The organism is Bacillus sp. SSR7 (assembly GCF_055902415.1).
Window position 1 is genome coordinate 115,344 of record NZ_JBVVXV010000009.1, and the last position, 57,671, is coordinate 173,014.

Sequence of the window (57,671 nt, forward strand, 5' to 3'; positions counted from 1 at the left end):
CTCTGCAAATGGCAGTATTAACTTCGCAGACGATATGGCCAGCAACACATAAAGAGAATCAGCCAGGCGCTGTTATTTTAGTACCAGTAAACGACTGGAAATTAGGTATTGCAAGTGCAGACCTTATTCATCATCCGAATAACGGACCAATTCTATTTATAGAAAAAGAAAAGGTACCCGAGATGACGTTAAAAGAAATAAAACGGCTAAATCCGCTCGGAACGAAAGATGGAACACAAATTATGGTGATGGGGGATGTAGGTGCATCTACCCTGGAGCAATTAAAAGATTATAAAGTAAAGCAAATAAAGGAAACGGATCCAGCCATCTTTGCTAAAGATGTTGATAAAGAGTATGCGGATATAACAGGTAGTTATCCGAATAGTGTTATTATCGGCTCATCAGAAGAGGAAGGGCGTTTATATACAACACCAGCTGTAAACTGGATTTCTCATATGCCAGAACCACTACTTTATACAGAAAAGAATAAAGTGCCGGAAGCGACGATCGAGGCATTAAAGATGAGAAAAGATAAAGCAAATATATATGTATTAGGACCAGAAAAAATCATTTCAAAAGAAGTAGAAAAAGAGTTAAGCAAATACGGGAAAGTAACGCGTATTAGTGGAGAGACTCCAACAGAAAATTCGGTTGCATTTGCGAAGTTTAAAGATGAGAAAACGAAATTTGGCTGGGGGTTCACAAAACCAGGCCACGGTTTATCATTTGTTTCAAGCAAAACACCAGACTTAGCAGTTGCAGGAGCACCATTTTCACATATGGGTAAACACGCACCTGTTGTATTATTAGAAGAAGGTAAAGCTTCACAACCAGTGTATGATTTCCTTGCTACTATTCAACCGAAGTTTAAAGATGACCCAACGCTTGGACCGTATAACCACGGCTTCTTATTAGGAAGTACGAGTGATATTTCATTTGAAACACAAGGTATATTGGATGAGAGGTTAGAGATTGTGCAAGAAAGTGGTCAAGGGCACGGTGGACATTAATAAAATGAGAGAAGACGCTGCTAAGGTAGCGTCTTTTTCTTTAGGAAACTTTTACATAGCAAAACTCTCTACTCGTTATATAATAGCCCTCGTGCATTCGGGTTAGATTTTCTTATGGAGAAAATTAAATGATAAAAGAGTAGAGGAGTGGTATTTTGTTTCAGACGATAAAAAATGACTGGTTTTCCAATGTAAAAGGGGACGTGTTATCAGGAATAGTTGTTGCTTTAGCATTAATTCCTGAAGCGATTGCTTTCTCTGTTATTGCAGGTGTAGATCCGACCGTTGGATTGTATGCAGCTTTTTGTATCGCAGTTACCATTTCATTTGTTGGCGCAAGAACTGGGATGATTTCAGCTGCAACAGGTGCAATGGCATTATTAATGGTAACGCTCGTTAAGGATCACGGTTTGCAATACTTATTTGCTACAACAATATTAACGGGTATTGTCCAAATTATTTTTGGCGTGTTCAAACTGAGCTCATTTATGAAGTTTGTTCCGAAATCTGTTATGAGTGGTTTTTTAAATTCACTTGGAATTTTAGTTTTTACAGCACAATTGCCGCATTTTAAAAATGCAACTTGGCAAATGTATGCACTTGTCGCATTAGGACTTGCAATTATATATGTATTTCCACGTATTACGACGGCTGTTCCGTCTACACTTATTTCCATTATTATTGTAACAAGTATTGCAATTATGAGTGGATTACAGTTGAAAACAGTAGGGGATATGGGAAGCTTGCCGAAAGAATTACCGTTCTTTAGCATGCCTGACGTGCCTTTTACACTTGAGACATTAGGGATTATTTTACCGTACGCAGTTATGCTTGCAGTGATCGGTTTACTAGAGTCATTATTAACAGCTTCAGTTTTAGATGATATGACGCATACGGAAAGTAATAAACATAAAGAAGCACGTGGACAAGGGATTGCAAATATTGTTGCTGGTTTCTTCGGAGGAATGGCAGGATGTGCAATGATTGAACAATCTGTTATTAATATTAAATCAGGTGGACGCGGACGATTATCGACGTTTGTAGCGGGCGGATTTTTAATCATATTACTATTTGTTTTAGGTGATTATGTCGTTCATATTCCGATGGCAGCTTTAGTTGCAGTTATGATTATGGTTTCAATTGGAACATTTGATTGGAACTCTGTAACAACGATTCATAAAGTGCCAAAAGGGAATGCATTTGTTATGATCGTAACAGTTGTGGTTGTCTTAATTACACATAATTTAGCATTAGGTGTAATTATCGGAACAGTAATTAGTGCGGTTTTATTTGCATTCAATATGGCAAAGATTCACGTGAAACATTTATATATTGAAAATAAGAAAATATACGAAATTCATGGTCAACTTTTCTTTGCATCTACGGCAGATCTTATCAATAATTTTTCATTTGAGGAAGATGTAAAAGAAATTGAATTGAATTTTACGCACGCAGACGTATGGGATGATTCAGCAGTGGCATCAATTGATAAAGTTATCATGAAGTATGAACAAAGTGGCGTGAAAGTAAGTATAACAGGATTAAATGAACGTAGCTCAAAACTTGTTACAAATTTAGCTACTTATAATAAAAGAATTGCTAGTTAGAAGCCTCCTTTTTAGGGGGCTTTATTATATAATACGAGTAGGATAACGAAAAGGGGATTCAGCATATGTATAAACAAATTATATTAGCATGTGATGGTTCTGAACATGCACTTCGAGCGGCAGAGCACGCGACACATATTGCAAAATTTAACGAAGAAACAAATGTTGAAGTGGTGTACGTAGTAGATAATAGAACGGCAAAATCAGATATTATACAAGGTCAAACAGATTTAGAAACAATATCGGCTAGCCGAAAAGATAAATTAAAAGAGATTGAAGGTTTATTAAAGAAAGAGAACATTCCTTATACAATTACGATATTACATGGTGATCCTGGGGATACGATCGTTCAATATGTAAATACAGGAGATATAGATCTTGTTATTGCTGGAAGCAGAGGATTAAATACATTACAAGAAATGGTACTTGGTAGTGTCAGTCATAAAATAGCAAAGCGTGTGAAATGTCCAGTGATGATTATAAAATGAAATAGAATGTGACGAAGACCTTAGTATAACTGAGGTCTTTTTTTATGTATAAATGACTCTTATTTGTGGAAATACTAGATATAGAAGTTGAAAAGATGTTAACTTACAAATTTGTAAGTTAGTTGTTAGAGAAATCGATGTTATGAAAATTATTCCATTGGTAAAATAAAAATAACGAAGGGAAGATAGGGAGGATGAAAAAGATGAAAGCACTTCAAAATTTATCATATAGCCAAGGTGTCAGTCTTATTTGTTTAGGGGGATTTGCTGCATCTGTTACGTTAGCTGTTTTAATAAAGGTGTTTCATCAAATCTTTTAATCTTATAGTAGGGAAGGAATTGGTTGTTATCATTAGTAGGAACAGCAATGAAAATAAAAAATAGCTCTTAGCATGTATGTAAATGCTAAGAGCTATTTTTGTTTACTTAGCTACTTCCGCTTTTTCACTTGTTACAGTAACGTCTTTCCATGTTAATTTAGAACCTGGTGCAACGTCATAATCTTTAACACGGTTATTTACACCTGTTAATTCAAACTTGTAATGAAGTGGAATTAATGGTACTTCATCGTGGATAAGTTTTTGCCATTTATCGTATACATCTTTACGATATTTATCGTCCATTGCCGCTGGAGAGATACCATCTTCTAATAGTTTAGTATTCTGTTCGTTTACCCAGCGACCATTGTTAAATTTAGCATTCTTACCCCAAACACCAGAAGGATCTGGATCAGAACCAACGCCCCATGCAGCTGAGAATAAGTCTACTTTTGGATCGTCCTCCTCAACCATTTTATAGAAGGAGTTTAGTTCGTGTAAGCGTCCATCAACAAGCTCTACTTTCACACCAATATCTTTCCAAGATTGGATAAATAATTTTGCAAGAGGTTCACTCGTGTCACTTCCGCTCATTGCTAGAAGGTTAAGTTTAAATTCATTTCCGTTTGGATCTTCACGGAATCCGTCACTATTTTTATCTTTATATCCAGCTTCATCTAATAATTTTTTAGCCTTCTCAACGTCTTTATCATATGCACCGACATTATTATTATGGAACTTTGGTAAAGATGGTGGAACAGGTGAATTAGCAGGATAGCGTAGTCCATGATATAATTTGTCACCGATTTCTTTACGGTCAATAGCATAAGCCATTGCTTGGCGTAAGCGTACATCTTTAAACTTATTATTCTCATTTGTTACATTTTCTTTTTTGTCTTTATCCCAAGTTCCAAACTTAAAGCCGATGTAGCTATAGTATAAATCTGTTTTTCCAATAAGTTGTGCATTTTTCAATTTACTTACATTTGGATATTGATCTGCGCTAACTTCAGCGATATCAATATCACCATTTTTTAATGAGGCGTTTACAACAGACGGATTAACAACTTTTAATGTTAAATTTTTCAGTTTAGGTTTTCCAGCCCAGTAATCATCATTGCGTTCAAATTCAATTGCTTCACCTGGAACGATTTTTTTCACTTTAAATGGACCGAAACCGATTGGATTTTTACGAACTTTATCAGATTCTGCTAGTTTCTCAATTGGTACGTCGCCTAAATATTTTTTATTAAGTGGTAAAGTCCAAACACCAGTAATCATTGATGGATTTGGTTGTTTATATGTAATGGAAATAGTTTTTTGATCAATTACTTTTACACCAGAAATTTTGTCAGCCTTGCCAGCGTGATAATCTTCCATACCTTCAATAAGTGGCATTTGTTTTGAATAGCGAGCACCTTCATATTTTGGATGACCGATTGCAAGGTATGCATATTCTAAATCTTCAGCTGTAACAGGGTTACCATCGTGCCATTTTACATTATCTTTGATTTTTATTGTAATTGTTTTTTTATTTTCAGAAATCTCAAAAGTAGCTGGGCCATTATTTGTAATTTCATAGTTCTTATCTGTCCATAATAGTGAGTCATCAAAGAACGTGATAATATCCCAGTCAGTAGCATTCTCATACACAACAGGATTTAAAATACCAGCAAATGGTGTACCAGATACAAGTCCATAAGTAAGAGATCCATCTTTCACTTCTTTTTTATCATTTTTTACTTGCGAACTAAATTTATTTGTTTCAACGTTTTTCTGGCTACTCGATTTCTTATCATTGCTACCGTTTCCTCCGCATGCAGAGAGTAATAATGTTGAAACTGCAAGTGTACTTAGAACTTTAACAAATTTTGGTTTATTCATAAATTCCCCACCCCTTAACCTTTTCTTTGTCTTGCATCAGCTGCACGTTGTAGCGCTTGGCCGATAAAATTTATACTCAACATCAACACTAAAATCATGATTGATGCAGGTAACCAAATCCACCATTTCTCTTGTAATACATCTGGGTTTGTTGCATAACTAACGAGTGTCCCGAGACTCGGTGTACTTTCTGGGAGGCCGAAGCCTAAAAATGTTAGTCCAGATTCGATACCGATATTCCCCGCAAGGTTTAATGTGACACTTACGATAATAATAGAACTTAAATTAGGTAATACTTGAAAAGTTATGATTTTCCAATTAGGTGTTCCTAATGTTTTTGAAGCTGATACATAATCTAACTCTTTTTCCGCTAGGACTTTAGAACGAATTAAACGTGCTTTACCAGTCCATAAAAACATGCTCATAATTAAAATAAATGTAAGTACATTGAACTTTGGGACAATTGTAATGAAAACAATTACAATCATTAAAAACGGTAAAACAATAATGAAATCGATAATACGCATAATCATATTGTCAATTTTTCCGCCAAAGTAACCTGCGATGAGACCGATAGTCATACCGATAAAGCAGGTGATGGCGGTAATAACTAAGCCAATTGTAAATGAGTTACGTGTACCAATTATAAGTTGTCCAAAAATATCACGGCCTCCATAGTCTGTACCTAACAAATGTTCAGCAGAAGGTGGTGAATATATTGCAAATAAGTCTACTCGTACAATATCTTCTTGTTTCATAATAAATGAGGTTATATAAACACCTAGTAGTAGTAGAGTAAGAAAGACAAGTGAAAACATTGCTAATTTATCTTTACGAAACTCTCTCCACATAATAGAGAAACCTGATGGACTTTTCTCATACGGAATTATTTCTGTTTGTTTTTCAGGGTTTGCCAACATAACGTCTGCTCCTTTCTATTAATCGATTCGAATTCTTGGGTCAACGATGCTTAGAATAATGTCAGAAAGGAGTGTTCCAAGTAACGTTGCAAAACCAGTAAGCATTACTAGGGAAGTAATGACACTAAAGTCACGCTGAGTGATAGATTGCATAAAGAGTTGACCGAGTCCAGGATAACTAAATATACTTTCTAAAAAGATTGATCCACCAATTAAACCAGTAATCTCATAACCTAAGAAAGCTGCGATTGGTAAGAAAGAGTTACGTAAAATATGTTTAGAATAAACTCGTGACTCTGGTACACCTTTTGCTCTAGCAGTGCGTACAAAATCTTTAATCTTCGTATCAATAATTTCACTTCTTAAATATTGGACTGTACTAACAGTTCCAATAAGTGCGCCACATATTGCAGGTAGCATAAGGTGGTTTAATTTGCTCATATAATAAGCGAAGGTACCATCAGCTACTTGTGGGTCTACACTGCCTCCAGTCGGGAAAAGAGCAAGTTGAAATCCGAATACAAAGAGCATAATTAATGCAAAAATAAATAATGGTGTTGCATAACCAAGATAGTTATATAGTGTAATAATCCGATCCATCCAAGAGTTATTCCAGCGACCGCTAATAACCCCTAATGGGATGGCAATTAAATACGTAAGAATTAAAATAGCAAGCGATAATGTAATTGTGTTTCCAAGGCGTTCACCTAATAAATCTGTTACTTGGATTTTATGTATAGTAGAGACACCAAAATCACCTTGAGCAACATTTTTAATCCAGCGTACATATTGTGTTGTAATCGGATCATTTAACCCGAGTCGTTCTCTTTGCTCTTCAATTACTTTTGGATCGGCACTTGGATCCATTGCTCTACCGGTTAAAGCATCACCGGGCATCGCTTTCGCAAGTGCGAAGACGAGAATACTTAATACGAATAATTGCGGTATCATAACTAATAATCGACGTAGTATAAATTTCCACATGTTTTATCACTCCCTTATGGTAATGCCACCCGGTGTGTTGGCGAGATTGGTTTTAAATCGTAAGCACGACCATCTTCATTAAAGTAGTTTTCATAATATTTTTCATATTCAGTATTTACTTCGCGTCGTAGTTTAGTTTGTTTTTCGCGATTTTCTGGGCGAATATCAGGAATTGCTGATATTAAGCGTTTCGTGTAAATGTGTTGTGGATTACTATAAATTTCTGCACTAGTTGCTTCTTCGACAATGCGTCCACGATACATAACACCGATACGGTCACACATATGACGAATTACACCTAAATCATGACTAATGAATAAGTATGTTAGTCCGAGCTCAGCTTGTAAATCTTGCAAGAAGTTTAATACTTGAGCTTGTACAGAAACATCCAGTGCTGATACAGGTTCATCAGCAATAATAAGTTTGGGTTTTAATGTAAGAGCGCGTGCAATACCAATCCGCTGTCTTTGTCCACCGGAAAATTCATGTGGGTATTTATAAATGGACTCCGGATTTAAGCCAACTTTATCAAGATAATCTTGAACAGCTCTACGCTCTTCATCAGGTGAGAGCTTCTCAAAATTCCGAAGTGGTTCAGCGATAATATCGAGAACACGTTTCTTCGGATTTAATGATGAATAAGGATCTTGGAAAATCATTTGAATATCTTTTCGTTGTTCTCGTAGTTCTGAGCGACGTAATCTTGTTAAATCTCTATTATTAAAATGAATGCTACCAGCTGTTGCTTTCGTTAAATGCATAATTGCTTTACCCGTTGTTGATTTGCCACTTCCTGATTCACCAACAATTCCGTATGTTTCACCAGGCTGTAATTCAAAACTTACACCATCTACAGCACGTACATAATCTAATGTGCGTCCGAAGAAACCACCTTTAATTGGGAAATGTACTTTTAAATCTTCTACTTTAAGCAGTGCCATGAGTTACGTCATCTCCTTTCTTATCTTGGAAGTTGAAATGTTTGTAGCAAGTGCAACGTACCCAATGATCTGCTTTTGCTTCATGTAGAGTTGGATTTTCTTCATGTTGATCAGGTCTAATCCATGGAATCCGTGCTTGGAAGCGACAACCTGTACGAGGTAGTTTAGCTAATGTCGGTACAACCCCTTGAATGACATGCAATTTTTCTTTTTCAGCATATGCAGATGGAATAGAATTTAATAAAGATCGTGTATATGGATGAAGAGGATTATTAAAGATTTCTTCAACAGTTCCTGTTTCCACAATTTGGCCTGCATACATAACAACAACGCGATCAGCTGTTTCAGCAACAACACTTAGGTCGTGTGTGATTAAGATGATGCCCATTTTTGTTTGTTCTTGAATAGATTTTAATAGGTCTAGAATTTGTGCTTGAATCGTTACGTCAAGTGCAGTTGTAGGCTCATCTGCAATAATGAGTCCTGGCTTACAAGCAATTGCAATTGCGATAACAATTCTTTGTCTCATTCCGCCAGATAATTCGTGTGGGTATTGTTTATATGTAAGTTCTGGTTTTGGAATACCAACTTGATGGAGTAGTTCTAAGGTGCGTTCTTTTTTTTCTGTCTTTGAAAGGTTTGTGTGGTAATTTAAATTTTCTTCAATTTGTTTGCCGACCGTCATAAGTGGATTAAGTGCTGTAAGAGGTTCTTGGAAAATCATCCCCATATTTGATCCGCGTACTTTATTCATTTCTGCGGCTGACATAGATAGTAAATCCTTATCTCTATAGTAAAGCTGCCCTTGTAATTTTGTATTTGCTTCATTATGCAGTCGCATAATGGAAAGGGCAAGTGCACTTTTTCCGCATCCTGACTCACCAACGATAGCAACAATTTCATTTTCATGAACAGTTAAGGATACATCATCAACTGCTGCATGATACTGATCTTGTATACGAAAGGAAGTTTGCAAGTTTTCAATACGAAGAAGTGGATTCTTCATGGCTATCCCTCCATCTTTTCTGAAAAGACTAAATATTTTGTATGTTGTTATTTTAATATAAATTGACAATGTTTGACAAGGTTAATTTGATAAAATATTCAAAAATCTTTTTATATAAAAGTGGAATGCAGTTGTATTAGGTGTTGAAGTATTTCGAAAGCGCTAACATACATATGAGAGGAAAATGAATCTTTTGTAAGAAAAAAGATTTATATGTAGAAAAAAGAGAGGCATTCTGGAAAGAATGGCCCCTCTTTTTTTGATAAGTATAATATTTGTACTTAAGCTTGTTTTGATTTTACTGACCCTGTATTTAAAGTAAGGGCAAGGAAGAACATTGCAAGTACGCAAGATACAAGTAATAAGATGAATCCGCCATCCCATCCGAATGCATCTACGATAAAGCCCATAGCGGCACTAGCGAAAGCAGCTCCGCCTAAGTAACCGAAGAATCCAGTTAAGCCTGCTGCAGTTCCAGCAGCTTTCTTTGGTGCTAAGTCAAGAGCGTGTAGACCAATTAGCATAACAGGTCCGTAAATTAAAAATCCAATTGCGACAAGTGCGATACTATCAACCATTGGATTACCAGGAGGGTTTAGCCAGTACACAAGAACGGCGATAAATACACCAACCATAAATAAAATACCAGCAGGTGCGCGGCGTCCTTTAAATAGTTTATCACTCATCCATCCGCAAAGAAGTGTACCTGGAATACCAGCCCATTCATATAGAGCGTAAGCAGTACGTGAGCTACTATGAGTAAAGCTTTTTTCTTCTACTAAGTAAGTAGGAGCCCAGTCTACAACGCCGTAACGTACGAAATATACGAAAACGTTCGCAATAGCGATGTACCATAAAAACTTATTGTTTAATACGTATGTAAATAAAATTTCCTTTACTGAAAGTTCACGTTCGCGATCTTTTACTTTTTCATCTGGTGGATATTCTCCAGTATGTTCTTCAATAGAAGGCAATCCGCAAGATTGAGGTGTATCTTTCATCGTAATTAATACATAAATACCAACTAAAATTGAAAGAATACCTGGGAAGTAAAAAATACTTTTCCAGTCATCTGCGAAGAGGTATAAGCCTAATGTTACAAGGGAAGGCATAAGCGCTCCGCCAACATTATGAGCGACGTTCCAAATAGACATTTTTGTACCACGTTCGCTAATAGAGAACCAGTGAACCATCGTACGACCACAAGGAGGCCATCCCATACCTTGTACCCATCCATTTAAAAACTGAAGTACAAACATAAGTATAATGCTCGTTGTAATGAAAGAAAATGAGCCGAAAATAATATTAATGATACCTGATAAAAATAGCCCAGCTGCTAAAAAGTAGCGAGGATTACAACGATCGGATACGATACCCATAAGAAATTTACTTAATCCGTAAGCAATAGAAACTGCTGAAAGGATAACCCCAAGTTCCCCTTTACTAAAGCCTTGTTCAATTAAGTATGGCATTGCTAGTGAAAAGTTTTTTCGAACAAAGTAATAACCTGCATAGCCGATGAAGATACCTAAAAATACTTGTAAACGTAATTTACGGTATTCACTATCAACGCGATCAGCTGGTAAGCGTTCTGCGTGGGGCGCAGGTTTAAAGAATTGTGTGAAAAACATAAAATGAAAATCCTCCCCAATTTAATTCGAAGTGTTGTAAGTCAGAGAGAATATAAAAAGGCCATGAAATATAAAAAAGTTTCCTTTTTTATGATTCATAGCCGTGTACTCCGATTCTCCGTGACTGTCAATATTAACTTCGTCGAAAATTATACAACTTTGTGACAAAAATGTAAACGTTTTTATAAATAAAAAGTGTTGACGGATTTTGTTCGTCGGATTAATATTTAAATACGTTAAATATTTTATTGTTTAAATAAGAGGTGGATAACATGCCAAATGATATGACGCATATCGATAAAATTCAAGCTCTTGCCTTTTCAATCGGAAAGAAAATGCAGACAGAGTTATTAGAACAAATGCAAGCAACAGGACTTACACCACCGCAGTTTTATATTTTAAAGATTTTAGATCATTATGGAGCTTCAAGGGCGACAAAATTAGCAAAAAAGATGTATGTAAAGCCTAGTGCAATTACAGTGATGATCGATCGTTTAATTGACCAAGAGCTTGTAGAGCGTTATCACGACAAAGATGACCGCCGTGTTGTCATTATTGAGTTAACAAAAAAGGGGAAAGCTAGGGTAGAAGAGGCAATGACCGCTCGTAATGAGCACATTGCAAAATACTTCTCACATTTAGAATTACAAGAAAGAGAAGATTTATTACGTCTCTTTGAGAAGTTAGAAACAATTATTTGCGGGACACAAGAGAAAAAAGAGAATAACTAAGAGGAATTGAGGAGATTACATGGAGCAACAAGAAAATATAAATAGAAAGTTGTTGTTAATCGGTTTAATCATCGCTATGCTATTTGCTGCCTTAGATGGAACAATCGTTGGTACAGCAATGCCGCGTATCGTCGGTGAACTAGGTGGATTAAGCTTAATGACGTGGTTAACAACAGCCTATATGTTAACATCAACGACAGTTGTACCAATTGCAGGTAAATTAGCGGATTTACTTGGCCGTCGTAACGTATATATTACAGGGTTAGTTATCTTTATGGTTGGCTCAGCGTTATGTGGTATGGCAAATGGTATGACAGAATTAATTATTTTCCGTGGTATTCAAGGTCTTGGTGGCGGTATTATGATGCCAATGGCTATGATTATTATCGGAGATATGTTCACGGGAAAAGAACGTGCGAAATGGCAAGGTATTTTTGGTGCGTTATACGGTCTTGCTTCTGTAATTGGACCACAAGTGGGTGGTTGGATTGTAGATGCAGTGAACTGGAGATGGGTATTCTACATTAACTTGCCAGTTGGTATTTTAGCAACAATCTTTATTGCAATGGGATTAAAATCACATAAACAAACAGGACCAATTAAAATTGATATTGCTGGGATCTTTACAATGATTCTCGGTGTTGTAAGTTTATTACTTGCATTAACGTTTGGTGGAAAAGATTACGCATGGGATTCTTGGCAAATTATCGGGTTATTTGCATTAGCTTTAATTGGTATCGTTAGCTTTGTTATCGTTGAAACGAAAGCGGAAGAACCAATTTTACCGATGCATTTCTTTAAAAATCGTACATTTACATTACTAAATGCGATTGGATTCTTTATGAGTATTGGAATGTTCGGTGCCATTATGTTCGTACCATTCTTCATGCAAGGAATTGTAGGAGTAAGTGCTGCTGAATCAGGAACAATTATGACGCCAATGATGATTACAATGATTGTGATGAGTATTATTGGCGGGCAACTTGTATTAAAAGTTGGTGTAAAACCACAAATTATTACAGGAATGCTTATAATGGCTGGAGGATTCTGGTTATTAACAACGATGGATATGCACACAACTAAATTGACTGCTACTTCTTATATGATGGTTATCGGTTTAGGAATGGGTCTTGTAATGCCGACATTAACATTAGCGTTACAAGAAAGCTTCCCGAAAAAAGATCTTGGTGTCGTAACATCATCAAGTCAGTTCTTCCGTCAAATCGGCGGAACATTTGGTATTACAATTTTAGGATCAATCATGAATAACACTTCAGGTACAACATTAACAAAGAATTTAGTACCTGTATTAGATACATTCCCGAAAGAAGCGGGACAAATGGTAACGAAATTTAAAGATATGATTCATACAGATCCACAAGGTTTATATTCAATGCTATTTAGTCCAGAGGCATTAAAACAAATGCCAGAAGCATTCGCTAATAGCATTGTACCGATTTTGAAAAACTCTTTAGTAGACTCACTTCATACTGTATTCTTAACAGGATTAGTATTTATCGTAGTAGGCGCTATCTTTACGATTTTCTTACAGAAGATTAAACTGTCAGATCGTAAAAAGGATGCTAAAGAGCCAGCTACAGAGGAAAAAGAACAAACTGTATCATATTCGTAATGAAAAAGCATCGCCTTATGGCGGTGCTTTTTTGAGTATAACCTTAAAAGCTTTTTCGTGAGAAATGATTGACGTATTTCTAGAAATACGTTATATTATTTTCTGTAAACGGTTACATGGAATGGAGAGGGAAGAGAATGAGTACGATTAAAGACGTTGCAAAATTAGCGGGAGTATCTGTTGCGACCGTTTCCAGAGTTTTAAATAAAAATGGATATGTTCATGAAGATACATTAAAGAAAGTAGAACGAGCGATTGAGATGCTAGATTATAAACCTAGTACAGTAGCACGTTCACTATATAATAAGAAATCTCGTTTAATTGGTTTAGTTGTTCCAAATATCGTGAATCCATTCTTTCCAGAAGTTGCACGTGCCGTAGAAGATGTAGCGCATAAGCAAGGATATACAGTTGTACTTTGTAACTCTGATGAAAATTTAGAGAAAGAAAAGCAATATATTGATGTACTTAGACAAAATAATGTGGACGGATTTATTGTAGCAACAAACCCAAAAAATAGTGTGAATTACATGAATTTGTCAGTACCAGTGGTTGCAATTGACCGTATGTTTAATGAGCGTATACCTGCTGTGTATGCTGATAACTATGCGGGAAGTCAGGCAGCGACAAAGTTATTAATAGATAAAGGCTGTAAACATATTGCGCATATTCGCGGACCGCGTGACGTAAGCACGGCTAATGAACGTTTTGAAGGTTTTGTAGACGTTATTACGCAAAATAATCTTTCTTATATGATTGCAGAGAGTACATTTGATCCGGCTAATAGTGAGCGTGTAGCGGTGGAATTATTAGAAGAGTACCCACATATAGATGGAATTGTTGCTGGGAATGATTTAATTGCAATAGGTATTGTAAAGGCTGCACTTCAAAAGGGAATTTCTATTCCGGATGATTTACAAATTATCGGATTCGATGGAATTTCTTTAACAGAGATGATGTATCCATCTATTACAACTGTTGCACAGCCAATTTATGAAATGGGGAAAATTGCAACAGAACTGCTGTTAGAGCAGATGGAAGGAAACGTATTAGAAGAGAAACACTATCGTTTACCGATTGAAATTATAGAACGAAATACAACGAAGTAAGGAGCTGAAATAGATGCCAAATATTGCAGTAGTAGGTAGTATTTCAATGGACTTAGTGGCCGTTTCAAAAAAACGTCCGAAAGCAGGAGAAACAGTAATTGGTGAAGCATTTCATACAATTCCAGGAGGAAAAGGAGCTAACCAAGCGGTTGCTGCAGCTAGATTAGGCGCAAATGTAGCAATGGTTGGAGCGGTAGGAAACGATAATTATGGAACTGTAGTTAAGAAAAATTTAGAGAACGAACGTGTTTTTATCGACTATGTGGTACCGGTTACAGATGCGGCGACAGGAATTGCTCATATCGTTTTAGCAGAAGAGGATAACAGTATTGTTGTTGTGCAAGGAGCGAATGCTCTCGTAAATGATTCGATTGTAGATCGTTCAAAAGATCTTCTTATAAAAGCAGATATGGTTGTTCTTCAACTAGAGATTCCACTTGAAACAGTGGAATATGTATTAGCTATTTGTGAGGAGCATAATATTCCAGTTATGTTAAATCCAGCGCCAGCACAAGTATTGTCAAAAGATATTTTAGAAAAGGCAACTTATATTACGCCAAATGAACATGAGTGTCGCATCGTATTAGATGATTTCACATCGCCAATTGAAGATTTATTGGCTAAATATCCAAATAAACTATTGATGACAGAAGGTTCTAACGGTGTACGTTTCCATAATGGTACGGAGATTGTACATGTTCCTAGCATTGCTGTTGATGTAGTGGATACAACTGGAGCTGGTGATACATTTAATGGTGCGTTAGCAGTTGCGCTTTCTGAAGGCGAAACACTTCAAAAAGCAATTCGTTTTGCGAATATTGCTGGTGGTCTTTCTGTAACGAAGCTTGGAGCACAAGGCGGTATGCCAACGAGAGATAGAGTACGTGAAGTGCAGGTGATTGTCGGATGAAAAAGCACGGCGTATTAAACAGTGAGATTGCAGCAGTGCTTGCTTCACTTGGGCATACGGATACGATTGTAATCGCTGATTGCGGTTTACCAATTCCTGACGGAGTAAAGAGAATTGATCTAGCTGTTGAAATAGGAAAACCTAGCTTTTTAGATGTATTGCAAGTGGTAGCAGATGATATGGCAATTGAAAAAGTGACGTTAGCAGAAGAAGTTATTCACAATAATGCGGAAGTAAATAAAGAAATAGAGCAGAAATTAATAGAACCAGCATTTGAGTATGTATCTCACGAACAATTTAAAGAGCATACAAAGAAAGCGAAGGCGATTATTCGTACAGGCGAGGCTACGCCTTATGCAAATGTAATTTTACATGCAGGCGTGATTTTTTAATAAAGGGAAGTGATGGGAATGCATATTGAAATGAAAAACATTTCAAAGGCGTTCAATGGAAATCCTGTTTTGAAGAATGCACAGTTTATGATTGAAACAGGAGAAGTCCATGCATTGATGGGGGAAAATGGAGCGGGTAAATCAACGCTCATGAAGATTTTAACAGGTGTATACAAAAAAGATGGTGGGACAATCACGATTGATGGGCAAGAGCGCACCTTTAAAAATGCGAAAGAAGCTGAAGAGTACGGCATCGCATTTATACATCAAGAACTAAACATATTGCCGAATTTAACAGTAGCTGAAAATATGTTTCTCGGTAAAGAGTTAATGTATGGGAAAACAGGTATTTTACGCACTCGACAAATGAACGCGATTGCACAGCAGCAACTAGCAGAGCTAGGATTGCATGTAAGAGGTGCTATGTTAGCAGAGGAACTATCGGTTGGACAACAGCAGATTATCGAAATTGCGAAAGCGTTAATGACAAACGCGAGCGTTATTATTATGGATGAACCGACAGCTGCATTAACAGATCGTGAGATTGAAACGTTGTTTACTGTCATTAATAAATTACGTAAAGAAGGCGTGTCGTTCGTTTATATCTCACACCGAATGGAAGAAATTTTTTCAATATGTGATACCATTACGATTTTACGTGATGGGGAATACGTCGGAAAGAGAGCCATTCCGGAAACATCATTTGATGAAGTAGTGAGTATGATGGTGGGGCGCAGCATTGGTGAACGTTATCCAGAACGAAATAGTCAAATTGGCGATGTTATTTTGGAAATGCGTAATGGAACGAAAAAAGGGAAGTTTGAAAATGTTTCGTTTCAAGTTAGAAAGGGTGAAATCCTTGGTGTTGCTGGTTTGATGGGAGCTGGCCGTACAGATATTATGAAAGCGATATTTGGATACGAACCTTTAGATTCTGGCCAAATTTTTATAAATGGACAAGAAGTAAAGATTGATAGTCCGATAGATGCGATTAGACAAAGAATTGCATTCATTACAGAGGATAGAAAATCTGAAGGGTTAGTATTAGATTTCTCAATTCGAGAAAATTTAGCTTTACCAAATTTAGAGAGTCTTTCAAAGGGAAGTGTTCTAAGCAATGAGCTAGAACAACAGTTTACAGCGGACATGATGAAACTTCTTAATGTGAAAGCATCTAGTGGAGAGCAAGCGGTGAAATCTCTTTCTGGTGGAAATCAGCAAAAAGTTGTTATTGCGAAATGGCTAGGTATCCACCCGCAGTTACTCATTTTAGATGAGCCAACAAGGGGTGTTGATGTTGGAGCGAAAAAAGAAATTTACTCTATTATGAATAAGCTTACCGAAGAAGGAGATGCCGTTATTATGGTATCATCTGAGCTTCCAGAAGTTTTAGGGATGAGTGATCGCGTTCTTGTTATTCATGAAGGAAAAGTCGGCGGCATTTTAGAGAAAGATGAGGCATCACAAGAGTCTATTATGGCACTAGCTACAGGGGGAGAGTAAGGATGGCTAAGAAGGGGAATGTATTACAACAACTTGGGTCTTTAATTGGACTAGCGCTAATTATTGTAGTAATTACAGCTTTAAATCCAGCGTTTATTGAAATTCCAAATTTATTTAATATACTGCGTCAAGTATCGATTAATGCGCTTATTGCATTCGGAATGACCTTTGTAATTTTAACAGGGGGTATTGACTTATCGGTAGGTTCTATTTTAGCATTATCAAGTGCACTTGTTGCTGGAATGATGGCAAGTGGCATGGACCCGTTCCTTGCGATGGCAGTTGGATTATTAGCTGGTCTTGTAATGGGAATTGTAAACGGTATCATCATAGCAAAGGGAAAAGTAGCTCCATTTATTGCGACTTTAGCAACAATGACTATTTTTCGCGGGTTGACGCTTGTTTATATGGACGGACGTCCGATCACTGGACTTGGTGATCATTTAATGTTCCAAATGTTTGGTCGCGGGTATTTTCTCGGTATTCCGGTACCAGCTGTTACAATGATGATCGCTTTTGCAGTACTGTACTTCATTTTGAAGAAAACGACATTTGGTCGCCGTACATTTGCAATTGGTGGAAATGAAGAAGCAGCAGCATTATCAGGTATTAATGTTACGAGAATTAAAGTAATGATTTACGGTCTTTCTGGAATTTTGGCAGCGCTTGCAGGTATTGTCCTAACATCAAGACTAGATTCTGCACAGCCAACTGCAGGTACTTCTTACGAGTTAGATGCAATTGCAGCAGTTGTATTAGGTGGAACAAGTCTTTCTGGGGGAAGAGGATGGATTGTTGGTACATTCATCGGTGTACTTATTATTGGTGTACTAAATAACGGTTTAAATTTATTAGGTGTATCTTCTTTCTTCCAACAAGTTGTAAAAGGACTTGTAATCTTACTAGCTGTATTAATTGATCGCCGAAAAGAAGCGTAATGGAGGGACAGTTCATGAAGAAATGGTTACTTATACTCGTTGCATGTATTATGGTCATTACTGCTGGTTGTTCAATGGAACCACCAGAATGGGCAAAGGATTCTAGCGATAAAGGTCGAAATAAAACTATTAAAGTTGGATTCTCTGTTTCAACTTTAAACAATCCATTTTTTGTGACTTTGAAAAAAGGGGCAGAAAAGAAAGCGAAAGAAAGCGGTATTGAATTGATTGCTGTTGATGCGCAAAATGATGCAGCAAAGCAAACGAACGATGTTGAAGATTTAATTCAAAAAGGTGTCGATGTAGTTGTTATTAATCCAACCGATTCAGATGCTGTTGCTTCAGCGGTAAGTGCGGCAAATGCAGCGAACGTTCCTGTTATTACAGTAGACCGCGTTGCAAATTCAGGTAAGGTTGTTTCTCACATTGCATCTAATAACATCGAAGGTGGTCAAATGGCTAGTGATTACATTCGTGAATTAGTCGGCGAAGGAGCAAACGTTGCTGAGTTAGAAGGAATCCCTGGATCCTCTGCTGCTCGTGAACGTGGGAAAGGATTCCATAACGTAGCCGATAAGTCTTTAAAAGTAGTTGCTAAACAAGCGGCTGATTTTGATAGAGCAAAAGGATTATCTGTTATGGAAAACATTTTGCAAGCAAATGGTGATATTAAAGCCGTGTTTGCGCATAACGACGAGATGGCATTAGGTGCACTTGAAGCATTGAAGTCTGCTGGGAAAACAGATGTAGTCGTTGTTGGATTTGATGCAACAGAAGATGCTGTAAAAGCGGTTAAAGATGGGCGTATGGCTGCAACAGTCGCTCAAAAACCGGAATTAATCGGAGAGAAGGCGATGCAAACAGCAAAAGAGATCACACAAGGTAAAAAAGTGGACAAATCTATTCCGATTGAATTAGAGCTTATTAAGAAAAATAAATAAATATAAAATGAAAATTAGGAAGGAAGAATAACAAATGAAATTCTTTATTGATACAGCAAACATTAACGAAATTAAAGAGGCAAATGCATTAGGCGTATTAGCTGGAGTAACGACAAATCCATCACTTGTAGCAAAAGAAGGTGTAGATTTCCACGAGCGCATTCGTGAAATTTGCAACGTCGTAGAAGGACCTGTAAGTGCAGAAGTAATTAGTTTAGAAGCAGATAAAATGATCGAAGAAGGAAAAGAGTTAGCGAAAATTGCTCCAAACGTTGTTGTAAAAGTTCCAATGACAACAGAAGGTTTAAAAGCAGTAAAAGCGTTCTCTGACTTAGGAATTCGTACAAACGTTACATTAGTGTTCTCAGCAGTTCAAGCATTACTTGCAGCTCGTGCTGGTGCAACATACGTTTCACCATTCTTAGGTCGCTTAGATGATATCGGTCATAACGGTATGGACTTAATTCGCCAAATCGCAGAAATCTTTGCAATTCACGGTATCGAAACAGAAATTATCGCAGCATCTGTACGTCACAGTGTTCACGTAACTGACGCAGCATTAAACGGTGCACATATTGCAACAATCCCAGCAAACGTAATTGCTTCATTAGTGAAGCACCCATTAACAGATCAAGGAATTGAGAAATTCTTAGCTGATTGGGAAAAAACACAAGAGAAATAATAGAAAATCAAGAATCCTAGTTTAATTGACTAGGATTCTTTTTTATTTAAAAGAATTTTCATGCAATTTTGCATATTGTCTTTTAAATTTGTTATATAAGCTATTTAATATATATCAAATCACTTTTTATGTTTCATATTTCGACATAAAACGGTAGAAGTTCTGACCAGAAAACTGGAGGGCATGATTCTATAACAGAAAGCTTAACGTTTATAGGATTGTGCCTTTTTATATAGGGAGGGCAGAAAGTAGAGCTTTTGATTTAAATGCACTTATTTATCTGAATTTTAAGTTTTATAAAAGGAGAGAAATAGAATGAGAAGAAAAGCGCCATTTAAAGTGTTATCGTCACTAGCAATTGCGGCAATTATCGGATGCACATCTGTAATGAGTGCTCCATTAGCATACGCAGAAACGCCAGCAAAAGAGAAAATAAATGTGTCTACAACACCAATTGATTACAATTTAATTCAAGAAGATCGTTTAGCGGAAGCTCTGAAAGAAAGAGGAACAATTAATCCAGCATCTTCTAAAGAAGAGACGAAAAAAGCTGTAGAGAAATATATTGAAAAGAAACAAGGGGACCAGGCAAATAAAGAAATTCTTCCAACCGATACTGCTAAAGAGGCATCTGATTTCGTGAAAAAAGTAAAAGAGAAAAAAATGGAAGAAAAGGAGAAAGTAAAGAAACCTGAAAAAAATGTTAGCCCTGAGCAAAAGCCTGAACCAAATAAAAAACAATTGAATGGGCGAGTTCCAACATCTAAAGCAAAGCAAGCACCGTATAAGGGACCGGTTCGAACTGATAAAGTATTAGTGTTACTCGTTGAATTTAGTGATTATAAACATAATAATATTGATCAAACGCCAGGGTATATGTATTCGAATGACTTTAGTAGAGAGCATTATCAAAAGATGTTATTTGGTAATGAACCATACACGTTATTTGATGGTTCGAAAGTAAAAACATTTAAACAATATTACGAAGAGCAGTCTGGTGGTAGTTATACGACAGATGGATATGTAACGGAGTGGCTAACTGTTCCAGGAAAAGCATCTGACTACGGTGCTGATGGTAGTAGTGGTCACGATAATAAAGGACCAAAAGGCGCACGTGATTTAGTGAAAGAAGCTTTACATGCAGCTGCTGAGAAAGGGTTAGATTTATCTCAATTTGATCAGTTTGATAGATATGATACAAATGGTGATGGGAATCAAAATGAGCCTGACGGTGTAATTGATCATTTAATGGTAATCCATGCAGGTGTTGGTCAAGAAGCTGGTGGTGGTAAATTAGGCGATGATGCCATTTGGTCACATCGTTCAAAATTAGCAATAGATCCAGTAGCAATTGAAGGGACAAAATCAAAGGTAGATTACTTTGGTGGCAAAGTAGCAGCACATGATTACACAATTGAACCAGAAGATGGAGCAGTAGGCGTATTTGCGCATGAATTTGGACATGACCTTGGCTTACCAGATGAATATGATACGAAATATACTGGAACGGGTTCACCTGTCGAAGCTTGGTCACTCATGAGTGGGGGAAGTTGGACAGGGAAAATTGCAGGAACAGAGCCAACTAGTTTCTCACCACAAAATAAAGATTTCTTACAAAAGAATATGGGTGGCAACTGGGCAAGAATTTTGGAAGTAGATTACGATAACATTAAACGTGGTGTAGGAGTTCCTACATATATCGATCAAAGTGTTACGAAGTCCAATCGTCCAGGCGTTGTACGTGTTAACTTACCAGGTAAAAGTGTTGAAACGATTAAGCCGGAGTTTGGAAAGCATGCATATTACAGTACAAGAGGAGATGATATGCATACAACACTAGAAACACCATTCTTTGATTTAACAAAAGGAACAAATGCAAAATTCGATTATAAAGCAAATTATGAGTTAGAAGCAGAGTGCGATTTTGTCGAAGTACATGCAGTAACAGAAGATGGAACGAAAACATTAATTGATAGACTTGGAGAAAAAATAGTCCAAGGAGATAAAGATACAACAGATGGGAAATGGATTGATAAATCATACGATTTAAGTCAATTTAAAGGAAAAAAAGTGAAACTACAATTCGACTATATCACAGATCCAGCTGTAACGTATAAAGGTTTTGCGATGGACAATGTAAATGTAACAGTTGATGGACAAGTAGTATTTTCTGATGATGCAGAAGGACAGTCTAAAATGAATGTAAATGGTTTTGTTGTTTCTGATGGGACAGAGAAAAAAGCTCATTATTACTACTTAGAGTGGAGAAACTATGCGGGATCAGATAATGGATTAAAAGCAGGAAAAGGTCCAGTGTATAATACAGGTCTTGTCGTTTGGTACGCAGATGATAGCTTTAAAGATAATTGGGTTGGGGAGCATCCAGGTGAAGGCTTTCTTGGTGTTGTAGACTCTCATCCAGAAGCATTTGTTGGCAATTTAAATGGAAAACCAACTTACGGTAATACTGGTATGCAAATTGCAGACGCTGCATTTTCATTTGATCAAACACCAGCATGGAGTGTAAATTCATTAACACGTGGACAGTTTAACTATTCTGGATTACAAGGTGTTACAACTTTTGATGATTCAAAAGTATATAGTAATAAACAAATTGCAGACGCAGGAAGAAAAGTTCCGAACCTTGGACTTAAATTCCAAGTTGTTGGACAGGCAGAGGATAAATCAGCAGGCGCTGTTTGGATTAAACGTTAATAACAGAAAAGCACATTCTTCATATGAAGAATGTGCTTTTGAATTTGTACAGTAAGTTATTATTTTAGTTTATGTAATACAAGTGTCTGTTCATATATTGTGTATCAAATTATGTGGGGGAAGGAAATATTTCCGAGGAAATTGTCGAAGTATCGTCGGTATTTATTCAGTTTCTTTTTTAAAGGAAGAAGGTAGTGTTGATTTTATACATACGCTTATTTACAGTAGTACTTGGTTATACACAAAAGTAATATATTAGGCGAAAAAAGACAATGATGGAATTATCCTATCATTGTCTTTTTTACTTTGTCTTTGCCTTTTACTTTGCTTCTGACATAAATCATTCCGGCAAATGTTAATAAGAATGCAGTTCCAATAACGAAGCTGACGCTAGGGGATGCCCCGATTGCTCCAACTGTAAAGGATCCAGCAACAACTCCTAATGAGAAGAAAGCATAAAACAATCCAAATGCTTTTCCGCGCTTATCATCTGTCGTATTTTCAACAAGTAATGCATTTATTGATGGGAAAAGGATAGCGAATCCAATGCCATAAATCATCATAACGATAAAGAGCATGCCTTTTGTTGCAAATAATCCAAGTAAAGATAACGCTAATGCCATTACTGCAATACCAATTAGCATTAGTTTTGAACGATTAAATCGATCGTAAATACGATTTGTTGGTAGTAAGAAGAAGAGGATAGCGGTAATACCGAATACACTTAACATCATGCCTGTTGTAGATGCTTTAAGTGCTAATGCCTCAACTTTCACTGGTAACATATAAGTGACAATTCCTTGTGAAAACATGAGTGTGAAAGCACCAATATATGCCTGTAATAACGGTTCTGATTTCAATAGTTCAAACATATCTTCTTTGTTCATCATTTGTGTTCTTGAAGTATCTTTTCTTGATACGTTATTTGGTAAGAAGAAGAGAGATACGATTGTACCAAGAACCATTAAAATAGAAATGGTAATGAACACCCACTCTATACCAGCAGTTGCTTTCATAATCCCGCTGAAGGCAGGTCCTACAATTGCCGCTGTTCCAACAGCAGCACCAGATAGGGCCATTGCTTTACCTTGTCTTGCTGCATTTGTTTGTTTTGATAAAAACGTAAAGGCAGCAGGAATTAAAAACCCGTCACTAAAGCCATGCATAAAGCGCACAACTAATAGTTGTTCACCACTTTGAACAACGGTGTATAACAAGACTATGAAACTCGTAAGTCCCATGCTTATATAAAGTATTTTTTTTGCACCAAATTTATCGACAGCAGCGCCAGCAATAATATTACCGATCATATTAGCAAATGAGTACATGCCGACAACTAGCCCAATAATAAGAGGGGATCCTCCAAGACTTTGAGCGAACGTACTCATAATAGGTAATTGTGAAAATGTATCTAGAAACGCTACGATAACAATAAAGTAAATAAAATATTTCAAGCGATATTCACCTCTCCTATGCTATTATGGCATAATGCTAATTTCAACCGCAATGAAATTGAGTTAACAGATGTGGAAAAAAGTACAAAGTGACAAAATATTGAACGTTATTTGTTAAAATTTAGTGGAAATGATATTGTTTTTTTGAAATATATGGATAGAAGTATTATAATAGATTTGTAAACTTCACCAGGTTAAGTATATACATAGAGAGGGATGTATAAAATGAAAGCATTACTTTGGCATAATCAACGTGATGTAAGAGTAGAAGAAGTACCAGAACCAACTGTAAAACCAGGAGCAGTTAAGATTAAAGTGAAATGGTGTGGTATCTGCGGGACAGACCTGCATGAATATTTAGCAGGACCTATTTTTATTCCAACAGAAGAGCATCCATTAACACATGTAAAAGCACCGGTTATTTTAGGTCATGAGTTTAGCGGTGAGGTAGTTGAAATCGGTGAAGGCGTTACATCTCATAAAGTGGGAGACCGCGTCGTTGTAGAACCGATTTATTCTTGTGGTAAATGTGAAGCTTGTAAACATGGACATTACAATGTTTGTGAACAACTTGTTTTCCACGGTCTTGGCGGAGAAGGCGGCGGTTTCTCTGAATATACAGTAGTACCAGAAGATATGGTTCACCATATTCCAGATGAAATGACGTATGAACAAGGTGCACTTGTAGAACCAGCAGCTGTAGCAGTTCATGCAGTACGTCAAAGTAAATTAAAAGAAGGGGAAGCTGTAGCAGTATTCGGTTGTGGTCCAATTGGACTTCTTGTTATCCAAGCAGCTAAAGCAGCAGGAGCAACTCCGGTTATTGCAGTTGAACTTTCTAAAGAACGTCAAGAGTTAGCAAAATTAGCAGGTGCGGATTATGTATTAAATCCAGCTACTCAAGATGTATTAGCAGAAATTCGTAACTTAACAAATGGTTTAGGTGTAAATGTGAGCTTTGAAGTAACAGGCGTTGAAGTAGTACTTCGTCAAGCGATTGAAAGTACAAGTTTCGAAGGACAAACTGTAATTGTTAGTGTATGGGAAAAAGACGCAACAATTACTCCAAACAATCTTGTACTAAAAGAAAAAGAAGTGGTTGGTATTTTAGGATACCGTCATATCTTCCCAGCTGTTATTAAATTAATTAGCTCTGGTCAAATTCAAGCAGAGAAATTAATTACGAAAAAAATCACAGTAGATCAAGTTGTTGAAGAAGGATTTGAAGCACTTGTAAAAGATAAAACACAAGTGAAAATTCTTGTTTCACCTAAATAATATAGATATAGTAAAAAGTAGCTCTTTTCTAGAAATAGAAGAGGGCTACTTTTTTTCTATACAGAAAGGTGATAGACTTTCCTGTAACTACAGGTATTTTGTTTGGAAGGGGAAGTCTCATGCTTTCATTTATGTTGACATTGAAACGAATGCTAAAAGCTTGTTTACGAGCGTGGAAGGATAAAGAATTTCAAGTATTATTCGTATTAACATTTTTAACATTAACATCTGGTACGATTTTTTATAGTACAGTTGAAGGATTACGTCCTCTTGACGCTTTGTATTTTAGCGTTGTGACGCTGACGACTGTCGGTGATGCGAATTTTAGCCCGCAAACTGATTTTGGGAAAATATTTACAATCTTATACATATTTATTGGAATTGGATTAGTGTTTGGATTTATACATAAGTTGGCAGTTAATGTCCAACTGCCAAGTATATTATCGAATAGAAAAAAAGAGTAAATGTGTATGCTTTACTCTTTTTTTACATTAGTTTAGATAAGCCTTAATAATAGTTTATTAAAATGAAAGTGCATTCATTCATTATATTCACTGTGTATAAAGTTATAATGATATGAAAATCTGCATATTTTAATTTATTGATAGAAATTTCGTGAAAGGTGGGATATTCTAGTCATAGGTTAACCGGACGACATCATAGGATCCTAACAAAAAGTTTACAATAATTCGATTATAAAATGGAGGATTTCAGATGAAAAAGAAAGTACTTGCTTTAGCAGCAGCTATTACATTAGTAGCTCCTTTACAAAGCGTTGCATTTGCTCATGAAAACGATGGGGGAAGTAAAATAAAAATAGTTCACCGCTGGTCTGCTGAAGATAAACATAAAGAAGGTGTAAATTCTCATTTATGGATTGTAAATCGTGCGATTGATATTATGTCTCGCAATACAACACTTGTAAAACAAGATCGAGTTGCACAATTAAATGAATGGCGTACGGAGTTAGAGAACGGTATTTATGCTGCTGACTATGAAAATCCTTATTATGATAATAGCACATTTGCTTCACATTTCTATGATCCAGACAATGGAAAAACATATATTCCATTTGCAAAGCAGGCAAAAGAAACTGGCGCTAAATATTTCAAATTAGCTGGTGAATCATACAAAAATAAAGATATGAAACAAGCATTCTTCTATTTAGGATTATCTCTTCATTATTTAGGAGATGTAAACCAACCGATGCATGCGGCAAACTTTACAAATCTTTCATATCCACAAGGATTCCATTCTAAATATGAAAACTTTGTAGATACGATAAAAGATAATTATAAAGTAACGGATGGAAATGGATATTGGAACTGGAAAGGTACAAATCCAGAAGAGTGGATTCATGGAGCGGCAGTAGTAGCGAAACAAGATTACTCTGGAATTGTAAATGATAATACGAAAGATTGGTTCGTAAAAGCAGCTGTGTCACAAGAATATGCAGATAAATGGCGCGCTGAAGTTACGCCAATGACAGGTAAGCGATTAATGGATGCACAACGTGTTACTGCTGGATACATTCAGCTTTGGTTTGATACGTACGGAGATCGTTAAGTATTTAAAAAAGGTCAAATCTCACAATAGAGTATTTGACCTTTTTATTACTATACACATGGAGGGATGGAACGTGAAAGGTAAATTGCTAAAAGGTGTACTTAGCTTTGGGATTGGTTTAGGAGTTTTATACGGAGGATCTTCAGCTCAAGCAGACACGTCTACAGATCAAAACAACACTTTGAAAGTGATGACGCATAACGTATACATGCTATCAACGAACTTATATCCAAACTGGGGACAAAGTCAGCGTGCTGATTTAATTGGGGCGGCAGATTATATAAAGAATCAAGATGTTGTTATATTAAATGAAGTGTTTGATAATAGTGCTTCAAATCGCTTATTAGGAAACTTGAAGAAAGAATATCCAAATCAAACAGCGGTATTAGGTCGTAGTAACGGAAATGAATGGGATAAAACGTTAGGTAGCTATTCATCTTCAACGCCTGAAGATGGAGGCGTTGCAATCGTGAGTAAATGGCCGATTGTTGAAAAGATTCAATATGTATTTGCAAAAGGATGCGGGCCAGATAATTTATCAAATAAAGGGTTTGTATACACGAAAATTAAGAAAAATGATCGTTTCGTTCATGTGATTGGGACACACTTGCAGGCTGAAGATAGTATGTGTGGAAAAACTTCACCTGCATCTGTACGTACAAACCAGCTAAAAGAAATTCAAGATTTTATTAAAAATAAGAATATACCAAATGACGAGTACGTTCTATTTGGTGGTGATATGAACGTGAATAAAATAAATGCAGAGAACAATAGTGACTCAGAGTACGCATCCATGTTTAACACATTGCATGCGTCAATTCCATCTTATACGGGACATACAGCAACTTGGGATGCAACGACAAACAGTATTGCAAAATATAATTTCCCTGAAAGTCCTGCCGAGTATTTAGATTATATTATTGCAAGTAAGGACCATGCGAATCCATCATTTATAGAGAATAAAGTATTACAACCGAAATCTCCACAGTGGACTGTTACATCATGGCTAAAAAAATATACGTATGATGATTATTCTGATCATTATCCAGTAGAGGCGACTATTTCTATGAAGTAGTCCTAAAAAAGTTTCTTCTTAAATAGGAAGAAACTTTTTTATTTTGTAGAGGAGATTCCAACTTTCTTTCCAATATGTATAAGAAATATAGAGAAGAGGAGAGAAAAAATGTGGATCGAGGAATTTTCAAAGAAGTTCCATTACCGTGTGCATTTTTGGATGAAGTAGCTTTAGATAGAAATATTCAATTGATTATAGAATTAAGTGGAAATAAGAAGATTCGTATAGCGAGTAAATCGTTACGTTCTGTTCCGGTTATGCAAAAGATTTTAGCTGCAAATGATCGATTTCAAGGTATCATGTGTTTTTCACCTAGGGAAGCTTTATTTTTAATTGAACAAGGATTCAATGATTTATTGCTCGGATATCCTGCTTATGATGAAAGAGCGTTACATGAAATAAGTTTGCTAACAAAGCAAGGGCTCATTATAACTTGTATGGTGGATTGTGAAGATCATATCGTTTATTTAGAAAAAATTGCTGAGAAGTCTAAAGGATGTTTTCGTGTTTGCTTAGATATTGATATGAGTAGTCATTTTTTTAAGTTTCATTTTGGGGTCAAAAGATCACCGATAAAAGATGTGCAAGGTGCTTTGAAAATAGTAAAAAGGTTGAAAGAATCATCGTTTTTAATCTTAGATGGTGTAATGGGATATGAAGCCCAAATTGCTGGGGTAGGAGATCGCATACCGAATCAACGAGTGAAAAGTAAAGTGATTTCACATTTAAAGAAGAAATCAGTGTTAGAAGTTCCAGAAAGAAGAGGACATATCGTAAAAGAAATACAAAATCTAGGTATTGAACTAAGGTTTGTAAATGGGGGAGGTACAGGAAGTATAAAAACAACTGAACAAGATCATTCAGTTTCAGAGATTACAATAGGTTCGGCTTTTTATGCCCCGAAGCTATTTGATTATTATAAAGAGGTACAATTTCATCCAGCTGTCGGATTTGCTTTACCAGTTGTGCGTAAACCAGCCTCGACAATTTACACTTGTCTAGGTGGCGGATATATCGCCTCAGGAGCAATCGGGAAAGATAAAGAACCTGAGATTTGGAGGCCGGGTGGTGCAAAACTATTAGCTTTAGAAGGCGCTGGTGAAGTGCAAACACCGATTTTTTATAACGGTGAGGAACGAGTAGAGATAGGAGATTCTATCTTATTTCGTCATAGTAAAGCTGGAGAATTATGTGAGCGGTTTCCATTTTTATATCGTGTGAAAGAAGGAGAGATTGTTGGGGAGTATTCAACATATCGGGGGGATGGCCAATGCTTTCTATAAAGGGACAAAAATGGAGAAATTGGACAGGGAATGTAGAAGGAACACCGCATTATACGATGTATCCAGAAAGTATAAAAGATGTAGTAGAAGTTGTAGGGCTTGCGCGAAAGAAAGGGAAGAAAATTCGTGTTGTCGGTTCAGGACACTCGTTTACACCTCTTGTGCAAACGGAAGAAATTCTGGTTTCTTTAGATGAATTGAAGGGAATTGTGAATATTGATACGGAGAAGATGGTTGCCGAAGTATGGGCAGGAACAAAGCTACATGAGCTAGGGAAGTTACTTGAAGAAAAAGGTTATGCGCAAGAAAATTTAGGGGATATTGATTCGCAATCTATTGCAGGAGCAATTAGTACGGGGACGCATGGAACGGGTATTACCTTTGGAAGTTTATCAACACAAGTGATAGAGATTACGGCAGTTTTATCTACAGGTGAGAGTATAGTTTGTTCGGAAACGGAGAATGTACAATATTGGAGAGCTTTTCAGTTGTCTCTTGGAATGTTAGGTATCATTGTAAAAATAAAATTGAAGGTTATTCTAGCCTATTCACTCGTTTATAAAAGTGAAAAACAGTCATTATCTACTGTAATGAACAAGCTAGAAGAATATAAGAAGAATCGCCATTTTGAATTTTTTGTTTTTCCTTATTCAGATGAAGTGCAAGTGAAAATTACAAATGAAACAACAGATAAAAAAAGTGATTTGAAATGGCATAAACTAAAGGTAGAGTTACTTGAAAATAAGATGTTCTCTTTGTTATCTAAAGGATGTAAATGGTTTCCTTCTATAAGTAAAGGAGTAAGTCGATTATCAGCTAGAGCTGTACCGAATACAAAAATAATTGGTCCGAGTTATGAAGTATTTGCTACATCGCGTGCAGTTCCATTTTATGAAATGGAGTATAGTGTTCCTTCAAAGTATATGCAGACCGTTGTAGAAGAAATTTCAAACCTTATTGAAAAGAAAAAGTATAAAGTACACTTCCCAATTGAATGTCGTTATGTGAAAAGGGATGACATATGGCTCAGCCCAGCGTATGGAAGAGATTCTGCGTATATAGCTGTTCATATGTATAAAGGTATGAAGTATGCTGCTTATTTTGGTGAGGTGGAGAAAATTTTTTTAAAGTATGAGGGACGCCCGCATTGGGGGAAAATGCATACGTTAACGTACGAAAAATTACAAAATATATATCCAGAATTGCATTCGTTTCTAAAGGTGAGGAAATTATTAGATGAAGCAGAAATGTTTTCAAATCCTTACACAGAAAAGTTATTTACGATTATGAAAAAAAGCTGACAAAGTATTACTTGTCAGCTTTTTTTAGTACGATTGCATTTCTTGTTTGACTAATTCGCTCGTAAAATAGTAACTTATCACGACTAAATACATGTAATAAGACATGAATAATAAATAGACCGTTAATTACGAGTTGGAATAATAATATAACTACTAATATTAAAGGCTCTTTAAGATTTAAGATAGAGCTACTAGAAAGAATATAATTGATTCCACCTAAAACGAAATAGAATATACCATAACGGATGAATAGTTCCTTCAACGTAATACGATCTGATTTTCCTTTCACGTAAATACGAAGCAATGCTTTACCAATTGTCTTTCCATTCGTAAAGTATGGAATGATAATAAAGTAAATAAAGATCGAACACGTTATGAAAATGAGTTCGTATATGTTCGTGTAAGATTGAATATTAGAAACAAAGAAAGAATTTCCTTTGTTTTTAATGACAGGTACAACGATGGATAAGAAAATCCAATCAATTTGCATCGCGATAAAGCGACGAACGAATCCGACTGGTTTCGTTTCTAAATCAATATGACTATCTAATTCGCTTGCTTTCGGAAGGAAGTACGTAAATATTGGTGCAATGATAAAGCCAATTACGCCGCCTAATGTATTTAAAAACAGATCGTCTATATCAAATAAGCGGTACGCACAATTGTATATACCGTATAGTCCAGTCACTTGTGTTAGCTCGAAAAAGAGTGAAAGACAAAAAGAAATACAAATTGTTTGTAAGAAACTACGTCGGAAATAATAACGTAAGTAAATACCGAATGGAACGGTTAATAGAACGTTAAATGCTACTTGTAAAAACGCAGATTCTTTTAATAGGTAGAAATAAGTAGCTGGTTTCGTTAAAATTGCCGAAGTATGATTACTAATTTCTTGTATGAAATAAAATGGTGATAGTTGCATGTGCTGCGTATTAGCCGGTTGTAGGCTACAAGTATCATATGTTTGTGGTAACGGCAAAATCACAAGAAAATAGGCATTTAATAAGTAAAGTAATAATGAGTACAAAATAAATGAACGCCATTTATTTAAATAACCATACTTTCGGTAGTTAAATATTAAAAAAGGTATTAAGAGAAACATTGCTAAAATAGGAAATAAAATAAATGCTGTTTTTACTGGAAATAAATATGCAGTCAAAATGAAGCTCCTTTCAATAAAAATTCGTTTATCATTATAACGTTAAAAGAGCCTAAAAACAAAATTAAAATATTTAGAAATAGAAAAATTACAAATTTCAATGGAATTAAGTTATACTAAATTTAATATAAGGATATTATGATTATTATAAGTTGAAAGAGGGTACAAGATATGCGATATGAGCTTTTTTCTGTAAGTGGGGATCATATTACAACTTTTGAAAGTGCATGGCGTTTTCAAGAGGGAGAACAGATTTTTGTTCATGATGATCAAACAAAACGAAATTTTATTATTATCCGCCTAACGCATGATGTATTTCAACAAAATAAACATGTTATTCGTTTGTATTGTCAAGAAAAGAAAGTATACGCATAAAAAAGCGAGTCATCCTAGTGTAATAGAATGACTCGCTTTTGATTTGTAAGTTTCACTTTATAAGAAAATAAGAGTAAGTACACCTACGATAATGCAATAGAAAGAGAAATATTTTAAATTTCCTTTTGCCATAATGTTCATAAACCATTTTAATGAAATATACGTCATGATAAATGTTGCGATAAATGCAACGATATATGGTACGAATAATGTATCTAGATTTGGATCTTTTGCAATGTCTGTAATACTTAGTAATAAACCACCTAAGCTAACAGGGATATATAGTAAGAATGAGAAACGAAGAGCCGTTTCCTGCTTCATACCAAGTAACATCGCTGCTACGATTGTTGCACCTGATCGGCTTATTCCAGGAATTAGTGCGCAAGCTTGTGCTAATCCGACGATAATTGCATCTTTCATAGAAAGATCGCCATCATTTTTACGCCCACGCAAGTTTCTAATAATCCAAAGGCCGACAGCGGTAATAAGAAGGGAAATCCCAACCATTTTCACACCTTTTAAGTACTGATCGATGTAATCTTTAAATAAAACACCAATAACACCTGCTGGAATGGTCGCAATGACAAGGTAAATAATAAAGAAGAAATCTGATTTTGCATCTTCTGCTCTTGTAAAGATATAAGATAGACCATTCTTCGTTAGACGAATTAAATCATTTCTATAAATAAGTAATACAGCTAATAATGAAGCTGAATTAACAAGTAGTTCAAAGCTAAACCCTTCTATTTTTAGTCCTAGCAAATGCTGTGCTAAAACGAGGTGACCGCTTGAAGAAATCGGAATCGGTTCTGTTAGTCCTTGGAATAGACCAAGAATTAAATATTTTAAAATGTAGTAAAATTGTTCCATAATAACCTCCTTGTTTAATAGTTGAAAGAAACAACTTGTCCATTATAACAAAGATACGGCTTAATCTTGAGAAGAAATAAATATTCGAAATATAATAAAAATCCCTTATAACAGTATAAGGGATTTTTATTATTAATGAGAAACTACTGTTTCTTCAAGACTTTTCGTTAATTGAACATCGACTTTCTCAGCATCATGAATGTGATTCATAATAGTAGTATTTAACTTTTGGAACATTTGTTGTGTATTAGCGAATTCTCGTAATATATCATCATTACAAGTCTTTTGGTTTTCAATAGCTTTAATAACATTTGTAGCACCGTTTTGTAACGTTTGAATCATAATTAAAATATTTTCGATTCTAGCGTTTGTATCGGCACTCATTTCTACACCTTCATCGACTAAATGCAAATTATCTTTTGTATTATCGTATGCTTTTTCAATCTCTTCTTGAATTTTTTTTGTTAAGTTGCCGATGTTTTTTGTACTTTCAGCGGTACTTTCTGCTAGTTTTCTTACTTCATTGGCAACGACAGCGAATCCTTTACCGTGCTCTCCAGCACGAGCAGCTTCAATACTTGCATTTAAAGCAAGTAAATTTGTTTGTGCTGCAATGTTTTGGATGACTTCTACAATTTGCTCGATTTCTTTTGAACGTTCACTTAAATGATTCATACTATTAGACGTGCGCTGGGATTGTTCACCTAATTTATTAATTACAATAAGTAAACGATGAACAGATTCTTTTCCTTCGTTAGAACAATCAATAATTTCTTCAATAGATTGAATTAAGCTTTGTTCTTTTTGTAACATTTCGTTATTCAATTCATTGGAATGTGTAGTACGTGTTGAAACATTTTCGAAACATGAGCTTAATTGTTGAACTAAATTTTGAAGTGTATTGTGCTGGTTATTTACAAGTTGATGCTCTTGAACAACGCTTTGTACACGATCGTGGATAGAAGAAATAGTCTCTTGTTGTTCAATATCCTTTTGTTTTAATTCTGCTTCTAGTTCTTGTATACGATTTTCTAATTGATCAATTTTATGTTGGAGTGATTTCTTTTGAGTAAACATATATTTATTTCAACCGCCTTTAGAAGTTATATTTTCTCTATATTTGGATTTTAGCATCTTTTATAATTTTTAAATATAGGAATTGTTAAATATTTAAGAATCTATTACATTTTATGCATAATTCCCTTTTTTTCGTCATGAAAAATAAACTGTATTTAATGATATTGTAAACAAACTGTAAAATAAATCATGTATAACTGTATAAGAAGGGAGTCGGATTATGAACTATTTTAAGCGAATCAGTAGTCTAGTATTAGCAGGAATTATAGGTCTTTCTAGTACAGTCGCTGTTAAAGCAGAGTCAAACGACGAGAAACTTAACAACATGCAACAGCAATTGCAGCAAAACGATGCAGAAATGCAAAAGAAAGAGCAAGAGAAGCAAGCTGTTAGTAAAGAAATTCAAGGTATCGAAAACGAACTACATAATTTAAATAATACAATTGCAAAAAATAAAGAGGATCAAGCTGCTATTCAGCGTAAAATCGATGAAACACATAAGCAGATTGAACAAAAAAAGAAAGAGATTGTCGTTTTAGAAGATAAAGTTCTTGCTCGTAAAGATATTATGAGAAAACGTATGGTTTCTGTTCAAAACAGTTCAAATACAAGTTTAGTAGTAGAAGTTGTAGTAGAGTCAAAGAACTTTGCAGACTTCTTACAACGTATGAACGCAGTTTCTACTATTCTAGAAGCTGATAAAGAGATTTTACGTCTACAAGAACAAGACCTTCGTCAAATTGAGGAAGATAAGAAAACAATTGACGAGAAAGAAGCATCTTTAGTAGTAGACAAACAAAAATTAGCAAAAGCACAAGCTGAACTGCAAGATAACTTGAAAAAGCGTCAAGCTAACTTACAAACAGTTCAAGCTAAATATAATCAGGTTGCAAGCCAACTTAATTTAGCGGCAGAAGAAAAAGCTAAAATCGAATCAAACATGAAGGCAGTACAAGAAACGATTGCTCGTGAGCAAGAAGCAGCAAGAATTGCAGCGGAAGAGCGTGCAAAAGCAGAAGCAGCTGCAAAGGCTGAGCAAGAAGCTTTAGCTAAAGCACAAGCAGAAATTGCTGAAAAGAAAAAGCAAGAACAAGCTAGTAAACCAGCTAGTAAACCAGCCGAACCAGTTGCTAATAATAATTCGAAGGTAGAACCTGAACAGCCTTCGAAGCCAACTGCTGGTGGAAGAGAGATCTATGTAGAAGCTACAGCTTATACAGCGGATCCAGCTGAAAATGGTTATGCGCCAGGTCAACAAGTATTTTCTGCATGGGGACACTATAACTTAACTGCAAACCCAGGAATGAAATTAATTGCGGTTGATCCAGCTGTTATTCCATTAGGCTCTACTGTAAAGGTTGACGGGTATGGAGTTGCTATTGCAGCAGACACTGGCGGAGATATTAAAGGTCACAGAATTGATGTTTTAATGCCAGATAAAGGTTCATCAAGTAGCTGGGGCAGAAGAACAGTTAAAGTTACAATTTTAAACTAATACGTAATCCAACTTTACAATACGTAAAGTTGGATTTTTTTATGAAAATAATGTTAAGTTGAGTTTACATTTTGTTAAGGATAGCATACAATGAAATTGAGAGGTGGTAAATTTGGCCATTTTAAATAGAGTGAAGGAATTAAGAGCTCGGTTTAATTTTTCGCAAAGTGTATTAGCAGAAAAAGTTGGAGTGACGAGACAAACAATCGCGGCAATTGAAAAAGGGGATTATGTTCCTTCTTTGTTATTAGCACTTACGATTTGCGATGTGTTCGAGCTCAAGATGGAAGATGTGTTTGTTTTAAATAAGGAGGGGGAAGAGGATGAATAGACTTGTATTTTCCTATATGTTGAATGTACTCTTAATGGTATTAGCAGGTTGGGCATTTATTGAGTTGTATTATTTTACTATCGAAGTTGCGAATTTTATTCAAACGAAGAGGGTACCATTTGAAGTTTCGGTGAGTTTAATGCCAATAGGATTGCTTTTAATATTTGGTATTGTATCGACTGTTCTTTATAAAATTCAGAAGAAAAAATATAAAGAGCTATCATATTGGATGTTTCCACTATTATTTCCTCAAGAAGACGAGCGGGAAAAGGCAATTACAGAAAAGGCTTGTCGTACTACATTTATGTCACTATGGTACGTGTTGCCTTGTGCGGTTGGTTTTTTAACGCTTTCTCCAATTGCTAATCTATATGTTCCTGCATATCCAATATATATTGCATTTAGTATTTTCTTTATTCAAATGACAATTTTCCACGTATCTTTATATCGAAATAAAATCGCTTAAAAAGAAACCTTCTTGCACGTGCAAGAAGGTTTCTTTTTAGCTTATACTTGTACATATAGCAATATTATCTTATCATTTTATATAGAGTAAGATTTTGTAAGGGAAAGGAATTGTATATGAATAAGCAAAGAATTTATAGTATAGTAGCAATCCTCTTATTTGTTGTAGGTGGTGTATTAATCGGCAAGCCATTTTATGATGGATATCAAGCTGAAAAGAAACAGACTGAAAATGTACAGGCTGTCCAAAAGATGGATTATGAAAAACATGAGACGGAATTTGTAGATGCTTCGAAAATTAATCAACCAGATTTGGCAGAAGTAGCGAACGCATCTTTAGATAAGAAACAAGTAATTGGTCGTATTTCGATTCCAAGTGTTTCATTAGAACTTCCTGTTTTAAAGTCTTCTACTGAGAAAAACCTATTATCAGGTGCAGCAACAGTAAAAGAAAATCAAGTAATGGGAAAAGGGAATTATGCATTAGCAGGACATAACATGTCTAAAAAAGGTGTTTTATTTAGTGATATAGCTTCTCTAAAAAAAGGCGATAAAATTTATTTGTATGACAATGAAAACGAATATGAATATGCGGTTACTGGTGTATCTGAAGTAACTCCTGATAAGTGGGAAGTTGTTGAAGATCATGGGAAAGATGAAATCACGCTTATTACATGTGTATCTGTGAAGGATAATTCTAAGCGTTACGTTGTTGCTGGTGATTTAGTAGGAACGAAGGCGAAGAAATAAAAAAGATGAGGGGAAATCCCTCATCTTTTTTAATCCATCCATTTCACTAGCTTCTTAGAAATTAATAATAAAACACAACCTAATACAATTGCTACAGCGCCAATTACAGTAAATACTTCAGCATACCCAAGTGAAGTTGTGAAGCTTGCAAGTTGTCCACCTAAAATGTTGGCGATTCCTGAGCTTGCTAACCATACTCCCATTAATAAAGAAGCAAGTTTTACTGGGGCAAGTGCACTAACCATTGATAGTCCAACAGGTGATAAGAATAGCTCACCTAACGTATGGAAAAGATACGTAAAGACGATAAATAGTAAGTTTGCTTTTTCTGTAATGTTATGTTCATCACTACCTGTTTTTAATGTAGCGATAACGAGAATGATATAACCGATACCGAGCAAGATCATACCAAGTCCCATTTTAGTTGGGATTTTTAAATCACCCTGCTTGCGAGTTGCAAGTTTCGCCCATAATGCTGAAATGACTGGAGCAAGTAAAATAATAAATAATGGATTGACCGATTGGAACCAAGATGTTGGAACTTCCCATCCGAACACAGAGCGGTCTACAAATTTGTTTGTATATAATGTTAATGAGCTACCAGCTTGTTCAAAGCCAGCCCAGAAGAAGACAACGAAGCATGTTAAAATGACGATAACTGCAGTACGTTGTTTTTCTTTTTTTGTTAACGGTGTATCTCCTACTGATGGTTGTCCATCTGTTGTTTGTAAATCGCGAGTTGGTTTTTTACCAATATCACCAAGGAAGCGATTGGATAGTGTTGTAAATAAAATTTGTCCAATGATCATTCCGATTGAAGCGGCTAAGAAACCGTAACGGAATCCGTAATGTACAACGCCATCAACCGTTGTTTTGAATAAATTTTCTGATAAAAATCCGCAAACGAGTGGAGCTAAAAATGATCCGACGTTAATACCCATATAGAAAATGGTAAATGCACTATCACGTTTTGGATCGTTCTCTTCATATAATTCCCCAACCAGTGTAGAGATGTTCGGTTTGAAGAATCCGTTACCGATAATAATAAGCGCTAATCCGAGGTATAGGCCGACTTGGTTTTGCAAGGCAAATAGTGTAAGGTTACCGATTGCCATTGTTATACCACCAATTGTGATTGCTTTTCGTCTACCTAGGAACCGGTCTGTTAAGTATCCACCAATCATTGGTGTGAAATAACAGGCTCCAGTGTAAAATCCGTAAATAGAGAGTGCCCATGCGGGACTAAAACCAAGACCACCGCTTACTAAAGCTGTCGTTAAATATAATGTTAATAATCCTCGTAATCCATAGTAACTAAATCTTTCCCACATTTCTGTAAAGAAGAGTAAGTATAAACCTGGAGGATGTTTCTTTTTTCTTTGTTGTTCTTTTTCTAGTTGTATCGCTGATTCCATGTTATTTTCCTCCTGACACAAACAAAAACAAAGTTAATAATTTTGTACATTTAATATTTTACCTTATTAACTATTATAAGTCAATAAAGGTTGATTTTTCAGAAGAAATTGGAAAAGAGATATAGCTATAGAATGAGTGTTTCTTTTATGTTAGACTATGGACTATGTTTTCTTTGTAAGGAAGCGGGTTTTTGCATTTTTTTATATGTGGAATTGATTTCATAAAAGATGAAATTAAAGAAGGAGAAAGAGATGAAATTGTTACAGAAAAAAGAAATTTTACTTATTAGTCTTATGTTATTCTCAATGTTCTTTGGAGCGGGGAATCTTATATTTCCGCCTTTTCTTGGGTATGAAGCAGGAGAACATGTGTGGATTTCATTAGTAGGGTTTATTATATCAGCAACAGGTCTTCCTATATTGGGAGTTATTGCGATTGCGAAAGCAGGAAGTTTTCAAACGCTAGCGGGTAGAGTTCATTCTTCATTCGCCATTATTTTTCCGTGTATCGTGTATTTATTTATTGGACCAGGCCTTGGCATTCCACGTGCAGGAAGTCTAGCTTTTGAGATGGGACCGGGTCAGCTATTTCCGGAAGCAGGTAGCGTAGTCTTATTATGTTACACAGTTATTTTCTTTAGTATTGTGTACTGGTTAAGTTTATCACCATCTAAATTAATGGGGTTGTTCGGAAAGGTTTTAACACCTTTATTATTAGGTATGATTGCTCTTATCTTTATAAAAAGCATGTTTACATCGGTAGGCAATGTAAAAGAGGCTGCTGGAAACTATGGACAAGCGCCTATGTTCCAAGGGTTTTTAGATGGATATTTAACGATGGATGCATTAGCAGCTTTAATTTTTGGGATTGTGATTGCAAATGCTCTTCGTGCAAAAGGTATTGAAGATGATAAAGGTTTAGCGAAATATATGAGTATTGCTGGAATTGGTGCAGGACTATTATTATCTATTATTTATGTCATACTTGGATATGTCGGTTCAATGAGTGGTTCATTGGGGACATTTGATAATGGCGCGCAAGTGTTAGCACAAGTGATGACTACATTATTTGGACAAGGCGGAGTCATTTTATTAGGTCTTATTTTTACGATCGCGTGTTTATGTGTTTCAATCGGACTTGTTACATCTTGTAGTCAATTTTTCGCAAGTGCATTTCCAAAAGTAGCGTATAAAATTTGGGCATTTATTTTAAGTTTTGTTAGTATGATTTTAGCTAATTTAGGATTAACACAAATTTTAAAAGTATCGGTACCAATTCTTGGATTTATTTATCCAGTTGCATTAACGCTTATTATTTTAGGGTTATTCCATAAGTATATTGGGAAGTATGTATGCATATATCCAGTTACAATTGTGATTGTAGCGGCATTTAGTGCAATCGATATTTTCAATAAAAATGTAATGATGAATCAGTGGACATCAGTATTGAAATACATTCCGTTTTATACAGAAGGTGTTGGATGGATTGTTCCAGCTATTATAGGTGCTTGTATTGGTGTTATCGTGAGTAGTGTTTTAAATAAGAAGAAATGAGTAAAAAGGTGTTTTCCTATTTCGGAAAACACCTTTCTTTTTTGGAAAAATAGTATTGAAAATGAATAGACTAAGAGTATGATAAAGGTAATTGGTAATATATAGGTTTTGAACGGATGATGAGGGGGGAGCGTATGAAGGAGGATTTGAATAAGAAAATAGAAGCACTCGAAACGGCAATTGAAACGATTCAAGAAGCACTTTTTGAATTGAAAGCAAAACAAAGAGAAATAGAAGTAGAAAATGCTCAGCAACATGTTAGTAAGGAAAAGAAAGAATATATTGAAACGGTAATGGAAGAAAAAACAAAAGAAGAAGTAGTTACAATAAAAGAGCCTGTGCAAGAGCGTGAGGTAAAACAAGTAGATATAGCTGCTTTTAAACCAGAACCATTTAATATTATTAAGTTTTGCCAAACGTGGTTGCCACGCATATTTGTCGGTATTATGTTACTTGGAGTAATCTGGTTATTTAAAGCAGGGGTAGATGCGGGACTATTAACACCAGCAATACGAATTGTGTTTGGTATTGTCCTATCAATCGTTTTTTATTATATAGGGGATATTCAAATTAAACGAGAGCGGCAAGCGCTAGGGTTAGTATTAGCAGGAGGAAGTATAACAGGTATAGTTTTAACGACATTTGCGGCACATTATTTATATGGCTTTATTCCAGCGAGTGTCGCGTTTCTATGTAATATCGCATGGGTCATTTTAGGTATTTATGTAGCGAAGAGGTATCAATCGGAATATCTTACTATCTTTGTAGCGGTAGGAGCTTTCTTCGTGCCGTTCTTATTAAATAGTACGACTCCTAATCCGTATATTTTCTTTGGATATGAGACGATACTAACGCTCAGCTTATTATGGTATGCGTTGAAAAATCGTTATCAGTATTTATATATGATTTCTTATGTTGTTGCTGCTATTATTCTTTTTGTCTTCTTTGCTGTTATGTCAATGTTAGTAGAGGATTTGCAAGTCCATTTAACAGTAGTGTATGGTTTAATTCACTTACTATTATTTTGGCATATGCTTACGGAGAGAAGTTTTATAGTAGAGCCACGCTTGGCGATATTTAGTGCGAATGCAGTCTTCTTTATAATAGCCATTTCAAAAATACCTGAATTTACAACATGGGGATTAATGATAAGTGCACTCGTGCACGCTATTATGTTCGTGTTTGAATATAGGAAGAATAGACATTCTACATTTACAAATCTTTTATTTGGTTTCGCAATGGGGGCCTTTAGTTTAGCGATTTTATATGAGTATAGTTTAGTGAATGCAGCGATTGTACTATTATTACAAGGCTTCCTCGGTATGGTGACTTCTATTAAAGTAAAACAACAGATAAAATTGTATGTTAGTGCGACGGTTTACGCAATTGGAATGATACAGACTATTTTTAGCCCGTTTGATCAATTTATTTCGGCAGGCTTTGTTGCTCATCTTATTTTAATAGGAACGCTCTATTATTGCATGAGACAAGCGAAAGATGTATTAGCGAGCTTTGGCAAGTATGTGTATTCTATAGCACTCTATTGGTTTATGGTGATTGTATTTATCACAATTACTAGAATAGGTGAAGTTTTGTCCACAGATGGAAGCATAATAAGTGTATCTGTATCGTTATTATGGATGGTGTATGCATTATTTGCAGTTTGGCTTGGCCGGAATAAAAATATGAATGAAATATTGTATGCAGGCTTAGTCGTGTTAGTTGTAACGATAGGAAAGCTATTCCTTCTAGACTTACCAGAAGTTTCAATGATGATCAGGGCGGTGTTATTCTTAATAGTAGGTAGTATAGGTATCGTTATTTCAAGGATATTTTTCTCAAAAGAAGAGAAGTAAAAAAGAAGGCAATCCATATCCGGATTGCCTTTTTCATTATTTCTTATTAATCGTTACAGTCTCACTATATTTCGCTGTTGTATTTTGACGTAGACGAAGTGTTGCTTGTCCAGTCGTATTTGGATCGATTTGTACGTTCACAATTTTTTCAGCAGAACCTAAGCTGTTTGTTGTGAAAGAAAATGCACTACTATATCCGAAAGTAGATGGCCAAGTGCCGTTTGTATTTTGAACTTTTGCTACTTGTGTACCGCCAGTAGTGAATATACCTAAAGAATAATTATTGTATGTTGTGTTTGGTAATAAGTTATTTACTTGAATTTTGATTTGGAACACTTCATTGTTTGGTAGAGTGCTAGGGTGTGTAACTACGTAGTCATTTGCTGTTACTGCACCGTTATAGCCATATGAACCAGGTTTAAAAGTATTTGTATTAAACCATTGATAACCTGCATTTGGCGCACTCCAAGGTTCAGGTTGTGGCTCAGTTGATAAGCTTGGTTGTTCAAATGTTTGTAAAGTGGTAGGTAAATCAAGTTGTAAACCATTTACTTGATCTAAACTTGTAAATGTCTCTTTTTTCGATAGCCAATTTACGATGTTTTCTAGTAAAATCGCATCGTTTTCTTCTTTATATCCATCGTAAGTTTTCTTTGTTTGACCAGAATCTTCACGAACGTATTTTGGCGTAGCATCTTCAACAGGAGAAGAGTCTCCAATAAAAGCAGCTTTTCCAAGTCCTACTTTTGCGATAGCAGCATAAGGACCCTCTGCAACACCACCGCCGTTATACACACCGCTATCAACAGCGTTATTCCATTTTGATGGGTTTTCTGGAAGATAAACAAGTCCTTTTGCTAGTTTTGGATTTGTAATTGCTAAAGTAGAACCAGCATGCATTGCTACAGATGAAACCCCTTCTGTAATTCCGAATGATTGTTCAGGTGATACAATGTTTTTAGCGGAAACATCACCGATTGCATTATAGCGGAAGCGAATACCGAAGTTGTCAGATAGCCAATCAGAGCTTTCTACTCCTTGCATAGCTTGTGAATTTGCTTCTTCGTTAGACATTCCTTTTGCTGGATTATCCCAAGCACCGCGTCTATATCCGTTAAATACTTCAGAAGAGTCCCAACGATTTTTATTACGATCTGCATTATAATGATCGGCAATGAAGAAAATACTACCGCCATTTTTCACGTATTGTAACATAGCATCTTGTTCTGATTTTTTGTAAGGAATATTTGCTTCTGGAACGATAAACACATTGTAGTTTTTTAAATCTTCGTATGTAATCGGTGTTGATTTACGTAGTTCTTTTACATGATATCCGTTTTGGGCAATGCCGTTTCCGAAATCAGAAAAGCCACCATCGATAACCCAGTCAGCTGTCCCAGCCGTTTGACCGTGTGTATTATCGAATAATACTTTCTTCCCATTGTTTTGATTTACAACTTTTGCAGCAATTTCAGGAGCTGGGTCTACAGAGCTTTCTGCATAAGTAGACGGTATGAACGAAGCCCCTATACTTAGTGTAATTGCTGTTGCTAAAGAAAATGTAATCCATTTTTTATTCTTCATAGAAGAATCCCCCTAATAAAAAATATATGTGCTTTAATAATGTAATTTATTTTTCTGTAAAAATAAAGACGGAAAACATAAAAAATATTAAAAATTTGTAAAAATAACGTGAATTTTGTTGAGAAATATTTATATAGACATAAAACATCCCTTCCAAGTAATAAGGAAGGGATGTTTTGTTTAACTAATTTTTGAATTAGGCGTTTCATCAATTTTATGAAAACCTTTCATGTAATATACGATAGCTAGACCAATAAGCCAAATTGGGCCAACAATTAATGCAATTCTTGTATCTTCTGAATACGCCATTATACCTAATACGAGTGCAAGAAAAGCGAGTGAGAAATATGAACTTATTGGGTATAAAGGCATTTTATACGACAACTTTTGTTTGTTTTGCATAGGCAAACTTTTACGGAATTTAATTTGAGCGACTAATATAATGCCCCAAGTCCAAATTGCTCCGAAAGTTGAAATGCTAGTAAGCCATGTAAACACTTTTGCGGGTACAAGATAGTTTAATATAACACCAATGAGTAAAACGATAGCAGTTGCTACAATTCCTTGACTTGGAATGCCATTTTTATTTAAACGACCAAATCTTTCCGGAGCTTTTTTCTGCTGAGCTAATGTATACAGCATACGGCCTGTACTAAATAAACCACCATTACAAGAAGAAAGAGCTGCTGTTAATACGACAAAGTTAATAATCCCTGCTGCTTTTGCGATACCGATTTGTTGGAATGTTAATACGAATGGACTTCCTTTCTCACCAAGTTCGTTCCATGGATAAATTGCCATCATAACGAATAGAGCCCCAACGTAGAACAGTAATATTCTCCAAAATACGTTATCGATTGCTTTTGCGAGTGTTTTTTTCGGATTTTGAGCTTCACCCGCTGTAACACCGATTAGTTCAACACCTAAATAAGCGAATAACACCATTTGTAAAGAGAGTAATAAACCAGAGAAACCATTCGGGAACCAGCCACCATGTGACCAAAGGTTTGAAATGCCGGTAGCGATACCGCCGTTTCCGAATCCGAATAAAATAATACCAGCTCCAACAATTATCATACAGATAATTGTGACAATCTTTATGAGAGCAAACCAAAATTCAAGTTCTCCAAATACTTTTACAGATAAGAAGTTGAAAGCACTCATTAATAATAGAGCGAGTAAAGCCCAAGTCCAGCGAGGGATATCCGGGAACCAGTACTGCATGTAAATGCCAGCTGCTGTAATTTCAGCCATACAAGTAACAACCCATAAGAACCAGTAGTTCCAACCGGTAATATAGCCAGCTAGTGGTCCAAGGTAATCATAAGCATATTTACTAAAAGAACCGGCAACAGGTTGTTCAATTGCCATTTCTCCGAGTGCTCGCATAATGAAAAAAATAACGAGTCCAGCGATCATATAACCTAGTAAAATAGAAGGACCAGCTAGTTTAATAGCAGAAGCGGATCCTAAAAATAGTCCAACGCCAATAGCTGAACCGAGTGACATTAAAGTAATATGTCGTTCTTTTAAACCTCGATTTAAAGTTTCAGATTTGTTTGTGTGCTGCATGAGAAGAATCCTCCTTGTAGAGTGAACGATATTTGAATGCGTTTACTAAATATTTAACTATTTCAAATTATAAAACATTTCTATCTGTTATGCTACAAAAATAAACATGATTAACTGTACTACATCTGTACTTGTCAGACTTAAACTTAAAATTCGAACTATTAGTGAATATATTGACTCTTCTTTTTATTGATTGTTAAGATTAAGTATTATATTTTCTCACATACTAGTAAGAAAAAGAATGTGTGATAATAATTCAGATGTAGGAAGGGTACATAAACATGTTTCAATTACAAAAATATAACACTTCTGTGAAGCAAGAGCTTTTAGCTGGCATCACAACTTTTTTTACATTTGCGTATATTCTTGTCATCAATCCGAAAATATTATCTGATGCAGGTGTACCATTTGATCAAGCTTTTACAGCAACTATTATTGCGACGGTTGTAGGGACGCTATGTATGGCGTTTTTAGCTAACTATCCAATTGTTATTGCTCCAGCTATGGGAATGAATGCGTATTTTGCTTATTCTGTTGTTCAACAGGCAGAGGGGATTACATATGTCATTGCGTTTTCAGCAGTATTTGTAACGGGTATCATTTTTCTTTTATTATCTTTCACTTCATTTAGGCAAAAGCTAATTGTCGCAATTCCAGATAGTTTAAAACATGCAATTGCAGGTGGAATTGGACTATTTATTGCTTTTATTGGATTACGCCTTTCTGGAATTATCGTTGATCATCCATCTAATTTAGTTACGATTGGTGATTTTCATTCTCCAGCCGTTATTTTAACTTTAATTGGTTTAATATTAGCGGCGGTATTAATGGCATTGCGTGTGAGCGGTGCATTATTTATTAGTATGATTGTGACAGGAATTATCGCCTTCTTTACAGGGCAGCTGAAGTTTACGGATAAAATTGTTGCGATGCCTCATTTACCAGAGGGGATTATCGTTTCAAATCCAATCAACGCTTTTTCAGATGTAATTGAATACGGATTATATGGCGTTGTATTTTCATTTTTACTTGTACTGTTATTTGATACAACAGGTGCATTACTCGGTTTAATTAAACAAGCAGGTTTAATTACAGATAATACAGAGAAGCGTTTTGGTAAAGCGTTTATTGCGGATGCAATTGGTGGGACTACAGGCTCTATCTTTGGGACAAGTCCAACAGCAGCGACGATTGAATCGTCAGCTGGTATTGCTGCAGGTGGTAAAACAGGATTAACAGGTATTGTAGTAGTTGGCCTAACGATTATAACAGCATTTTTCAGCCCTGTTATTGCTTCTTTATCAAGCGTAGCCGCTATTACAGCTCCTTCATTAATTATTGTAGGTAGTTTAATGGCACAGAGTATTCGTGATATTAATTGGAATGAATTTGAAGATGCATTACCAGCATTTTTAATTTTCGTCGGTATTCCGTTAACGTCTAGTATTGCGAATGGAATTGCAATTGGATTTTTAGTGTATCCAGTCTTAAAAATTGTGAAAGGAAAAGGGATGGAAGTACATCCGTTACTATACTTATTTACAATTTTATTTGGATGTCACTTATTCTTATAATATAGAAATAGGAGAGGAGCTTCTTATGAGAGGCTCCTTTTTTGTGTATAATAAAGTGAAAATGAAATTAGTTACGTAAAATATAAATTACCTAATGGAACATATATGTTACAATGAGGGTAGAGGAGGAACATGAATGGCTGTAAGTAAAATAAAAGTCGCGCGTGTTCAGTTAGATTTAACACAGCAACAATTAGCAGAAAAAGTAGGCGTTACAAGGCAAACGATTAGTTTAATTGAGAAGGGGAAATATAACCCGTCTTTAGATTTATGTTTGAAAATTTGTTATGCAGTAGACAAAACATTGAATGATTTATTTTGGGAGGACGAGGAGTGAGGGGGTGAGAATCGTGAAAGATGAACGTTTAATGATTGAGGGGCTAAAACATATTAGGCTAGTTTTCATCTTACAAAATATTTTTATACTAGGTATTGTTTTTTATCGCTACGTTTTGCAAGATGCAGGATATGAAAGTGTTTCGGATTTATTAATAGTGTTTATGGGCGGGATCATAATTATTAACTTTTTAAACTTGAAAAATTCAGTGGAAGTGTATGAGCATACAGGGGGAGTATCACGTAGCTATTTCATGAAACTATTATTAATTCCTGTAGGTATTGTTATTGGGATTTTAGCTATTTGTATCGTTGTCACACCAGATATTTCAATAAAGGAAATTAGTATGACAGGACTTATTATGTTTGCTTGTTTTTTAGTTCCTAGTCTGTTTATATACATATATATGAAAAAAATAAAAAGTGAAGATTGAAATATAAGAAAAGCTTTCCCGTATTGCGGAAAGCTTTTCTTATATTCTTTTATACAGTACTTTATGAAGGCCAATTGGTTCAATTTCAAAGATTTCACCATGTTCTTGGAAGCCTAAGCGCTTGTAATAGTCAGCTACAGTAATTCGTCCATTACACCATAACATATTTGCTTGACGCTCTTGTAAGATTTGTTCTGCTTTCTGAATTAAGGAGCTTCCAGCGTGGTTGTTTCGAAATTCTGGTAATGTGGCCATTCCTCGTAGACGATAATGAATACCTGTAGGTAAGTCAGGATATATTTCTTTTGAGAAGGAAGCGATACTAATTAGTTTATCATTTATAAATGCCCCTAAGTGAAAGCTGTCTGTTTCATAGTCGGAGGGGTATTTACAATCTGCTAATGTTTGACTCGGGCGCAAAATTTTTTGGCGTAATACGTAAGTTTCAGATCCATCAATATTTTTCACGGTAATCATATTAACACCCTTTCTTATAACGCTTTTTCTGTTAATTGTATAAAGAAATAGGCAGGTGCGGCGAAAAGTCCGAGTATGCTAGCGGTTCCGAGAAGGAGTGAAAGTAAGAGGCAAGAGTACTTTATTCCATTCGACTTTTTCCATCCGTAACTACAAATTTCAATGCTAACACCGATGAGAATAATGGCCACGAGTATTTCGGCTAATAATAAGAGAGCTAAAGTTATAATAGACATAATGTAATCCATCCTCATAATATGTGATAGTAACATTTTACCATATGAAATGGAAAAAAATGCCCCTCAATTATATGAGAGGCATTTTTCTATTCTAATATGCTTTTTAATGTATCGATATGTTCTTTTGAGCCTGTTACAAGTAATGTATCACCGTGTTGTAGTCTTGTATCACCATGTGGGATTAATGCTTTATTCCCACGATAAATTTGAATGACTAGTACATCACCTAAAAATGGAAGGCGACGAAGTGCAACACCGTTATATGTATTGCTCCGTAGTTCAACTTCACGGACTGTTTCGTTTGCTGTTGTAATTAAGCGAACGAGACTCGGTTTATCAATTAGCGCACGTAATAGAATACGTGTAGAGTTAATTGTTGAGAAGACAGCGATATGTTCTTGCGTTGCTTTTTCTTGTAGAAGTGGATCTTCTACACTTGCAATAACATGTTCAACACCTAGTTCTTTTGCGTGTTCTGCTAATAATAAATTTTGCTCATCATCACTTGTTGCAACAACAACTCGGTCTGCATGAAAGGCTGTTTGTTCAGTTAACGATGCAATTGTGATGTCATCTAATTTCACGATAGGGAAGTCATGTGATTTCGCTTCCTGATCATTTATTTTGTTTTGACGCATCATATATAGTGTTACGTCATAATCTTCTCGCTTTAAATCAAGTGATAACGGAAGGGTAATTCTGCTCGCACCAATAATAGAAACTTTTGGTTTTGGCGTTTCTACTTTTGGGAACATCTTTTTAAATAATATAGGTGCAAAAATACAAGTAATAACTGCGCTTAAAATAAGGGAAGCAGATAAACTTGGACTGATGATCCCTAGCTTTTCACCAATTTGTGCAGCTGCAATAACTAAAGAAAGTGTCGATGTTAATAAGATGGCACTCCCCAGTACGATATTACGTGGATACCATTTTCGTAAAACGAGTGATGGTAACAGCTTTGAAATAAAGAGTCCTACAATTAGAATTGGAATCATTAGCATGCTAGAAGGCTCTTTAAAAATAGACCAAACCTCTAAATTTACACCAACCATTACGAAGAAAATAGGGATGAAGAAACCGTATCCGATAGAATCCAGTTTTTCGACCATATCTTCATTTGGTGATAATAATGATACGAGTACACCTGCTAAGAAGGCACCTAAAATATTTTCAGCTCCAACGGATTCAGATAACCCAACTAATATTAAGATGAGTGCAAAAACAGCTCGTGTATCAATTTGTACACTTCCAGCTTTTAAGCTATCCAAGTATGGAATGTTTTTAAAACGTTTTGCAACGAAGTAAATAACAATACCAGCACCGAATAGAAGAAGAAGGAGCCACATGCTTTGGCCGCTTTCGGAATTTAATCCAACGAATACAGCGAGTAAAATCATTGTAACTAAATCTGCAATAACAGCGACTAATAAAATGATTTGCCCAATTGCTGTTTTTCCTAAGTTATTCTCTTTTAATGTTGGTACGACAACACCTAAAGAGATTGTTGAAATGATTAAAGTCATAAACATTGCATTATCTACAAATCCTAGCCATACGAATAGTAGTGATAGGGCATAAGATAAGATGAAAATAAATAAGAAGATAATACTTGCTGCTTGGAATGTGTTTGGTTCGTTTGTCGTGTTCTTTTTCCCTTTTTGTTTAAAGATAGAAAAATCAATTTCTAAACCGCTTAAAAACATAAGAAAGATAAATCCTAGTGTCGATAAGACTTGTAGCCACATATCTGGCTCAATAATATTAAACCCACTTTTACCTACAAAGATTCCTGCGATGATTTCTGCAACAACGACAGGAAGTGCTTTTAATTTAAAGCGTTGTAACAAAAGGGGAACGAAAAACGCGATTGCAACGACAACCATAAGTGATAGAACAGAAGTGTGATGTTCCATTGCGTTCTCTCCCTTCAAATAAATATAGTACCTATTTAGCCATATAATAGGTAGAAAAGCAACGCATATGGATTCGATTTCATAAAGAAAGAGTTTTCTTAACATTTGTCATAATAAGTATATTTTTCATGATTCTGTTGTTAATTCCGTAATGTGGATGTAATAGGGGAGGGAATAAAAAAAGACTGCTGAGGAATCTCAGCAGTCTTTTTCATGTACATTACATTGAGAAGAAGATCCATACAGTTAAACCAACTGTTGCAGTTGCAACGAAGAAACTGTAAATCATAGTAAGAATTTGAACTCTTCCTTCTCCTTCTTTTAAATGCATGAACATAATTAATTGTAACAACGCTTGCGCAACAGCCATTATGATAATGGTAGTTAAGATCGTTGATAGTGGCAGGTTTGTGTAAAGTGCCACGTATAGAGCTAGAAACGTTAGTGCAAGCGATAAAATAAATCCGAAAACGTGTGACCAAGGGAATCCGCTATGCGCATGCCCGTTTGCTTGATTGTTATTTTGACCCATTTACGCCACCATCCCGTTCAAGTAAACTAGTGTGTAAATAAAGACCCAAACTAGATCAAGGAAATGCCAGTATAAGCTGATAATGAATACTTTACGAGCTGTAACTGGTGTTAAACCTCGTTTTAAAATTTGGATAATAACACAAGTTGCCCAAATGATACCGCCTGTTACGTGAGCTCCGTGTGTTCCAAGAAGAACGAAGAATCCAGATAGGAAAGCACTTGTTTGAATTGTTGCGCCTTCACCAATATACATAATGAACTCTTCAATCTCGAAGAATAGGAAGCCTGCACCTAAAAGTAATGTAAGGACGAACCATCCAAGCATTGCTTTTTGGTTGTGCTTACGCATTTCGTGAATCACGATACCACATGTGAAACTACTTGTTAAAAGTAGTAATGTTTGAATTAAAAGCGTTTTAAGTTCAAACAGTTGTGCTGGTGTTGGGCCATCTGCCGTACGACCAGCAAGTACTAGATAAGAGGCGAAAAGTGTTGCGAACAGCATAATTTCAGCCCCAAGAAAAATCCAGAATCCTAGGATATTCAATCTGCTTTGTTCGGATTGATATTCCAAAGGTAAGCTTTTATCTAAAGCCGCCATATCATTTCACCTCTCATGCTACATGTTCTGATTTTTTAATTTCATCAACACTGATATAGTAACCTTCATCATAATCGAATGAACGATAGATTAAGCAAGCTAAAATACCAACGCCGCCGATTGCTGCAAGCCAGAACCAGCTAAATACTAATGCGAAACCTGCAAGACCGAAGAATAAAGACGCAATAATAGGCACACCAGAGTTACTTGGCATGTGAATTGGTTTAATATCTTCTGCTGCTGGTGTAATTGTTTCTCCGCGTTTTTTCATGTACCAGAAAGCATCAGCTTCTTTGATTTCAGGAAGTTGCGCGAAGTTGTAATGTTGTACAGGAGATTGAGTTGCCCATTCAAGTGTACGGCCATCCCATGGATCTCCAGTTGTGTCACGTTCACCGTGACGAGCACTCCAAATTACGTTGTAACAAAGAAGTACGAAACCAATACCCATCATTACTGCACCGACAGATGCGATTTGGTTTAACCATCCCCATCCAAGGCTTTCAGAGTAAGTGTACATACGACGAGTCATACCGTCTAAACCTAAGAAGTACATTGGGAAGAAACAGATGTTGAATCCGCTCATAAAGATCCAGAATGTCCATTTACCTAGGCGTTCATTTAACATATGACCAGTCATTTTTGGATACCAGAATGTGAATCCAGCAAGCATAGCGAATACTGTACCTGCGATTAATACGTAGTGGAAGTGAGCGATTAGGAAGTAGCTGTTATGGTACTGATAATCAGCTGCTGCCATACCAAGCATAACCCCTGTAACCCCACCGACTACGAAGTTTGGAATAAATGCCAATGACCAAAGCATTGGAACTGTAAAACGAATACGTCCTTTATACAGTGTAAACAACCAGTTAAAGATTTTAACCCCGGTTGGAATCGAAATCGCCATTGTCGAAATCGAGAAGAATGAGTTAACCGCTGGACCTGCACCCATCGTGAAGAAGTGGTGAAGCCATACGACGAAACTTAGTAAAGAAATTGCAACCATTGAGTATACCATCGCACTGTAACCGAATAGACGCTTACGTGAGAATGTACTAATGATTTCAGAGAAAATACCGAATGCCGGTAAAATAACGATATATACTTCAGGGTGACCCCATACCCAGAATAGGTTGGCCCATAACATTGGCATACCGCCGCTCGCCATCGTAAAGAAGTGAGCATCGAATAGACGGTCAAATGTCATTAATGCAAGAGCAACTGTTAATACTGGGAAAGCGAAAATAATGATAATCGTTGTAATTAAGATTGACCAAGTAAACATTGGCATTCTCATTAAAGTCATACCAGGTGTACGCATTTTTAAGATAGTAACAAGGAAGTTAATACCTGTCATTAACGTACCGAGACCTGAAATCTGTAATGCAATTGCGTAGTAGTTATTTCCTACACCAGAAGTAAACTCTGTACCTGCCATTGGGAAGTAAGAAGTCCACCCAGCGTCTGGAGAACCACCAATTACGAAAGCGATGTTGAATAACATTGCTCCGACAAAGAATAACCAGAAACTTAAAGCATTTAAGAACGGATATGCAACGTCACGAGCACCAATTTGTAATGGTACTACAAGGTTCATTAATCCCATAACGAATGGCATCGCCATGAAAAGAATCATAACTGTACCGTGTGTTGTGAAGATTCCGTTATAGTGTTCAGCGTTTAAATAAGTTGTTTCTGGGAATGTTAACTGTGCACGGATCATTAAACCGTCCATACCACCACGGAATAACATAATAACCGCAGAGATAATATACATGGCCCCAATTTTTTTATGGTCAACAGTTGTTAACCATTCGTCCCAAAGCCATTTCCATTTTTTATACTTTGTTAGTACGAAAATGATTGCTAATGTCACAAGAACGATAGAAGCGTCTGCACCGTAAATAATCGGGTCACCTGTGACAAAGAATTCATCAAGCTTCACTGTGTTCACTCCAATCTGTTGGAATTATAGCTATTATTTTTTGTTTTTGTAGTAGTTGTAATCACAATATTCAAGTGATTTTGGATCTACATAACTTAAGTGATGGCTAGAGAATGTCATACGACCAACTACACCAGGTTTAACAATTTCGTTGTACTTATCTTCTGTTAGTTTAGGAGCAGTTTGTTGTACTTCTTTAACCCACTTGTCATATTTCTCTTTAGTTTTTGCTTCAACTTCGAACTCCATGTGAGTAAATCCTTCACCAGAGAAGTTCGCGCTACGACCTAGGTAAGAACCTGGCTTATCAGCTTGTAAATAAAGGTCCATAATCATGCCATCCATTGTGTACTTCATACCACCAAGTTCTGGTACCCAGAAAGCATTCATTGGGCCGACAGAAGTCAGTTTGAATTGAATTGGTACACCAGCTGGGATGTTTAAATAGTTAACGGTTTCAATTTTTTCCTCTGGGTAACTGAATAACCATTTCCAGTTTGCAGATGTAACATAAATCTCCACTGGTTTAATATGTTTGGACTCTTTCGGAACCTCTTCCGAAGCATAAGTTGCTTTTACTGTTGGAATCGATAATGCGATAACGATAATAACAGGAACAAGCGTCCAAATGATTTCTAATAATGTGTTACCGTGTTGTTCAGGTGGCTCATAGTCCATATTCTCTGGTTTTTCACGATAACGAATCAAGATGACTGTAAACAAGATGAATACAATTGCGATAATTAATGACATAAGCAAGAATGACCAAACAATTAAATCATACTGTGCTTTTGCAACAGGTCCTTGCGGATTTAATACTGCGAGTTTTTTATCACAGCCACCGAGGAACAGAAGTAATGATAACGGAAGAAGCGAAGCCAACTTCCAAAACGCTTTCTTTAGTTGCACGATTGAAAATCTCCTTTCTCCTTGGATTGAAACTATGCCAATAAAACAATATAAACCTATTAATTTATAGAAGGCAATAGTTTTTGAGATATTGTTAAAAAATAGACACAAATGCACACTTTTTAAGGTGAATATCATTTGTAACTTGATTACATTGTAAACTATTTTCCAGAGGAAAATGCGATTGTGAAAATTTTAAGATAAATAAAGTTATACCAGGATACCCAAGAAATAGAAAAAAGCTATCTTATGATAAGAAAGATAGCTGAATATTTTGTATATTTAGTTTACTTCTTTTTTTAGACTTATTTGTTGTTCAAATGTGACAATTTTTTTATATTTCACTTGATATAAAATGTAACAAATAACCATAAATGGAATACCGCAATAAAGAGCGATTCTCTGATCTGGAATGAAAGCTAAACTTACAAATGTAATGAAATTGAGTGAGAATGCTACAATTGGAACGAGCGGATAAAGTGGTGTGCGATATTTTAAATCATTGATGTCACCACCGTTTTTCACGAAGTTTCTACGGAAGAAAAACTGTGAAGCCGCAATTGACATCCAAACGACAACGGCAGCCATCGCTGCGATAGATGTTAAAACCAAAAAGACAGTATCTGCTGCAAATATACTTGTTAATAGGGATAGACTTGCAAAGATTAGACTGAAAATCAATGCGTTTAGTGGTACACCTTTTTTCGTTAACTTCGTAAATGCTGGACTTGCCATTCCTTGTTTTGCCATCGCCCAAAGCATACGTGAATTTGCGTATAGACCAGAATTGGCTACGGATAATACAGCTGTAATAATAACAAAGTTCATAATGTCTGCTGCATATGGAATACCAGCTACATCAAATACAAGTACAAATGGACTTTCGACTAGATTAGCCTCTTGCCACGGGAGTAAACCTACAACAACTGATATGGCTAGGACGAAGAAGAATAGCGTTCGCCAAATGGTATTTTTGATTGCTTTTGGAATTGTTTTTTCAGGATTCTCACTTTCTCCTGAAGCGATTCCTATTAATTCTGTTCCTTGGAAAGAATAATTCACTGTAATCATCGTAAGAAGAACAGCCAATGCACCATTCGGAAATAATCCGCCATTTTCAGTGAAATTGTGAAGCATTGGAGCTGGTTTTCCGTTAAAGTCTAGTAGACCGAACATAACTGCACCACCGAGTACGATGAAAATGACGATGGTTGCGACTTTTACACTAGCGAACCAAAATTCTGCTTCTGCATATGCTTTTGCTGATAGAGCGTTTACAAGAAAGAGTGCTGCTGCAAATGTAACACACCAAATCCACGAAGAAACATCTGGAAACCAGCGTTTCATTAAAATACTTACAGTTGTTAACTCTACTCCAACTGTAACAGCCCAATTTAACCAATACATCCAACCGACAACAAAACCAAAACCAGGTGAAATAAATTTGCTTGCATAGCTTTGGAATGAACCTGCTTCTGGCATAGCAACAGATAATTCACCAAGACATAACATCGTTAAATACATAACAAATCCACCGACTAAAAATGCAAGAATAGCACCACCAGGGCCGGCGTTATGGACGATTTGACCAGATCCCATAAATAGGCCAGTTCCGATAACACCACCAAGTGCAATCATAAATAGGTGTCTACTTTTCATTGTACGTTTTAAATCTGTTTGTTCTACTTGTTGATTCATATGCCCCTCACCCCGTTATTTTTTTATATGTGTTAACTGGTTTTCATTCTGAGTTTTTAATCATTAGTGGGGGATATGACACATACTCGGTTTATTTAATATGAAATGAATGGAGTATGTAAAAAAACGAACTATGACTAAATACTCTAAGAATGTTTTTATTAACAAGGTGATATCTTCACTATGTTAATAATTTTGATTTTAGCAAAATGTTCCTAAAAAGTATATTGTTTTTTCTTTTTATTAAAAATAATTAGAATTTTATAACGATGTAGTTGTGAACAATAATTCACAGAATCTTTCTAGCAAACTAGTAAGAAGAAAGGTACAATGGTAGGAGGTATGTCTGTAAAATAATAATTAATGGAGTTTTGTTTAAAATGAAAAAGTTAAAATATCTTTTTGTTTTTGGAATTATATTTGCTGCTGCGTTTTTTATAGGGAAAGATAAGATTATACAAAAGGCACAAGTGCTACGCTTAGATTTTCTATCTGAAATGAAAGAAGCAGCTATGATTGAAAATGTTCCGTTTATAAAGCAGTTACCAGAATTACCTCGTGGATGTGAAGTAACAAGCTTAGCTATGTTGCTCCAATATAAAGGTGTGCAAGTAGATAAGATGCAACTTGCTAGTGAAATTCATCGAGTTCCATTTGAACAAAATGGCTTGCGCGGAAATCCTTATGAGGGATTTGTTGGAAATATTTATACGAAAGCTGAACCAGGATATGGTGTATACAATAAACCAATCTTTAATTTAGCAGAAAAATATGTTTCTGAAAAAGTAATTAATTTAACAGATAGAGACGTGAAAGATCTATATAAGGTAATTAGTTCTGGTTCTCCAGTATGGGTTATTATTAATACAACGTTTCAGCCGCTAGCTGAAAGTAGTTTTGAAACATGGAATACAAGTTCTGGTGAAGTGAAAATTACATATTTTGAGCATAGTGTAGTAGTAGTTGGATACGATCAAAACTTTGTATATGTAAATGATCCACTAAAAAATAATCCACGTTTCGCTGTTCCACGAGCAGAGTTTGAGAAAGCGTGGGAGCAAATGGGGAAACAAGCAATTACTATTTTATAATAATGAAAAAGCCATCTTTTGATGGCTTTTTATTTTTAAGTAAATTTAATAGAAAATTCGGAAGATTCTTTTAAAAGTTAACAATTCACGTTATAATAACATTTAACTTGGTGAAGAAGGGGAGAAGAGAAATGGATGTTGCAAAAGAACTTGTTTTGTCAAAGGATCAGTTGGTTGAGTGGAGAAGGCATTTTCATAAGTATCCAGAGTTATCTTTTCAAGAAGAGAAAACATCGCAGTTTGTGTTCGATATACTTCGGGAAATCCCATGTTTAGAAGTATCAAGACCTACTAAATATAGTGTAATGGCAAGGTTGATTGGAAAGCAGCCTGGTAAAATAGTTGCGGTTCGAGCTGACATGGATGCTCTTCCTATTCATGAAGAAAATGAGTTTGACTTTATTTCTACATATCCGGGTGTAATGCATGCATGTGGCCATGATGGACATATAGCGATATTACTTGGAGTTGTACATAAGTTAGTAGAAGCAAAAGAGAAGATTAAAGGGGAGATTCGTTTTCTATTCCAACATGCTGAAGAAAACTTTCCTGGCGGTGCAGAGGAAATGGTTGCAGCAGGTGTAATGGAAGGGGTCGATTATATTATTGGTGCTCACCTTTGGGCATCGTTAGAGGTTGGAAAAGTAGGTGTAATTTATGGTCCTGCAATGGCTGCCCCAGATGTTTTTAAAATTATAATAGAAGGAAAAGGTGGACATGCTGGAATCCCTCATGAAACTGTTGATAGTATTGCAATCGGTACACAAGTGGTTTCGCAACTTCAGCAAATTGTATCTCGCCTCACGAATCCGTTAGATTCTCTTGTAGTATCTGTTACGCAATTTCACGCTGGGACAACCCATAATGTGATTCCAGAACAAGCGGAGATTGAAGGGACAGTGCGGAGTTTAAGACATGAGTTGCGAGAAGAAACAGAGAAAAGGATTGAACAGATTGTAAAGCATGTGACGGAAGCTTACGGAGCGAAATATACGTTTTCTTATGAATATGGATATCGTCCAGTAGTAAATGATTATGAAGTTACAGAGATTATTGAGCAAACAGCATTACAGCTTTATGGAAGGGAACGAGTTACTCGTTTACAGCCGACG

The 57,671-nt window shown here is 35.9% G+C and carries 53 protein-coding genes (2 of these 53 cut by a window edge); 32 read left to right on the forward strand and 21 right to left on the reverse strand.

Features of this window, described 5'->3' with window-relative positions:
• The 4 genes from AC0NJG_RS17060 to AC0NJG_RS17075 all read left to right on the forward strand — a co-directional run.
• Positions 1–1,010 carry the 3' portion of a cell wall-binding repeat-containing protein gene (locus AC0NJG_RS17060; RefSeq protein ID WP_087953833.1) on the forward strand. Its footprint begins 238 nt before the window's first position, so 1,010 of the gene's 1,248 nt are visible here — the last part of the coding sequence; its start codon lies beyond the left edge, outside the window; the stop codon is at positions 1,008–1,010.
• Positions 1,011–1,165: 155 nt separating this feature from the next.
• On the forward strand, positions 1,166–2,617 hold the full coding sequence (locus tag AC0NJG_RS17065) for a SulP family inorganic anion transporter (protein ID WP_474063242.1): 1,452 nt from the start codon (positions 1,166–1,168) through the stop codon (positions 2,615–2,617).
• A 65-nt stretch (positions 2,618–2,682) separates the two neighbouring features.
• Positions 2,683–3,105 (forward strand): universal stress protein, encoded by a 423-nt coding sequence (locus AC0NJG_RS17070; RefSeq protein ID WP_087953831.1) that lies wholly within the window; start codon positions 2,683–2,685, stop codon positions 3,103–3,105.
• Between the two features lie 203 nt (positions 3,106–3,308).
• Positions 3,309–3,425, forward strand: coding sequence for a DUF4027 family protein (locus tag AC0NJG_RS17075; RefSeq protein WP_143880783.1), 117 nt, complete (start codon positions 3,309–3,311; stop codon positions 3,423–3,425).
• 102 nt (positions 3,426–3,527) lie between these two features.
• Here AC0NJG_RS17075 and opp4A read toward each other — a convergent pair whose 3' ends face one another.
• From opp4A to glpT, 6 genes are all read right to left on the reverse strand, one after another.
• Positions 3,528–5,306 (reverse strand): oligopeptide ABC transporter substrate-binding protein, encoded by a 1,779-nt coding sequence (gene opp4A, locus AC0NJG_RS17080; protein WP_474063243.1) that lies wholly within the window; start codon positions 5,304–5,306, stop codon positions 3,528–3,530.
• Between the two features lie 14 nt (positions 5,307–5,320).
• Entirely contained in the window at positions 5,321–6,226 is a 906-nt protein-coding gene (locus tag AC0NJG_RS17085; protein WP_143880785.1) for an ABC transporter permease, read from the reverse strand.
• Between the two features lie 18 nt (positions 6,227–6,244).
• Entirely contained in the window at positions 6,245–7,210 is a 966-nt protein-coding gene (gene opp4B / locus AC0NJG_RS17090) for an oligopeptide ABC transporter permease (protein WP_143880786.1), read from the reverse strand.
• 14 nt (positions 7,211–7,224) lie between these two features.
• Positions 7,225–8,151 carry an ABC transporter ATP-binding protein gene (locus AC0NJG_RS17095; RefSeq protein WP_143880787.1) on the reverse strand — a complete coding sequence of 309 codons (927 nt, stop codon included), beginning with the start codon at positions 8,149–8,151 and terminating at the stop codon, positions 7,225–7,227.
• Complete coding sequence (locus AC0NJG_RS17100; RefSeq protein WP_143881753.1) at positions 8,138–9,157, reverse strand: ABC transporter ATP-binding protein; 1,020 nt, start codon at positions 9,155–9,157, stop codon at positions 8,138–8,140. The genes AC0NJG_RS17095 and AC0NJG_RS17100 overlap by 14 nt, the downstream gene beginning before the upstream one ends.
• 281 nt (positions 9,158–9,438) lie before the next feature.
• Positions 9,439–10,788 (reverse strand): glycerol-3-phosphate transporter, encoded by a 1,350-nt coding sequence (gene glpT / locus AC0NJG_RS17105; protein ID WP_143880788.1) that lies wholly within the window; start codon positions 10,786–10,788, stop codon positions 9,439–9,441.
• Positions 10,789–11,060: 272 nt separating this feature from the next.
• Between glpT and AC0NJG_RS17110 the strand changes: the two genes are divergently transcribed.
• From AC0NJG_RS17110 to inhA2, 10 genes are all read left to right on the forward strand, one after another.
• Positions 11,061–11,519 carry a MarR family winged helix-turn-helix transcriptional regulator gene (locus tag AC0NJG_RS17110; RefSeq protein WP_001132358.1) on the forward strand — a complete coding sequence of 153 codons (459 nt, stop codon included), beginning with the start codon at positions 11,061–11,063 and terminating at the stop codon, positions 11,517–11,519.
• A 19-nt stretch (positions 11,520–11,538) separates the two neighbouring features.
• Entirely contained in the window at positions 11,539–13,152 is a 1,614-nt protein-coding gene (locus AC0NJG_RS17115) for an MDR family MFS transporter (RefSeq protein WP_074568104.1), read from the forward strand.
• A 137-nt stretch (positions 13,153–13,289) separates the two neighbouring features.
• Positions 13,290–14,261, forward strand: a complete 972-nt coding sequence (gene rbsR, locus AC0NJG_RS17120) for a ribose operon transcriptional repressor RbsR (protein ID WP_087953828.1) — start codon at positions 13,290–13,292, stop codon at positions 14,259–14,261.
• Positions 14,262–14,274: 13 nt separating this feature from the next.
• On the forward strand, positions 14,275–15,171 hold the full coding sequence (gene rbsK, locus AC0NJG_RS17125; RefSeq protein WP_087953827.1) for a ribokinase: 897 nt from the start codon (positions 14,275–14,277) through the stop codon (positions 15,169–15,171).
• Positions 15,168–15,563 carry a D-ribose pyranase gene (gene rbsD / locus AC0NJG_RS17130; protein WP_087953826.1) on the forward strand — a complete coding sequence of 132 codons (396 nt, stop codon included), beginning with the start codon at positions 15,168–15,170 and terminating at the stop codon, positions 15,561–15,563. The genes rbsK and rbsD overlap by 4 nt, the downstream gene beginning before the upstream one ends.
• A gap of 18 nt (positions 15,564–15,581) precedes the next feature.
• Positions 15,582–17,066: a ribose ABC transporter ATP-binding protein RbsA gene (rbsA, locus tag AC0NJG_RS17135; protein WP_474063244.1), complete on the forward strand. Its 1,485-nt coding sequence runs from the start codon at positions 15,582–15,584 to the stop codon at positions 17,064–17,066.
• Positions 17,067–17,068: 2 nt separating this feature from the next.
• A complete protein-coding gene (locus tag AC0NJG_RS17140) occupies positions 17,069–18,004 on the forward strand; it encodes an ABC transporter permease subunit (protein WP_001074633.1) in 936 nt (311 codons plus the stop codon).
• A 14-nt stretch (positions 18,005–18,018) separates the two neighbouring features.
• Positions 18,019–18,945: a ribose ABC transporter substrate-binding protein RbsB gene (gene rbsB, locus AC0NJG_RS17145; protein ID WP_060629555.1), complete on the forward strand. Its 927-nt coding sequence runs from the start codon at positions 18,019–18,021 to the stop codon at positions 18,943–18,945.
• 34 nt (positions 18,946–18,979) lie between these two features.
• Positions 18,980–19,627, forward strand: a complete 648-nt coding sequence (fsa, locus tag AC0NJG_RS17150) for a fructose-6-phosphate aldolase (RefSeq protein WP_000667661.1) — start codon at positions 18,980–18,982, stop codon at positions 19,625–19,627.
• 315 nt (positions 19,628–19,942) lie between these two features.
• Positions 19,943–22,342 (forward strand): M6 family metalloprotease immune inhibitor InhA2, encoded by a 2,400-nt coding sequence (inhA2, locus tag AC0NJG_RS17155; protein ID WP_143880790.1) that lies wholly within the window; start codon positions 19,943–19,945, stop codon positions 22,340–22,342.
• Between the two features lie 281 nt (positions 22,343–22,623).
• Here the strand turns inward: inhA2 and AC0NJG_RS17160 are convergent, their stop codons facing one another.
• Positions 22,624–23,796 (reverse strand): MFS transporter, encoded by a 1,173-nt coding sequence (locus tag AC0NJG_RS17160; RefSeq protein ID WP_087953824.1) that lies wholly within the window; start codon positions 23,794–23,796, stop codon positions 22,624–22,626.
• A gap of 225 nt (positions 23,797–24,021) precedes the next feature.
• Here AC0NJG_RS17160 and bdhA point away from each other — a divergent pair, with 225 nt between their 5' ends.
• The 6 genes from bdhA (at position 24,022) to AC0NJG_RS17190 (ending at position 30,299) form a co-directional block, all read left to right on the forward strand.
• On the forward strand, positions 24,022–25,074 hold the full coding sequence (gene bdhA, locus AC0NJG_RS17165) for a (R,R)-butanediol dehydrogenase (protein WP_000645822.1): 1,053 nt from the start codon (positions 24,022–24,024) through the stop codon (positions 25,072–25,074).
• 119 nt (positions 25,075–25,193) lie between these two features.
• Positions 25,194–25,538, forward strand: a complete 345-nt coding sequence (locus AC0NJG_RS17170) for a potassium channel family protein (RefSeq protein WP_000948234.1) — start codon at positions 25,194–25,196, stop codon at positions 25,536–25,538.
• Positions 25,539–25,788: 250 nt separating this feature from the next.
• Positions 25,789–26,640 carry a phospholipase CerA gene (cerA, locus tag AC0NJG_RS17175; RefSeq protein ID WP_000731010.1) on the forward strand — a complete coding sequence of 284 codons (852 nt, stop codon included), beginning with the start codon at positions 25,789–25,791 and terminating at the stop codon, positions 26,638–26,640.
• 58 nt (positions 26,641–26,698) lie between these two features.
• Positions 26,699–27,715, forward strand: coding sequence for a sphingomyelinase C (gene sph / locus AC0NJG_RS17180; RefSeq protein WP_263053827.1), 1,017 nt, complete (start codon positions 26,699–26,701; stop codon positions 27,713–27,715).
• 110 nt (positions 27,716–27,825) lie between these two features.
• A complete protein-coding gene (locus AC0NJG_RS17185) occupies positions 27,826–28,998 on the forward strand; it encodes an amino acid deaminase/aldolase (RefSeq protein ID WP_087997414.1) in 1,173 nt (390 codons plus the stop codon).
• Positions 28,986–30,299 carry a D-arabinono-1,4-lactone oxidase gene (locus AC0NJG_RS17190; protein ID WP_143880793.1) on the forward strand — a complete coding sequence of 438 codons (1,314 nt, stop codon included), beginning with the start codon at positions 28,986–28,988 and terminating at the stop codon, positions 30,297–30,299. Before AC0NJG_RS17185 ends, AC0NJG_RS17190 begins: the two co-directional genes overlap by 13 nt.
• Positions 30,300–30,306: 7 nt before the next feature.
• Here the strand turns inward: AC0NJG_RS17190 and AC0NJG_RS17195 are convergent, their stop codons facing one another.
• The gene (locus AC0NJG_RS17195; RefSeq protein ID WP_087997412.1) at positions 30,307–31,458 is read right to left on the reverse strand and encodes a VanZ family protein; all 1,152 of its coding nucleotides are present in this window, start codon (positions 31,456–31,458) and stop codon (positions 30,307–30,309) included.
• A gap of 171 nt (positions 31,459–31,629) precedes the next feature.
• On the opposite strand from AC0NJG_RS17195, the gene AC0NJG_RS17200 reads away from it, so the two are divergent.
• On the forward strand, positions 31,630–31,833 hold the full coding sequence (locus tag AC0NJG_RS17200; protein ID WP_001268332.1) for a hypothetical protein: 204 nt from the start codon (positions 31,630–31,632) through the stop codon (positions 31,831–31,833).
• A 57-nt stretch (positions 31,834–31,890) separates the two neighbouring features.
• Here AC0NJG_RS17200 and AC0NJG_RS17205 read toward each other — a convergent pair whose 3' ends face one another.
• Together AC0NJG_RS17205 and AC0NJG_RS17210 are read right to left on the reverse strand one after the other, a co-directional pair.
• Positions 31,891–32,703: an undecaprenyl-diphosphate phosphatase gene (locus AC0NJG_RS17205; protein ID WP_000434782.1), complete on the reverse strand. Its 813-nt coding sequence runs from the start codon at positions 32,701–32,703 to the stop codon at positions 31,891–31,893.
• A gap of 132 nt (positions 32,704–32,835) precedes the next feature.
• Positions 32,836–33,780 (reverse strand): methyl-accepting chemotaxis protein, encoded by a 945-nt coding sequence (locus tag AC0NJG_RS17210; RefSeq protein ID WP_087953819.1) that lies wholly within the window; start codon positions 33,778–33,780, stop codon positions 32,836–32,838.
• A 220-nt stretch (positions 33,781–34,000) separates the two neighbouring features.
• On the opposite strand from AC0NJG_RS17210, the gene AC0NJG_RS17215 reads away from it, so the two are divergent.
• The 4 genes from AC0NJG_RS17215 to AC0NJG_RS17230 all read left to right on the forward strand — a co-directional run bounded on the left by AC0NJG_RS17215 (position 34,001) and on the right by AC0NJG_RS17230 (position 36,821).
• On the forward strand, positions 34,001–35,275 hold the full coding sequence (locus tag AC0NJG_RS17215) for a 3D domain-containing protein (RefSeq protein ID WP_087953818.1): 1,275 nt from the start codon (positions 34,001–34,003) through the stop codon (positions 35,273–35,275).
• Positions 35,276–35,387: 112 nt separating this feature from the next.
• Complete coding sequence (locus AC0NJG_RS17220) at positions 35,388–35,606, forward strand: helix-turn-helix transcriptional regulator (RefSeq protein ID WP_140168788.1); 219 nt, start codon at positions 35,388–35,390, stop codon at positions 35,604–35,606.
• Entirely contained in the window at positions 35,599–36,072 is a 474-nt protein-coding gene (locus AC0NJG_RS17225; RefSeq protein WP_001081111.1) for a hypothetical protein, read from the forward strand. Before AC0NJG_RS17220 ends, AC0NJG_RS17225 begins: the two co-directional genes overlap by 8 nt.
• A 116-nt stretch (positions 36,073–36,188) precedes the next feature.
• A complete protein-coding gene (locus AC0NJG_RS17230) occupies positions 36,189–36,821 on the forward strand; it encodes a class A sortase (protein WP_001041721.1) in 633 nt (210 codons plus the stop codon).
• A gap of 29 nt (positions 36,822–36,850) precedes the next feature.
• On the opposite strand, the gene AC0NJG_RS17235 is transcribed toward AC0NJG_RS17230, so the two are convergent.
• Complete coding sequence (locus AC0NJG_RS17235) at positions 36,851–38,236, reverse strand: peptide MFS transporter (RefSeq protein WP_087953816.1); 1,386 nt, start codon at positions 38,234–38,236, stop codon at positions 36,851–36,853.
• 252 nt (positions 38,237–38,488) lie between these two features.
• Here AC0NJG_RS17235 and brnQ1 point away from each other — a divergent pair, with 252 nt between their 5' ends.
• Both brnQ1 and AC0NJG_RS17245 read left to right on the forward strand, forming a co-directional pair.
• Positions 38,489–39,790: a branched-chain amino acid transport system II carrier protein BrnQ1 gene (gene brnQ1, locus AC0NJG_RS17240; RefSeq protein WP_143880795.1), complete on the forward strand. Its 1,302-nt coding sequence runs from the start codon at positions 38,489–38,491 to the stop codon at positions 39,788–39,790.
• A gap of 134 nt (positions 39,791–39,924) precedes the next feature.
• A complete protein-coding gene (locus AC0NJG_RS17245; RefSeq protein WP_087997406.1) occupies positions 39,925–41,646 on the forward strand; it encodes a DUF2339 domain-containing protein in 1,722 nt (573 codons plus the stop codon).
• A 36-nt stretch (positions 41,647–41,682) separates the two neighbouring features.
• Here the strand turns inward: AC0NJG_RS17245 and AC0NJG_RS17250 are convergent, their stop codons facing one another.
• Together AC0NJG_RS17250 and AC0NJG_RS17255 are read right to left on the reverse strand one after the other, a co-directional pair.
• On the reverse strand, positions 41,683–43,230 hold the full coding sequence (locus AC0NJG_RS17250) for a DNA-binding protein (protein ID WP_000791499.1): 1,548 nt from the start codon (positions 43,228–43,230) through the stop codon (positions 41,683–41,685).
• Between the two features lie 180 nt (positions 43,231–43,410).
• The gene (locus AC0NJG_RS17255) at positions 43,411–44,802 is read right to left on the reverse strand and encodes an amino acid permease (RefSeq protein ID WP_001164885.1); all 1,392 of its coding nucleotides are present in this window, start codon (positions 44,800–44,802) and stop codon (positions 43,411–43,413) included.
• Between the two features lie 281 nt (positions 44,803–45,083).
• Here AC0NJG_RS17255 and AC0NJG_RS17260 point away from each other — a divergent pair, with 281 nt between their 5' ends.
• From AC0NJG_RS17260 to AC0NJG_RS17270, 3 genes are all read left to right on the forward strand, one after another.
• Positions 45,084–46,376 (forward strand): NCS2 family permease, encoded by a 1,293-nt coding sequence (locus AC0NJG_RS17260; RefSeq protein WP_000487206.1) that lies wholly within the window; start codon positions 45,084–45,086, stop codon positions 46,374–46,376.
• A gap of 136 nt (positions 46,377–46,512) precedes the next feature.
• On the forward strand, positions 46,513–46,713 hold the full coding sequence (locus tag AC0NJG_RS17265) for a helix-turn-helix transcriptional regulator (RefSeq protein WP_000301179.1): 201 nt from the start codon (positions 46,513–46,515) through the stop codon (positions 46,711–46,713).
• A 4-nt stretch (positions 46,714–46,717) separates the two neighbouring features.
• Positions 46,718–47,146, forward strand: a complete 429-nt coding sequence (locus AC0NJG_RS17270) for a hypothetical protein (protein WP_087953812.1) — start codon at positions 46,718–46,720, stop codon at positions 47,144–47,146.
• Between the two features lie 39 nt (positions 47,147–47,185).
• On the opposite strand, the gene AC0NJG_RS17275 is transcribed toward AC0NJG_RS17270, so the two are convergent.
• From AC0NJG_RS17275 to AC0NJG_RS17310, 8 genes are all read right to left on the reverse strand, one after another.
• Complete coding sequence (locus AC0NJG_RS17275; RefSeq protein WP_000633755.1) at positions 47,186–47,623, reverse strand: GNAT family N-acetyltransferase; 438 nt, start codon at positions 47,621–47,623, stop codon at positions 47,186–47,188.
• Between the two features lie 14 nt (positions 47,624–47,637).
• The gene (locus AC0NJG_RS17280; RefSeq protein ID WP_003296716.1) at positions 47,638–47,895 is read right to left on the reverse strand and encodes a DUF4022 family protein; all 258 of its coding nucleotides are present in this window, start codon (positions 47,893–47,895) and stop codon (positions 47,638–47,640) included.
• A gap of 53 nt (positions 47,896–47,948) precedes the next feature.
• Positions 47,949–49,778: a monovalent cation:proton antiporter family protein gene (locus tag AC0NJG_RS17285; protein WP_474063245.1), complete on the reverse strand. Its 1,830-nt coding sequence runs from the start codon at positions 49,776–49,778 to the stop codon at positions 47,949–47,951.
• Between the two features lie 220 nt (positions 49,779–49,998).
• Positions 49,999–50,310, reverse strand: coding sequence for a cytochrome aa3 quinol oxidase subunit IV (gene qoxD / locus AC0NJG_RS17290; RefSeq protein ID WP_000531379.1), 312 nt, complete (start codon positions 50,308–50,310; stop codon positions 49,999–50,001).
• On the reverse strand, positions 50,311–50,913 hold the full coding sequence (qoxC, locus tag AC0NJG_RS17295; RefSeq protein ID WP_000729318.1) for a cytochrome aa3 quinol oxidase subunit III: 603 nt from the start codon (positions 50,911–50,913) through the stop codon (positions 50,311–50,313). It lies immediately after the preceding gene.
• Positions 50,914–50,926: 13 nt separating this feature from the next.
• Positions 50,927–52,861 carry a cytochrome aa3 quinol oxidase subunit I gene (qoxB, locus tag AC0NJG_RS17300; protein ID WP_140168787.1) on the reverse strand — a complete coding sequence of 645 codons (1,935 nt, stop codon included), beginning with the start codon at positions 52,859–52,861 and terminating at the stop codon, positions 50,927–50,929.
• Positions 52,862–52,894: 33 nt separating this feature from the next.
• A complete protein-coding gene (locus AC0NJG_RS17305; protein WP_001176167.1) occupies positions 52,895–53,770 on the reverse strand; it encodes a cytochrome aa3 quinol oxidase subunit II in 876 nt (291 codons plus the stop codon).
• Positions 53,771–54,052: 282 nt separating this feature from the next.
• The gene (locus tag AC0NJG_RS17310) at positions 54,053–55,468 is read right to left on the reverse strand and encodes an amino acid permease (protein ID WP_001076070.1); all 1,416 of its coding nucleotides are present in this window, start codon (positions 55,466–55,468) and stop codon (positions 54,053–54,055) included.
• Positions 55,469–55,848: 380 nt separating this feature from the next.
• Here AC0NJG_RS17310 and AC0NJG_RS17315 point away from each other — a divergent pair, with 380 nt between their 5' ends.
• Together AC0NJG_RS17315 and AC0NJG_RS17320 are read left to right on the forward strand one after the other, a co-directional pair.
• Positions 55,849–56,559: a C39 family peptidase gene (locus AC0NJG_RS17315; protein WP_000734471.1), complete on the forward strand. Its 711-nt coding sequence runs from the start codon at positions 55,849–55,851 to the stop codon at positions 56,557–56,559.
• Between the two features lie 131 nt (positions 56,560–56,690).
• A protein-coding gene (locus AC0NJG_RS17320) for an amidohydrolase (RefSeq protein WP_087953810.1) crosses the window boundary here: on the forward strand, positions 56,691–57,671 show its 5' portion. It continues 195 nt past the right edge of the window; only the first 981 of its 1,176 coding nucleotides appear in the window; the start codon lies at positions 56,691–56,693; its stop codon lies beyond the right edge, outside the window.

Coding starts and splice junctions, on each gene's coding strand:
- AC0NJG_RS17070 (WP_087953831.1), top strand. CDS start 2,683: ATGTATAAACAAATTATATTAGCATGTGATGGTTCTGAACATGCACTT.
- AC0NJG_RS17075 (WP_143880783.1), top strand. CDS start 3,309: ATGAAAGCACTTCAAAATTTATCATATAGCCAAGGTGTCAGTCTTATT.
- opp4A (WP_474063243.1), bottom strand. CDS start 5,306: ATGAATAAACCAAAATTTGTTAAAGTTCTAAGTACACTTGCAGTTTCA.
- AC0NJG_RS17085 (WP_143880785.1), bottom strand. CDS start 6,226: ATGTTGGCAAACCCTGAAAAACAAACAGAAATAATTCCGTATGAGAAA.
- opp4B (WP_143880786.1), bottom strand. CDS start 7,210: ATGTGGAAATTTATACTACGTCGATTATTAGTTATGATACCGCAATTA.
- AC0NJG_RS17095 (WP_143880787.1), bottom strand. CDS start 8,151: ATGGCACTGCTTAAAGTAGAAGATTTAAAAGTACATTTCCCAATTAAA.
- AC0NJG_RS17100 (WP_143881753.1), bottom strand. CDS start 9,157: ATGAAGAATCCACTTCTTCGTATTGAAAACTTGCAAACTTCCTTTCGT.
- glpT (WP_143880788.1), bottom strand. CDS start 10,788: ATGTTTTTCACACAATTCTTTAAACCTGCGCCCCACGCAGAACGCTTA.
- AC0NJG_RS17110 (WP_001132358.1), top strand. CDS start 11,061: ATGCCAAATGATATGACGCATATCGATAAAATTCAAGCTCTTGCCTTT.
- AC0NJG_RS17115 (WP_074568104.1), top strand. CDS start 11,539: ATGGAGCAACAAGAAAATATAAATAGAAAGTTGTTGTTAATCGGTTTA.
- rbsR (WP_087953828.1), top strand. CDS start 13,290: ATGAGTACGATTAAAGACGTTGCAAAATTAGCGGGAGTATCTGTTGCG.
- rbsK (WP_087953827.1), top strand. CDS start 14,275: ATGCCAAATATTGCAGTAGTAGGTAGTATTTCAATGGACTTAGTGGCC.
- rbsD (WP_087953826.1), top strand. CDS start 15,168: ATGAAAAAGCACGGCGTATTAAACAGTGAGATTGCAGCAGTGCTTGCT.
- rbsA (WP_474063244.1), top strand. CDS start 15,582: ATGCATATTGAAATGAAAAACATTTCAAAGGCGTTCAATGGAAATCCT.
- AC0NJG_RS17140 (WP_001074633.1), top strand. CDS start 17,069: ATGGCTAAGAAGGGGAATGTATTACAACAACTTGGGTCTTTAATTGGA.
- rbsB (WP_060629555.1), top strand. CDS start 18,019: ATGAAGAAATGGTTACTTATACTCGTTGCATGTATTATGGTCATTACT.
- fsa (WP_000667661.1), top strand. CDS start 18,980: ATGAAATTCTTTATTGATACAGCAAACATTAACGAAATTAAAGAGGCA.
- inhA2 (WP_143880790.1), top strand. CDS start 19,943: ATGAGAAGAAAAGCGCCATTTAAAGTGTTATCGTCACTAGCAATTGCG.
- bdhA (WP_000645822.1), top strand. CDS start 24,022: ATGAAAGCATTACTTTGGCATAATCAACGTGATGTAAGAGTAGAAGAA.
- AC0NJG_RS17170 (WP_000948234.1), top strand. CDS start 25,194: ATGCTTTCATTTATGTTGACATTGAAACGAATGCTAAAAGCTTGTTTA.
- cerA (WP_000731010.1), top strand. CDS start 25,789: ATGAAAAAGAAAGTACTTGCTTTAGCAGCAGCTATTACATTAGTAGCT.
- sph (WP_263053827.1), top strand. CDS start 26,699: ATGGAGGGATGGAACGTGAAAGGTAAATTGCTAAAAGGTGTACTTAGC.
- AC0NJG_RS17190 (WP_143880793.1), top strand. CDS start 28,986: ATGCTTTCTATAAAGGGACAAAAATGGAGAAATTGGACAGGGAATGTA.
- AC0NJG_RS17200 (WP_001268332.1), top strand. CDS start 31,630: ATGCGATATGAGCTTTTTTCTGTAAGTGGGGATCATATTACAACTTTT.
- AC0NJG_RS17205 (WP_000434782.1), bottom strand. CDS start 32,703: ATGGAACAATTTTACTACATTTTAAAATATTTAATTCTTGGTCTATTC.
- AC0NJG_RS17210 (WP_087953819.1), bottom strand. CDS start 33,780: ATGTTTACTCAAAAGAAATCACTCCAACATAAAATTGATCAATTAGAA.
- AC0NJG_RS17215 (WP_087953818.1), top strand. CDS start 34,001: ATGAACTATTTTAAGCGAATCAGTAGTCTAGTATTAGCAGGAATTATA.
- AC0NJG_RS17225 (WP_001081111.1), top strand. CDS start 35,599: ATGAATAGACTTGTATTTTCCTATATGTTGAATGTACTCTTAATGGTA.
- AC0NJG_RS17230 (WP_001041721.1), top strand. CDS start 36,189: ATGAATAAGCAAAGAATTTATAGTATAGTAGCAATCCTCTTATTTGTT.
- AC0NJG_RS17235 (WP_087953816.1), bottom strand. CDS start 38,236: ATGGAATCAGCGATACAACTAGAAAAAGAACAACAAAGAAAAAAGAAA.
- brnQ1 (WP_143880795.1), top strand. CDS start 38,489: ATGAAATTGTTACAGAAAAAAGAAATTTTACTTATTAGTCTTATGTTA.
- AC0NJG_RS17245 (WP_087997406.1), top strand. CDS start 39,925: ATGAAGGAGGATTTGAATAAGAAAATAGAAGCACTCGAAACGGCAATT.
- AC0NJG_RS17250 (WP_000791499.1), bottom strand. CDS start 43,230: ATGAAGAATAAAAAATGGATTACATTTTCTTTAGCAACAGCAATTACA.
- AC0NJG_RS17255 (WP_001164885.1), bottom strand. CDS start 44,802: ATGCAGCACACAAACAAATCTGAAACTTTAAATCGAGGTTTAAAAGAA.
- AC0NJG_RS17260 (WP_000487206.1), top strand. CDS start 45,084: ATGTTTCAATTACAAAAATATAACACTTCTGTGAAGCAAGAGCTTTTA.
- AC0NJG_RS17265 (WP_000301179.1), top strand. CDS start 46,513: ATGGCTGTAAGTAAAATAAAAGTCGCGCGTGTTCAGTTAGATTTAACA.
- AC0NJG_RS17275 (WP_000633755.1), bottom strand. CDS start 47,623: ATGATTACCGTGAAAAATATTGATGGATCTGAAACTTACGTATTACGC.
- AC0NJG_RS17280 (WP_003296716.1), bottom strand. CDS start 47,895: ATGTTACTATCACATATTATGAGGATGGATTACATTATGTCTATTATA.
- AC0NJG_RS17285 (WP_474063245.1), bottom strand. CDS start 49,778: ATGGAACATCACACTTCTGTTCTATCACTTATGGTTGTCGTTGCAATC.
- qoxD (WP_000531379.1), bottom strand. CDS start 50,310: ATGGGTCAAAATAACAATCAAGCAAACGGGCATGCGCATAGCGGATTC.
- qoxC (WP_000729318.1), bottom strand. CDS start 50,913: ATGGCGGCTTTAGATAAAAGCTTACCTTTGGAATATCAATCCGAACAA.
- AC0NJG_RS17310 (WP_001076070.1), bottom strand. CDS start 55,468: ATGAATCAACAAGTAGAACAAACAGATTTAAAACGTACAATGAAAAGT.
- AC0NJG_RS17315 (WP_000734471.1), top strand. CDS start 55,849: ATGAAAAAGTTAAAATATCTTTTTGTTTTTGGAATTATATTTGCTGCT.